At 69.4% G+C, this 51,348-nt stretch carries 44 protein-coding genes; 15 read left to right on the forward strand and 29 right to left on the reverse strand.

Going from position 1 to position 51,348, the window contains the following annotated elements:
• From BST28156_RS26960 to BST28156_RS26970, 3 genes are all read left to right on the forward strand, one after another.
• A partial coding sequence (locus BST28156_RS26960; protein WP_174903804.1) for a DUF2069 domain-containing protein occupies positions 1 to 390 on the forward strand: 390 nt, incomplete at its 5' end.
• A gap of 20 nt (positions 391 to 410) precedes the next feature.
• Positions 411 to 1,832: an FAD-binding oxidoreductase gene (locus tag BST28156_RS26965; protein WP_060242152.1), complete on the forward strand. Its 1,422-nt coding sequence runs from the start codon at positions 411 to 413 to the stop codon at positions 1,830 to 1,832.
• A gap of 25 nt (positions 1,833 to 1,857) precedes the next feature.
• Complete coding sequence (locus BST28156_RS26970; RefSeq protein ID WP_174903805.1) at positions 1,858 to 2,688, forward strand: metallophosphoesterase; 831 nt, start codon at positions 1,858 to 1,860, stop codon at positions 2,686 to 2,688.
• Positions 2,689 to 2,754: 66 nt separating this feature from the next.
• Here BST28156_RS26970 and BST28156_RS26975 read toward each other — a convergent pair whose 3' ends face one another.
• Positions 2,755 to 2,910, reverse strand: coding sequence for a hypothetical protein (locus BST28156_RS26975; protein ID WP_174903806.1), 156 nt, complete (start codon positions 2,908 to 2,910; stop codon positions 2,755 to 2,757).
• A 118-nt stretch (positions 2,911 to 3,028) separates the two neighbouring features.
• Positions 3,029 to 3,970 (reverse strand): LysR family transcriptional regulator, encoded by a 942-nt coding sequence (locus BST28156_RS26980; RefSeq protein ID WP_174903807.1) that lies wholly within the window; start codon positions 3,968 to 3,970, stop codon positions 3,029 to 3,031.
• Between the two features lie 157 nt (positions 3,971 to 4,127).
• On the opposite strand from BST28156_RS26980, the gene BST28156_RS26985 reads away from it, so the two are divergent.
• Genes BST28156_RS26985 through BST28156_RS27000 form a run of 4 tightly spaced genes read left to right on the forward strand, consistent with a single transcriptional unit; the run spans position 4,128 to position 9,034 of the window.
• Positions 4,128 to 5,741, forward strand: coding sequence for an efflux transporter outer membrane subunit (locus BST28156_RS26985; protein ID WP_174903808.1), 1,614 nt, complete (start codon positions 4,128 to 4,130; stop codon positions 5,739 to 5,741).
• A 15-nt stretch (positions 5,742 to 5,756) separates the two neighbouring features.
• Complete coding sequence (locus BST28156_RS26990) at positions 5,757 to 7,946, forward strand: FUSC family protein (protein WP_174903809.1); 2,190 nt, start codon at positions 5,757 to 5,759, stop codon at positions 7,944 to 7,946.
• Complete coding sequence (locus tag BST28156_RS26995) at positions 7,943 to 8,146, forward strand: DUF1656 domain-containing protein (protein ID WP_009691123.1); 204 nt, start codon at positions 7,943 to 7,945, stop codon at positions 8,144 to 8,146. The genes BST28156_RS26990 and BST28156_RS26995 overlap by 4 nt, the downstream gene beginning before the upstream one ends.
• A 12-nt stretch (positions 8,147 to 8,158) precedes the next feature.
• Entirely contained in the window at positions 8,159 to 9,034 is an 876-nt protein-coding gene (locus tag BST28156_RS27000) for an efflux RND transporter periplasmic adaptor subunit (RefSeq protein WP_174903810.1), read from the forward strand.
• Positions 9,035 to 9,070: 36 nt separating this feature from the next.
• Here BST28156_RS27000 and BST28156_RS27005 read toward each other — a convergent pair whose 3' ends face one another.
• Together BST28156_RS27005 and BST28156_RS27010 are read right to left on the reverse strand one after the other, a co-directional pair.
• Positions 9,071 to 10,099, reverse strand: a complete 1,029-nt coding sequence (locus tag BST28156_RS27005; protein WP_174903811.1) for an EpsG family protein — start codon at positions 10,097 to 10,099, stop codon at positions 9,071 to 9,073.
• 193 nt (positions 10,100 to 10,292) lie between these two features.
• Entirely contained in the window at positions 10,293 to 11,948 is a 1,656-nt protein-coding gene (locus tag BST28156_RS27010) for a methyl-accepting chemotaxis protein (protein ID WP_174903812.1), read from the reverse strand.
• A 353-nt stretch (positions 11,949 to 12,301) separates the two neighbouring features.
• Here BST28156_RS27010 and BST28156_RS27015 point away from each other — a divergent pair, with 353 nt between their 5' ends.
• Positions 12,302 to 13,540, forward strand: a complete 1,239-nt coding sequence (locus BST28156_RS27015) for an MFS transporter (RefSeq protein ID WP_060242134.1) — start codon at positions 12,302 to 12,304, stop codon at positions 13,538 to 13,540.
• A 72-nt stretch (positions 13,541 to 13,612) separates the two neighbouring features.
• Here BST28156_RS27015 and BST28156_RS27020 read toward each other — a convergent pair whose 3' ends face one another.
• Positions 13,613 to 14,410 (reverse strand): 5'-methylthioadenosine/adenosylhomocysteine nucleosidase, encoded by a 798-nt coding sequence (locus BST28156_RS27020; RefSeq protein ID WP_060242131.1) that lies wholly within the window; start codon positions 14,408 to 14,410, stop codon positions 13,613 to 13,615.
• Positions 14,407 to 16,767, reverse strand: a complete 2,361-nt coding sequence (locus BST28156_RS27025; RefSeq protein ID WP_174903813.1) for a UvrD-helicase domain-containing protein — start codon at positions 16,765 to 16,767, stop codon at positions 14,407 to 14,409. Before BST28156_RS27025 ends, BST28156_RS27020 begins: the two co-directional genes overlap by 4 nt.
• Before the next feature lie 216 nt (positions 16,768 to 16,983).
• On the opposite strand from BST28156_RS27025, the gene BST28156_RS27030 reads away from it, so the two are divergent.
• Positions 16,984 to 19,851, forward strand: a complete 2,868-nt coding sequence (locus BST28156_RS27030) for a valine--tRNA ligase (protein ID WP_060242126.1) — start codon at positions 16,984 to 16,986, stop codon at positions 19,849 to 19,851.
• An 86-nt stretch (positions 19,852 to 19,937) separates the two neighbouring features.
• A complete protein-coding gene (gene galU, locus BST28156_RS27035) occupies positions 19,938 to 20,822 on the forward strand; it encodes a UTP--glucose-1-phosphate uridylyltransferase GalU (RefSeq protein ID WP_040127217.1) in 885 nt (294 codons plus the stop codon).
• A gap of 58 nt (positions 20,823 to 20,880) precedes the next feature.
• On the opposite strand, the gene BST28156_RS27040 is transcribed toward galU, so the two are convergent.
• The 7 genes from BST28156_RS27040 to BST28156_RS27070 all read right to left on the reverse strand — a co-directional run bounded on the left by BST28156_RS27040 (position 20,881) and on the right by BST28156_RS27070 (position 28,159).
• Positions 20,881 to 21,495: a DUF4136 domain-containing protein gene (locus tag BST28156_RS27040; protein WP_060242124.1), complete on the reverse strand. Its 615-nt coding sequence runs from the start codon at positions 21,493 to 21,495 to the stop codon at positions 20,881 to 20,883.
• Between the two features lie 35 nt (positions 21,496 to 21,530).
• Complete coding sequence (locus BST28156_RS27045; protein ID WP_060242122.1) at positions 21,531 to 23,918, reverse strand: CHASE2 domain-containing protein; 2,388 nt, start codon at positions 23,916 to 23,918, stop codon at positions 21,531 to 21,533.
• 10 nt (positions 23,919 to 23,928) lie between these two features.
• On the reverse strand, positions 23,929 to 25,275 hold the full coding sequence (locus BST28156_RS27050) for a FecR family protein (RefSeq protein ID WP_437341304.1): 1,347 nt from the start codon (positions 25,273 to 25,275) through the stop codon (positions 23,929 to 23,931).
• Positions 25,276 to 25,283: 8 nt separating this feature from the next.
• Positions 25,284 to 25,988, reverse strand: a complete 705-nt coding sequence (locus BST28156_RS27055; protein ID WP_006402120.1) for a response regulator transcription factor — start codon at positions 25,986 to 25,988, stop codon at positions 25,284 to 25,286.
• Between the two features lie 298 nt (positions 25,989 to 26,286).
• Complete coding sequence (locus BST28156_RS27060; protein WP_174903815.1) at positions 26,287 to 26,661, reverse strand: hypothetical protein; 375 nt, start codon at positions 26,659 to 26,661, stop codon at positions 26,287 to 26,289.
• 218 nt (positions 26,662 to 26,879) lie between these two features.
• Positions 26,880 to 27,107 carry a sulfurtransferase TusA family protein gene (locus tag BST28156_RS27065; protein ID WP_006402122.1) on the reverse strand — a complete coding sequence of 76 codons (228 nt, stop codon included), beginning with the start codon at positions 27,105 to 27,107 and terminating at the stop codon, positions 26,880 to 26,882.
• Between the two features lie 116 nt (positions 27,108 to 27,223).
• Positions 27,224 to 28,159, reverse strand: a complete 936-nt coding sequence (locus BST28156_RS27070) for a LysR family transcriptional regulator (protein ID WP_060242116.1) — start codon at positions 28,157 to 28,159, stop codon at positions 27,224 to 27,226.
• Positions 28,160 to 28,265: 106 nt separating this feature from the next.
• Between BST28156_RS27070 and BST28156_RS27075 the strand changes: the two genes are divergently transcribed.
• Complete coding sequence (locus BST28156_RS27075) at positions 28,266 to 29,786, forward strand: CoA-acylating methylmalonate-semialdehyde dehydrogenase (protein WP_174903816.1); 1,521 nt, start codon at positions 28,266 to 28,268, stop codon at positions 29,784 to 29,786.
• 53 nt (positions 29,787 to 29,839) lie between these two features.
• On the opposite strand, the gene BST28156_RS27080 is transcribed toward BST28156_RS27075, so the two are convergent.
• The 8 genes from BST28156_RS27080 to BST28156_RS27115 all read right to left on the reverse strand — a co-directional run bounded on the left by BST28156_RS27080 (position 29,840) and on the right by BST28156_RS27115 (position 38,813).
• Entirely contained in the window at positions 29,840 to 30,718 is an 879-nt protein-coding gene (locus tag BST28156_RS27080; protein WP_060242112.1) for a MurR/RpiR family transcriptional regulator, read from the reverse strand.
• Between the two features lie 265 nt (positions 30,719 to 30,983).
• The gene (locus BST28156_RS27085; protein ID WP_174903817.1) at positions 30,984 to 32,156 is read right to left on the reverse strand and encodes a Gfo/Idh/MocA family protein; all 1,173 of its coding nucleotides are present in this window, start codon (positions 32,154 to 32,156) and stop codon (positions 30,984 to 30,986) included.
• A gap of 32 nt (positions 32,157 to 32,188) precedes the next feature.
• Positions 32,189 to 33,115, reverse strand: a complete 927-nt coding sequence (locus BST28156_RS27090) for a TIM barrel protein (protein ID WP_174903818.1) — start codon at positions 33,113 to 33,115, stop codon at positions 32,189 to 32,191.
• Between the two features lie 30 nt (positions 33,116 to 33,145).
• On the reverse strand, positions 33,146 to 34,159 hold the full coding sequence (gene iolG, locus BST28156_RS27095) for a bifunctional inositol 2-dehydrogenase/D-chiro-inositol 1-dehydrogenase (RefSeq protein ID WP_174903819.1): 1,014 nt from the start codon (positions 34,157 to 34,159) through the stop codon (positions 33,146 to 33,148).
• A 61-nt stretch (positions 34,160 to 34,220) separates the two neighbouring features.
• Positions 34,221 to 35,132: a sugar phosphate isomerase/epimerase family protein gene (locus BST28156_RS27100; RefSeq protein WP_059600875.1), complete on the reverse strand. Its 912-nt coding sequence runs from the start codon at positions 35,130 to 35,132 to the stop codon at positions 34,221 to 34,223.
• A 67-nt stretch (positions 35,133 to 35,199) separates the two neighbouring features.
• Positions 35,200 to 36,225: an ABC transporter permease gene (locus BST28156_RS27105; protein ID WP_060242101.1), complete on the reverse strand. Its 1,026-nt coding sequence runs from the start codon at positions 36,223 to 36,225 to the stop codon at positions 35,200 to 35,202.
• A gap of 28 nt (positions 36,226 to 36,253) precedes the next feature.
• Entirely contained in the window at positions 36,254 to 37,819 is a 1,566-nt protein-coding gene (locus BST28156_RS27110; protein WP_060242098.1) for a sugar ABC transporter ATP-binding protein, read from the reverse strand.
• Positions 37,820 to 37,886: 67 nt separating this feature from the next.
• A complete protein-coding gene (locus tag BST28156_RS27115; RefSeq protein ID WP_060298388.1) occupies positions 37,887 to 38,813 on the reverse strand; it encodes a sugar ABC transporter substrate-binding protein in 927 nt (308 codons plus the stop codon).
• A 318-nt stretch (positions 38,814 to 39,131) separates the two neighbouring features.
• On the opposite strand from BST28156_RS27115, the gene BST28156_RS27120 reads away from it, so the two are divergent.
• The 4 genes from BST28156_RS27120 to iolB all read left to right on the forward strand — a co-directional run bounded on the left by BST28156_RS27120 (position 39,132) and on the right by iolB (position 44,865).
• The gene (locus BST28156_RS27120) at positions 39,132 to 41,087 is read left to right on the forward strand and encodes a bifunctional 5-dehydro-2-deoxygluconokinase/5-dehydro-2-deoxyphosphogluconate aldolase (protein ID WP_174903820.1); all 1,956 of its coding nucleotides are present in this window, start codon (positions 39,132 to 39,134) and stop codon (positions 41,085 to 41,087) included.
• Between the two features lie 44 nt (positions 41,088 to 41,131).
• Positions 41,132 to 43,015, forward strand: coding sequence for a 3D-(3,5/4)-trihydroxycyclohexane-1,2-dione acylhydrolase (decyclizing) (gene iolD, locus BST28156_RS27125; protein ID WP_174903821.1), 1,884 nt, complete (start codon positions 41,132 to 41,134; stop codon positions 43,013 to 43,015).
• A 70-nt stretch (positions 43,016 to 43,085) separates the two neighbouring features.
• Positions 43,086 to 44,015, forward strand: coding sequence for a myo-inosose-2 dehydratase (iolE, locus tag BST28156_RS27130; protein ID WP_174903822.1), 930 nt, complete (start codon positions 43,086 to 43,088; stop codon positions 44,013 to 44,015).
• 31 nt (positions 44,016 to 44,046) lie between these two features.
• Positions 44,047 to 44,865, forward strand: coding sequence for a 5-deoxy-glucuronate isomerase (gene iolB, locus BST28156_RS27135; protein WP_174903823.1), 819 nt, complete (start codon positions 44,047 to 44,049; stop codon positions 44,863 to 44,865).
• 93 nt (positions 44,866 to 44,958) lie between these two features.
• Here iolB and BST28156_RS27140 read toward each other — a convergent pair whose 3' ends face one another.
• From BST28156_RS27140 to BST28156_RS27175, 8 genes are all read right to left on the reverse strand, one after another.
• The gene (locus BST28156_RS27140) at positions 44,959 to 45,705 is read right to left on the reverse strand and encodes a glucose 1-dehydrogenase (protein WP_060242085.1); all 747 of its coding nucleotides are present in this window, start codon (positions 45,703 to 45,705) and stop codon (positions 44,959 to 44,961) included.
• 160 nt (positions 45,706 to 45,865) lie between these two features.
• A complete protein-coding gene (locus BST28156_RS27145) occupies positions 45,866 to 46,570 on the reverse strand; it encodes an ABC transporter ATP-binding protein (RefSeq protein WP_059518308.1) in 705 nt (234 codons plus the stop codon).
• Positions 46,567 to 47,319, reverse strand: coding sequence for an ABC transporter ATP-binding protein (locus BST28156_RS27150; RefSeq protein WP_060242235.1), 753 nt, complete (start codon positions 47,317 to 47,319; stop codon positions 46,567 to 46,569). Before BST28156_RS27150 ends, BST28156_RS27145 begins: the two co-directional genes overlap by 4 nt.
• On the reverse strand, positions 47,316 to 48,533 hold the full coding sequence (locus BST28156_RS27155) for a branched-chain amino acid ABC transporter permease (protein WP_174903824.1): 1,218 nt from the start codon (positions 48,531 to 48,533) through the stop codon (positions 47,316 to 47,318). Before BST28156_RS27155 ends, BST28156_RS27150 begins: the two co-directional genes overlap by 4 nt.
• Entirely contained in the window at positions 48,526 to 49,461 is a 936-nt protein-coding gene (locus BST28156_RS27160; protein WP_174903825.1) for a branched-chain amino acid ABC transporter permease, read from the reverse strand. Before BST28156_RS27160 ends, BST28156_RS27155 begins: the two co-directional genes overlap by 8 nt.
• 11 nt (positions 49,462 to 49,472) lie before the next feature.
• On the reverse strand, positions 49,473 to 49,910 hold the full coding sequence (locus BST28156_RS27165) for an acyl-CoA thioesterase (protein ID WP_174903826.1): 438 nt from the start codon (positions 49,908 to 49,910) through the stop codon (positions 49,473 to 49,475).
• A gap of 172 nt (positions 49,911 to 50,082) precedes the next feature.
• On the reverse strand, positions 50,083 to 50,619 hold the full coding sequence (locus BST28156_RS27170) for an NUDIX domain-containing protein (protein ID WP_040127193.1): 537 nt from the start codon (positions 50,617 to 50,619) through the stop codon (positions 50,083 to 50,085).
• A 105-nt stretch (positions 50,620 to 50,724) separates the two neighbouring features.
• Positions 50,725 to 51,348: YbfB/YjiJ family MFS transporter (locus tag BST28156_RS27175; protein ID WP_174903827.1), on the reverse strand; the 624-nt coding region annotated here is incomplete at its 5' end.

The following is a 51,348-nucleotide window of genomic DNA, read 5'->3' on the forward strand; positions in this document are numbered from 1 at the left end:
AACGCGCCCGCCCGCCCCGCTGTCGCGGCCCGGCCGCGCCACGCGCAGGCCGCCGCCGCGTGCCTCGTCGCGCTGATCGCGCTGTCGCTCGCGTGGGAGCTGTGGCTCGCGCCGCTGCGCCCGGGCGGCTCCGCGCTGATGCTGAAGGCCGTGCCGCTCGCGCTTGCGCTGCCCGGCGTGTGGCGGCGTAACATCTATACGATGCAATGGGCGAGCATGCTGATCCTCGTCTATTTCGCCGAAGGCATCGTGCGCGGCATGTCCGACCGCGGCTTGTCCGCGACGCTCGGCTGGTGCGAGACCGCGCTCGCCGTCGGCTTCTTCGCGGCGGCGCTTGCGTACGTCGCGCCGTTCAAACGCGCGGCGAAACAGCAACGCGCCGCGCCCTGACCCTTACGCGACCGAACGTGATGATTTCTTCCGAAGCCTTCGTTTCCGCCTGCCGCGACGCGATCGGCGCCGACCATGTGCTGACCGATCCGCACGATACCGAACCGTTCCTGACCGACTGGCGCCGCCGCTACAAGGGCGCCGCCTGCGCGGTGCTGAGGCCCGCGAACACCGCCGAAGTCGCCGCGCTCGTGCGGCTCGCGAACACGCATGGCGTCGCGCTGGTCCCGCAAGGCGGCAACACGGGGCTCGCCGGCGGCGCGACGCCCGACGCGAGCGGCGGCCAGGCCGTGCTGAGCCTCGCGCGCCTGAACCGCGTGCGCGCGCTCGATCCGCACAACAACACGATCACCGTCGAGGCCGGCGTGATCCTCGCCGACGTGCAGGCGCGCGCCCGCGAAGGCAACCGGCTGTTCGCGCTGAGCCTCGCCGCCGAAGGCAGCTGCACGATCGGCGGCAACCTGTCGACCAATGCGGGCGGCACCGCGGTGCTGCGCTACGGCAACGCGCGCGAGCTGTGCCTCGGGCTAGAGGTCGTGACGCCGCAGGGCGAGATCTGGGACGGCCTGCGCGGGCTGCGCAAGGACAACACCGGCTACGACCTGCGCGACCTGTTCATCGGCGCGGAAGGCACGCTCGGCATCATCACCGCCGCGGTGATGAAGCTGCATCCGCTGCCGGCCGCGCAGGTCACCGCGCTGGCCGCGCTCGAATCGCCGCACGCGGCGCTCGACTTCCTGTCGCTCGCGCAGCGCGCGGCCGGCCCGCTGCTGACCGGCTTCGAACTGATGTCCGACTTCTGCATGCAGCTCGTCGGCAAGCATTATCCGCAGCTGCGCTACCCGTTTGCGCACACGCATGCGCAGACGGTGCTGCTCGAACTGTCCGACAACGAAAGCGAAACGCACGCGCGCGCGCTGTTCGAAAAACTGATGGAGGAAGCGTTCGACGCGGGCCTCGTGGTCGACGCGGTGGTCGCGGAGAATCTTGCGCAGTCGCGCGCGTTCTGGGATCTGCGCGAGCACATCCCGCTCGCGCAGGCCGACGAAGGGCTCAACATCAAGCACGACATCGCGGTGCCGATCTCGTCGATCGCGCGCTTCATCGACGAGACCGACGCGGCGATCCAGCAGGCGGCGCCCGGCGCGCGCATGGTCACGTTCGGCCATCTCGGCGACGGCAACCTGCACTACAACGTGCAGACGCCGGAAGGCGGCGACCCGAAGGCGTTCCTCGCCGAATACCAGGCGCCGATCAACCGCATCGTCTACGACAACGTGCACCGCCACCACGGCACGATCAGCGCGGAGCACGGGATCGGTCAGCTGAAGATCGACGATGCGCAGCGCTACAAGTCGCCGGTCGAAACGGCGCTGATGCGCACGCTGAAGACCGCGCTCGACCCGCGCGGGCTGATGAACCCCGGCAAGGTCCTGCACTGACGCCATTCACTCCGGAGCGACGCCCGTGAAAGTCCGCGTGCTGTCCGACCTGCATCTGGAAGGCAACCAGCCCGAGGTGATCGCGCATGCCGACGCCGATCTCGTCGTGCTGGCCGGCGACATCCACAATCATGCGGAGGGCCTGCGCTGGGCCGCCGAGACGTTCGACCCGAACGTGCCGGTCGTCTATGTGCCGGGCAACCACGAGTATTACGACGGCGAGTTCGGCGCGCTCGAGACGGCGATGCGCGACGCGGCGCACGCGCTCGACAACGTGCATTACCTGAACAACGGCGCGTATGTCGATCCCGCGCGGCGCTTTCGCGTGCTCGGCACGACGCTGTGGACCGATTTCACGCTGTTCGGCGCCGACGACGCGAGCGTCGCGCACGCGATCGACGCCGGCTCGCGCGTGATGCTCGATTTCAAGGGATTGATCCAGGTGACGTGGCCGCGCGACGCGGCGCTGCATGCGGCGCCCGGCGCGCCGGAGCGCGATTTCACGCCGGCCGACGCGATCGCGCTGTACCGGCGTGCGCGCGCGTGGCTGGAAACGCAGCTGGCGACGCCGTTCGCGGGCCGCACGATCGTCGTCACGCACCATGCGCCGCACCGGCGCTCGCTGGCGGAGCGCTATGCGCTGGATCCGGTGTCGGCAGGATTCGTCAACGATCTGACTGAACTCGTCCGGCCGCCCGTCGACCTGTGGGTGCACGGGCACACCCATACGTCATTCGATTACGTCGCGGACGGCGGCACGCGCGTGGTATGCAACCCGCGCGGCTATATTCACCGGCGCACCGGCGAACGAGAAAATCCCGCATTCGCGTGGGACAAGGTCGTCGCGCTCGGCTGAGCGCCGGCGTGTCCGGCCGCGGTGCGCGGCCGGCTGCTTCGCTGCAAAAAAGCGGGCGACGCCCGATCAGCGATCGTTGCGGCGCGGTGCGCCGGAACCGGCGCGAACCCGGACCGGCACCGGCTGGATGCGCGCCTTCATCGCGCGCAGCAGGTCGCGCGTCGCGGCGGCGGCGACCACGCCGAACAGAACTCCAAGGCCGATCATCAGGGGCGTATCCATTGCAACTCCGGGTGGGGCAGATCTCGATGATTCAGACAGTATCAAACTGTTCGGCGCACGAACGTAAAGAAATGTTGCGTGAAGGACAAATCTCGTCAGATTGCGGTCGATCGCGCTGTCATGTCGCACGCGTGTACTGTTCGAGCGCGGCCTCGTCGGCCTCCAGCGTCGCCGGCAGCTCGTCGCGCAGGAAATCGACCCAGGTCCGGATTTTCGCGTCGAGATACTGGCGCGACGCGTACAGCGCGTAGATGTTCATCACGTGCGAGCGGTACTCGGGCATCACGCGCACGATATGCCCGCTGCGCAGCCAGCCGATCGCCGAATAGAGCGGCAGCCCGGCCAGCCCCATCCCCTCCCGCACCGCCACCGCGAGCGCCTCGGCGACGTTCACGCGAAACGGCGGCGCCTCGATCGGCACCACCTCGTCGCCGTTCGGCCCCGCCAGTATCCATTCGTCGTACTGGAAGCCCGGCGTGACCATCCCGAGACAGATGTGCTGCGCGAGATCGGCCGGCCGCTGCGGCACGCCGTGCTGCTCGATATAGGACGGCGCCGCGCATACGACGCTGTAGCTTTCGCCGAGCCGCTGCGACACGAGCCCCGAATCGGGCAGGTCGCGGCCGACCACGATCGCGACGTCATAGCCCTCGTCGAGCAGGTCGGGCAGCCGCTGCGCGAGCGTCAGCTCGACATGCACGTCCGGATAGCGCTCGCGATAGCGCGCGACGGCCGGCACCAGATAGTGCTGGCCGAGGCTCGTGAAGCAATGGACCTTCAGCTTGCCCGACGGGCGCGCGTGCGCGTCGCCCGCCTCGGCTTCGGCCTGGTCGACGTACGCGAGGATCTGCTCGCAGCGCTGCAGGTAGCGCTCGCCGGCTTCGGTCAGCGCAATCCGGCGCGTCGTGCGGTTCAGCAGGCGCGTGCGCAGGTGCGCTTCGAGATCCGAGACGGCGCGCGACGCATAGGCAGTCGTCGACCTCATCTGCTGAGCGGCCGCGGTGAAGCTCCCCGCGTCGACCACGCGTACGAATACGCGCATGTTTTGTAACGTATCCATCCCATTTCCCGTTTGAATCCGGACGGATTGTTGCACACAGGCTAACCAATATTGTCTCGGGATTCGTAAAAATGACTTGCACCGTTGTCAGTTTATTCAGGAATTGCCGAAAAATATAATCGCATCCGACTCATCTATATCCGAAAGGGAGAAAATCGTGCGGTCTCCGGCAACAAAAGGGACGCTGGCACTGGCGGTTCTTGCAGTCTCATTAATAATGGCCGGATGCGCGAGCATGGGCGACAACAAGCCGCAGTCGGCGCAGATCCAAGCGAACACGCTCGATGCGGGCGCCGCCATCCGCGCGGCCGACCGCGACGCGGGCTGGCCCGCGTCGGACTGGTGGCGCGCGTATCGCGATCCGCAGCTCGACGCCTGGATCGCCGCGGCGCAAGCCGGCAACCCGACGCTCGCGGCCGCGCAGGCCCGCGTACGCGAAGCGCAGGCGATGGCGCGGGTCGCACGCTCGGCCGAACTGCCGCAGATCAACGGCAACCTGTCGCTGATGCGCCAGCACTGGCCGGACAACGTCTACTACGGCCCGGGCCCGCTCGCCGACACCGACACCTGGAACAACACGGGCACGCTCGGCCTGTCGTATCACCTCGACCTGTGGGGCAAGGACAAGAACGCGACCGAACGCGCGCTCGACACCGCGCATGCGACGGCGGCCGATGCGCGCGCGGCGAAGCTCGAACTCGAAGTGAACGTGGTGCGCGCGTACGTCGGCATGTCGATGAACTATGCGCTGCTCGATCTCGCGCATGAAACCTTCGAGCGCCAGCGCGCGCTGGCCGACCTCGCGCGCAAGCGGCTGCAGGCCGGCATCGGCACCCAGCTCGAAGTGAGCCAGGCGGAATCGACGCTGCCCGACTACGAGCGCCAGATCGATTCGTACGAGGAAGCGATCCAGCTCGCCCGCCACCAGCTCGCCGCGCTCGCAGGCAAGGGCCCCGGCGCGGGCGACGCGATCAAGCGGCCGAGCCTGTCGCTCGACGCGCCGGCCGGCCTGCCGTCGGCCATGCCGGCCGACCTGCTCGGCCGCCGCCCCGACGTCGTCGCGGCGCGCTGGACGGTCCAGGCACAGGCGCGCGGCATCGATGTCGCGAAAGCGGCGTTCTATCCGGACATCGACCTGCTCGCGACGGTCGGCGGCTTCGGCGTGACCGCGCCGTTTACCGACTTCCTGCGCGCGATGAACGGCGGCTGGACGGCCGGCCCCGCGCTGTCGCTGCCGATCTTCGAAGGCGGCCGCCTGCGCGCGCAGCTCGGCGCGGCCAATGCCGGCTACGACCAGGCTGTCGAGCGCTACAACCAGACGATCGTCGGCGCGCTGAAGGACATCGCCGACCAGGTCGTGCGGATCCGCTCGCTCGATACGCAGAAGAAGGACGCCGCGCGCTCGGTGGCCGCCAACGACCGCAGCTACCAGTTGTCGCGCGAAGGCTTCCGGCGCGGCCTGACCGACTATGTGAACGTGCTGGTCGCGCAGCAGCAGCTGCTGCGCGCGCAGGAGACGGCAGCCCGCATCGACGCGGAACGCCTCGCCGCGCATGCGCAGCTGATGGCCGCGCTCGGCGGCGGTGTCGAGACGGGCGAGGACGCGCCGGGCGGTCATGCGTCGGACGCCGCCGCGGCACCGGCCGCCGCGGCATCGGCCGCCGCGACATCGAGCGCTGCCGCGGATGCGCGCGCCGTGCCCGGCACGCAACCCGCAGCCGGCGGCAACCGGCCCGCGGCCGGCAAGCCCGCCACGCAGGCCGCACGGTAACGCGGAGACTCCGTCATGTCATCCTCCTCCACCGCCTCCCCGCCCGCCGGCGGCACGCTGTCGGCCCGCTACGCGGCCTTCAGCGACTGGGCCCGCACCGACGGCGTCGCGTGGCTCTATCTCGCCAAGGCGCTGCTCGCCGCGTTCATCTCGCTCGGCGTGTCGATGCGACTCGACCTGCCGGCGCCCAAGACCGCGATGACCACGGTGTTCATCGTGATGCAGCCGCAAAGCGGCGCGGTGCTCGCGAAAAGCTTCTACCGCGTCGCCGGCACGATCTTCGGGCTGATCGCGACGCTCACGTTCGTGTCGCTGTTCCCGCAGCAGCCGCAGCTGTTCCTGCTGGCGATCGCGCTGTGGATCGCGCTGTGCACGGCCGGCGCCGCGCGCAACCGCAATTTCCGCAGCTACGGCTTCCTGCTCGCCGGCTATACGACCGCGCTGATCGGCCTGCCCGCGTCGCAGCATCCGGACGGTGCGTTCATGAGCGCGATGACGCGCGTGTCCGAGGTGATCGTCGGGATCGTGTCGGCCGGCGTCGTCAGCGCGCTGGTATTTCCGCAATACACCGGCGAGCAGATGCGCACCACGGTGCGCAAGCGCTTCGGCAGCTTCGTCGACTACGTCGCCGCGGCGCTGTCGGGGCAGCTCGACCGCGCGCACATCGAGACCATCCATACGCGCTTCGTCGCCGACGTGGTCGGCTTCGAGGCCGCGCGCAGCATGGCCGTGTTCGAGGACCCCGGCACGCGCATGCGCGGCGGCCGCCTGGCGCGGCTGAACAGCGAGTTCATGAGCGCATCGAGCCGCTTCCATGCGCTGCACCAGTTGATGAATCGGCTGCGCGCGGCCGGCGCGCAGGCCGCGATCGACGCGATCGAGCCGTATTTCCGCGAAATCGCGCCGCTGCTCACGCGCAACGGCGAACCGGTGCGCAGCTCGACCGACGCGGCGCACGCAGCCGAGCAGCTGCTCGCGTGGCGCGACGCGCTGCCGCGCCGCATCCGCGCCACGCGCGCCGAGTGCGAAGCGCAGCCCGATTTCCCGCTGCTCGACTTCGATACGGCCGCCGAGCTGCTGTACCGCTTCATCACCGACCTGCACGAATATGCGGCGACCTACGCGTCGCTCGCGAGCGAGACGCACGAGCGCGAACGCTGGATCGAACACTACGAGCCGCGCACCAACCTGACGGCCGCGGTGATCGCCGGCATCCGCACCGCGACGGTGATCCTGCTGCTCGGCTGGTTCTGGATCGAGACCGCGTGGCCGAACGGCGTCACGCTGGTGCTGACCGCGGCGGCGACCTGCGCGCTCGCGTCGTCGACGCCGCGCCCGACCGCGATGTCCGCGCAAATGGGCATGGGCACCGCGCTCGCCGTGTGCACCGGCATGCTGCTGATGTTCGGCATCTACCCGCGGATCGACGGCTTCGTGCTGCTGTGCGTGGCGCTCGCACCGCTGCTCGCGATCGGCATCTACATGACGATGAAGCCGAAGCTCGCCGGCTACGGGATGGGCTACCTGATCTTCTTCTGCTTCCTCGCCGGCCCGGACAGCATCACGCACTACGATCCGTCGAGCTTCATGAACGATGCGCTCGCGCTCGTGCTGTCGATGCTGGTCTCGGCGATCGCGTTCGCGGTCATGTTCCCGCCGACCGCACCGTGGCTGAAGAAGCGCCTGTTCGCCGACCTGCGCCACCAGGCGGTCGCCGCCTGCCATGCGCGGCTCGCGGGCCTGCGCACGCGCTTCGAGAGCGGCGCGCGCGACCTGATGTATCAGGCGCACACGCTGTCGGCCGACCAGCCCGACGTGCAGCGCGACGCGCTGCGCTGGATGTTCGCAGTGCTCGAAGCCGGCAACGCGGCGATCGACCTGCGCCAGGAGCTGTCGACGCTGCCGGCCGACCCGCGCTATGCGCCGACGATGCCGTGGCGGCGCGCGATCGAGACGATGCGCACCGCACTGTCCGCGCTGTTCGCGAAGCCCGACGCGGCACGCTTCGCCACGACGCTCGCCGCGGTGAACGCCGCGATCGACGCGACGCGGCCGATGCCCGACGCGTTCGCGTCGTCGCGCGAAGACCGCCACCGGCTGCAGCGGATCCTGAGCCACCTGCATTTCGTGCGCACGGCGCTGCTCGATCCGGAATCGCCGCTCGAGCCGCTCAATCGCAACCGCACCCAAGGAACCTTGTCATGATGCCGCGTGAAATCGCCATTCTCGATGCCTACATGCCCACGGTGGTGCTGATGTTCGTCGTCGGCGCGCTGGCGACGTGGGTCGTCGACCGCCTGCTCGCCTACACGGGCCTCTACCGTCTCGTCTGGCACCCGTCGCTGTTCCGGGCCTGCCTTCTCGTCTGCATTTGCGGCGGACTCAGTCTCGCCGTCTATCGTTGAACCACAACCATCATGATGCTCAGAAAACTCTTCGGCTTCGTCGCGACCGCCGTCATTCTTCTCGTCGCGATCCTGATCGGGCGCTCGCTGTGGGTGCACTACATGGACGATCCGTGGACGCGCGACGGACGCGTGCGCGCCGAGATCGTCAACGTCGCGCCGGACGTGTCGGGTGCGATCGTCGAGCTGCCGGTGCATGACAACCAGCTCGTCAAGAAAGGCGACCTGATCATGCAGATCGACCCGTCGCACTACCAGATCGCGGTCGAGCAGGCGCAGGCGGCGGTCGCCGCCCGCCGCGCGGAACTGCAGATGCGCCGCGACGACGCGGCGCGCCGCGCGGACCTCGACGCGCTCGTCGTGTCGAAGGAAAACCGCGAGAACGCCGCGCACAGCGCGTCGAGCGCCGACGCGCAATACCAGCAGGCGCTCGCCGCGCTCGACGCCGCGAAGCTGAACCTCGAACGCACGCGCGTGGTCGCGCCGGTCGACGGCTACATCACGAACCTGCAGACCTTCAAGGGCAACTACGCGGTGGCCGGCCAGGCGAAACTCGCAATCGTCGACAGCCATTCGTTCTGGGTGTACGGCTACTTCGAGGAAACCAAGCTGCCGCGCGTGAAGATCGGCGCGCCGGCCGAGATGCGGCTGATGAGCGGCGGCGTGATGAAGGGCCATGTCGAGAGCATCTCGCGCGGCATCTACGATCGCGACAATCCGCAAAGCCGCGACCTCGTCGCCGACGTGAACCCGACCTTCAACTGGGTGCGCCTCGCGCAGCGCGTACCGGTGCGCATCAAGATCGACGAGGTGCCTGCCGACGTGGTGCTGTCGGCAGGCACGACCTGTACCGTCATCATCGACCCGGACCGGCAGAAGAAGTCGTGACGTGCGGGCGGCCGCGCAGCGCCCCGCCCGGCCGCTTCATTCCCAGAAGAACCGGAACGGCAGGAACGGCGACGGCCCCAGCCCCGCTTCGCCGAGCATGTTGCGCACGCGCATCGCGAAGCCGATCGCGCCGATCACGAGCAGCACGACGATCGCCGGCGTACGCCGCACCTCCGGCACGCGCAGCAGCGGCACGAACCGGCAGGCCGCCGCGAACAGCACGAGCCACTGGAAACGCAGGCCCGCATAGCTGATCCGCGCGAGCGCGAAGCTCGCGATCTCGCAGACGAACAGGAACACGAGCGTGCGCGGCATGCGGCCGAGCAGCCCCCAGCCGGCCACCACCAGCAGCAGCGCAAGCACCAGCGGCGCGCTGCCCGACATCTGCGCGGGCGGCGTGAAGGCCGCATAGACGCCGAGCTTCGCGAGCAGCGCCGCGTGATGCATCGCGAACAACACGCCGCCGATCGCGACCGCGAGCGCCGCGTAGCGCAGCATCCGCATGCGGCCGACCTGCAGCAGCACGACCAGCAGCGCAGCCGACACGTGCATGCTCGTGCCGGCCGCCGCAAGTGCGGCCGCCGCGCCGTATCGGCGGCGCGCCCAGGCATCCGACGCGAGCTTCGCGACGCAGAACGCGATGCCGTAGCGCAGGCCGCTCATCGCCATGTCGTAGAAAAACAGCGGAAAGATCAGCGTCGCGAACACGCAGGCATCGTCGTCGCGCCGGCCGAACGCGGCCACGCAGGCGACGACGACCAGCAGCGACAGCAGCGCGGTCGCGATGCGCGGATCGTGCCCGACCCATTCGAGCGCCCGCACGAGCCACACGAAGCCCGGCTCGAGCGTGCGCGGCACGACCTTCAGGTTGCCGCTCCAGATGCCGGCGACGATCTCCTGGTAGACCGCGGTGTCGGTTCCCGTCCGGCCGCGCAGCACCGCGAACGCCGCAGCCGGCGCGATGCCTGCCGAAAGCCAGCGCCATGCGCTCATGCGCGTCCGCATGCCGATCGCGGCGAACGCGAGCATCCAGAGGTATCCCATCAGGTAAATCGTGATTGTCATTGTTATGCGCGAGCCGACGCGCCGGCGGCATCGCGGCGATGCACGTCCGGTTGGTTCTGGCCCTCAATAGAGTTACGCGCATTGTAGGGGATTGCGGCGCCGGCGACTGCCGGTTTTGTCACCGATCGACACGCGCGCCGCCGCATGCCGGAGTCGCGGGCCGGGCACCGCGCGCGCAGCCCCCTGGCGGCGCTCAGCCCGCGACGCGGAAGCGCCCGACCAGCGCCTTGAGCGCCTGCGCCTGCTCGTCGAGCGCGCGCGCCGCGGCGGCCGCCTGTTCGACGAGCGCCGCGTTCTGCTGCGTGCCGGCGTCCATCTGCGTGACCGCGCGGCCGATTTCGTCGATCCCGGCGCTCTGCTCGTCCGACGCCGACGAAATTTCGCTGATGATGTCGGTCACGCGCTTGACCGCGCGCACGACGTCGCCCATCGTGCGGCCGGCATCGTGCGCGAGCGCCGCGCCGTCGGCGACACGCTCGACCGACGCGCCGATCAGCGCGCGGATTTCCTTCGCGGCCGTCGCCGCGCGCTGCGCGAGCGAGCGCACTTCGCCCGCCACCACCGCGAAGCCGCGCCCCTGCTCGCCGGCGCGCGCGGCCTCGACCGCCGCGTTCAACGCGAGGATGTTGGTCTGGAACGCAATCCCCTCGATCGTGCCGATGATGTCGCGGATGCTCTTCGCGCCGTCGTCGATCTCGCTCATGGTCGCGACCATGCGCCCGACGACCGCGCCGCCCGCTTCCGCGACGGCCGACGCATCGGCCGCCAGCGTGCTCGCCTGCCGCGCGTGTTCGGCGTTCTGCCGCACCGTCGACGTAAGCTGCTCCATGCTGGCGGCCGTGCGTTCGAGGGCGGCGGCCTGCTGCGCGGTGCGCTGCGACAGGTCGAGGTTGCCGGTCGAGATCTCGCCGGACGCCGACGCGATCGCATCGGCGCTCACGGCAATCTCGCCGACGGTCGCCGCGAGCCCCGTCTGCATGTCGGCCAGCGCGCGCACCATGCTGTCGCGGTCGTGCCGGCCGAGCACGATCGGCCGCGTGAGGTCGCCGCGCGCGATGTCCGCGGCGATCGCCTTCGCATAGGCCGGCTCGCCGCCGAGCTGCGCGGTCAGCCGGCGCACGACCCGCTCGGCAATTGCGATCGCGAGCACGATCAGCGCGGCCGTCATCGCCGCGATCATCGCGAACGACGACGCGAATATCGTCGCGGACGCATCGAGCGTCGCCTTCGACTTCGCGCCGCGCGTCGCGACGAGATCGGCGACCTGCTTCTCGAGCTTGCCGGTCTCGACCAGCAGCGACACGTCCTGCGTGCCGACCTGCCAGTTCATCTGCGACAGGTCGAGCGGCTGCGCGCGCACCAGCGCGACGAAATCCCGCAGATGCCCGCTCCACGTGTCGACCGCCGCCGAGAACGCGCGCAGCCGCGCCGAATCGCCGGCGTCCGCCGGATCCGCAGTGTGCTGCAGCGTGCCGAGCGCGCGGCCGATCGACGCCAGCCCCGCATCGACTTCGGCGCCCAGTTCGTCGCGCTCCTTCGCGGTGCTGGCGGTCAACAGCATCTTTTGCGCACGGCTCGCGCGCAGCACCTCGGCGCGCACTTCCTCGGCCGCGCGGCTCGCGACGTGCCCCTGCTCGTAGACCGACGCGATCGACGCATTCAGCCGGCTGATCTGCCACAGCGAGAACACGCCGATTGCCAGCGTGCCGGCCAGCAGGACCGCGAACGCGACGCGCAGCGTCGCCTTGACGGTCCACGGCCGGCGTTCGCGCCGCGCCCGCCGTGCGGCGCGCGCGGTGGCGACGGGCGCGGCTGCGCCGGATTGCGGATGCAATGATGCTGCCTTCATCGATTCGTCCCCGTATTGATCACACTGCCGGAAAGGTCGGTTCCGGCGGTCCGGCGGTCCGGCGTTCCGGCGGCCGGCGCTCCGGCGGCACGGCTCGCGCCCCGCTCGTCTTTGCGTCGTTTCTACGGCTGTCCGCCGCGATCCTTGAGTCCGGAAAAACACGCATCCGGTAACAGACGCGGCACACAGCCCGAACGCGGCCGATGACCGATCCGCCGCATCGATGTCCGATTCGCGACAAAACTTGGCCTGACATTCACGATGCGCCACATTACACTTCTTTGACGCAACAACGATCCAGAACGCACCGCCCCGCCAGAGTGCGTCCCGCCACCTCAACTCGCTCAGCTCACATGGAAACCCGCCTCGACACGGGGACCGGCACCGCCGCCGCCCCGCAGCCGTCCGCTCCATCCGCGTCCCGCACCGTCTATCCGGTGCTCGGCGCGATCAGCTTCTCGCACATGCTCAACGACATGATCCAGTCGTTGATCCTCGCGATCTATCCGATGCTCAAGAGCCAGTTCGCGCTGTCGTTCGCGCAGATCGGCCTGATCACGCTCACCTACCAGATCACCGCGTCGCTGCTGCAGCCGCTGGTCGGCCTCTATACCGACAAGCGTCCGAAGCCGTATTCGCTGCCGGTCGGCATGGGCTTCACGCTCGCCGGGCTGCTGCTGATGTCGACCGCGCAGAACTTCCCGATGCTGCTGGTCGCCGCGGCGCTGGTCGGCTGCGGCTCGTCGGTGTTCCATCCGGAATCGTCGCGCGTCGCACGGATGGCGTCGGGCGGCCAGCACGGGCTCGCGCAGTCGCTGTTCCAGGTCGGCGGCAACGCCGGCTCGGCGCTCGGGCCGCTGCTCGCCGCGCTCGTGATCATCCCGCACGGCCAGCACAGCATCGCGTGGTTCTCGGCCGCCGCGCTCGTCGCGATGGTCGTGCTCACGCAGATCGGCCACTGGTACAAGAAGCATCCGTCGATGAAGAAAAAAGCCGCATCGGCCGGGCATCCGACGCTGTCGCGCGCCCGCGTGCTCGGCGCGATCAGCGTGCTGGTGCTGCTGGTGTTCTCGAAGTACTTCTACCTCGCGAGCATCAACAGCTATTTCACGTTCTACCTGATCGACAAGTTCCACCTGTCGGTGCAGGCCGCGCAGATTCATCTGTTCGTGTTCCTCGCGGCTGTCGCGGCCGGCACGCTGATCGGCGGCCCGATCGGCGACCGGATCGGCCGCAAGTACGTGATCTGGGTGTCGATCCTCGGCGTCGCGCCGTTCACGCTGCTGCTGCCGTACGCGAACCTGTTCTGGACCAGCGTGCTGAGCGTGATCATCGGCGTCGTGCTGGCGTCGGCGTTCGCGGCGATCCTCGTCTACGCGACCGAGCTGATGCCCGGCAAGGTCGGCATGGTCGCGGGCCTGTTCTTCGGCTTCGCGTTCGGCCTCGGCGGCGTCGGCGCGGCCGTGCTCGGCCAGCTCGCCGACGCGACGAGCATCGCGTTCGTCTACAAGGTGTGCTCGTTCCTGCCGCTGATCGGCGTGCTGACGGTGCTGCTGCCGAACCTCGAAAGCAGCCGGCGCGCGAAGGCGTGACGAAACGGGCGCGGCGCGCCTGCACGCACCGCGGCCGTTCGAACGGAATGAAGAAGGAAAGCGACGGCGGCCTCAGGCCGCCGTCGTCGCATGCAGCGTCAGGAAGCGCTTGAGGATGCCGGACGAATAGCTGCTCGCGATCGCCGACAGGAAATGCGAGAACGACTGCGTCGCGTGATCGTCGGCCGTGTCGGAGATCGTGCGCACCAGCGCGAACGGCACGTCGTGCTCCGCGCACACCTGCGCGATCGCCGCGCCTTCCATCTCGACCGCGAGCGCGTCCGGCAGCGCGTCGCGCAGCGCGACCACTTCGCGCTCGCTCGACACGAAGCGGTCGCCGCTGATCACGAGGCCGCCGTGCAGCGTCGCGCCGGCCAGCCCGAAACGCTCGGCGAACTGCGCGCCTTCTTCCGCGACGAACAGCGTGCAGGCGGCCTTCAGGCGCGCCGTCAGCGCCGCGTCGGTCGCGAAGCGCGTGATGCCGAGCAGCGGCACCTCGTAGCGCGGGAACAGCGGCGACGCGTCGAGATCGTGCTGCAGCAGCGCATCGGCGACCACGACGTCGCCGACGCGCACCGTGCGCGACACGCCGCCCGCCACGCCGGTAAACACGACGCCCGCGACGCCGAACACGTGGATCAGCGCGCTGACCGTCGCGGCAGCCGCGACCTTGCCGACGCGCGCGAGCGTGACGACGCAGGCCGCGCCATGCACGGTGCCGACGTGATAATCGCGGCGGCCGAGCGTGACGGTCTTCATGTCACCGTCGGCGCGCATCGCGGCGATCAGGTCGCCGAGTTCCTCGGGGAGCGCGGCGAGCACGCCGAGCGGACGCGTGGATACGGTCGAAACCATGTCGATGCTCATCATTCCACCGCCTGCAGTTTCGCGACCGCCAGCGCGAGCCACTTCTCGCCGTGCCGCTTGAACTTCACCTGCGCCTTCGCATCGGCGCCGTTGCCTTCGAGCGCGGTGACCGTGCCCTCGCCGAACTTCGTGTGGAACACCTGCTGGCCGACCCGGAAGCCGGCGCCGGCCGCGCGCTGCTTGTCCGCGAACGCCGGCAGCGGCGCCGACACGGCCGCGTCGACGATCTGCTCGCGCGAGCCGCCCGGCCGCGCGAACCAGTCGCGCCCGTAGCCCGCGTTGTCGGACCGGCCGCCCCAGCGCGAACCAGCCTCGACCTTCGGCGTCAGCCACTTCAGCACGTGTTCCGGCAGCTCGTCGAAAAAGCGCGAACGCACGTTGTAGCGCGTCTGGCCGTGCAGCATCCGGCTCTGCGCGAACGACAGGTAGAGCCGCTCCTTCGCGCGCGTGATCGCGACGTACATCAGGCGGCGCTCTTCCTCGAGGCCGTCCGATTCGAGCACGCTGTTCTCGTGCGGGAACAGCCCTTCCTCGAGGCCGGTGATGAACACGGCCGCGAATTCGAGACCCTTCGCCGCATGCACGGTCATCAGCTGCACCGCGTCCTGCCCGGCCTGCGCCTGGTTGTCGCCGGCTTCGAGCGACGCGTGCGACAGGAAGCCGGCGAGCGGCGTCATCGTGTCGGGGTTCTGCGCGGGATCGTCGAGCGGCGCCGGTTCGAGCACCTCGACCGACGCGTCGTCGCCGGCCGCGCCGAGTTCCGGCGCCGCGATCGCGCCCGCGCGCAGCGGAATCGAGCGCGCGGGCGTGTCGAGCCCGTAGCCTTCCTCGCTGACGAACGCGGTCGCCGCGTTCACGAGTTCCTGCAAGTTCTCGAGGCGGTCCTGCCCTTCGCGCTCGCCCTGGTAGAAATCGGCGAGGCCACTCGCGCGCACCACGTATTCGACCGTCTCGGGCAGGCTCATCTGCTGCGTTTCCGCGCGCATCTTCGCGATCAGGTTCGCGAACGCGCCGAGGCTCGTGCCGGCCTTGCCCGTCACGTACGGGATCGCGGCGGCCATCGAGCAGCCGTACAGGCGCGCGGCGTCGGCGAGCTGCTCGATCGAGCGCGCGCCGATCCCGCGCGTCGGGAAGTTCACGACGCGCGCGAACGCGGTGTCGTCGTTCGGGTTGTCGATCAGGCGCAGATACGCGAGCGCATGCTTCACTTCCTGCCGCTCGAAGAAGCGCAGGCCGCCGTACACGCGGTACGGGATGCCCGACGTCATCAACGTGTGCTCGATCGCGCGCGACTGCGCGTTGCTCCGGTACAGCACCGCGACCTCGCTGCGCGACAGCCCCGTGTTGATCAGCGAGCGGATCTCCTCGACGATCCAGCTCGCTTCCTGCGCATCGGTGCTCGCTTCGTACACGCGCACCGGCTCGCCGTGGCCGGCGTCGGTGCGCAGGTTCTTGCCGAGGCGGTGCGCGTTGTTCGAGATCAGCTGGTTCGCGGCGTCGAGGATGTTGCCGTGCGACCGGTAGTTCTGCTCGAGCTTGATCAGGTTGCGCACGCGGAATTCGTCTTCGAAGTCGCGCATGTTGCCGACGTTCGCGCCGCGAAACGCGTAGATCGACTGGTCGTCGTCGCCGACCGCGAAGATCGCGTTCTCGCCGCCCGCGAGCATCTTCAGCCACGCGTACTGCAGCTTGTTGGTGTCCTGGAACTCGTCGACGAGGATGTGCCGGAAGCGCGCCTGGTAGTGCGCGCGCAGCGGCGCGTTGTACGCGAGCAGTTCGTAGCAGCGCAGCAGCAGCTCGGGGAAGTCGACGACGCCCTCGCGCTGGCACTGCTGGTCGTACGCCTGGTACAGCTCGACGAACTTGCGGTTGAAGTTGTCGGACGCGTCGACCTTGTCGGGGCGCAGCCCCTGCTCCTTCGCGTTGTTGATGAAGTACTGGACGTTCTTCGGCGGGAATTTCTCGTCGTCGACGTTGAGCCCCTTCATCAGCCGCTTGATCGCGGACAGCTGGTCGGCCGTGTCGAGGATCTGGAAGGTTTGCGGCAGCCCCGCGTCGCGCCAGTGCGTGCGCAGCATCCGGTTGCACAGGCCGTGGAACGTGCCGATCCACATCCCGCGCGTGTCGATCGGCATCATCGCCGACAGGCGCGCCATCATCTCGCGCGCGGCCTTGTTCGTGAAGGTGACGGCGAGCACGGTGGCGGGCGACGCGTAGCCCTGCTGGATCAGCCACGCGATGCGCGTGATCAGCACGCGGGTCTTGCCGCTGCCCGCCCCCGCGAGAATCAGCGCCGGTTCGTTCGGCAGCGTGACGGCGGCATATTGTTCAGGGTTCAAGTTGGCGAGCAGATCGGGCATGGAGCGGCAGCGGACGGGCGTGAAAAAAAGCGGACCCGCCATTATAAGTCGGCGGCGCGCGATGCTCGGACTGCCGCGCGCGATCGCACGCGGAATCCGCCTGCCGCGCCCGCGCGGCGGCCGCGCGCGGCGCGGGCGATGGTGGCCCGATGTGCATCCATTTATAATTGTCAGATTCGGCATCCAATTCACGCATTTTTCGGCAGATTTCCAACCATGAGCGACAACACGCTTGCGAAGAGTTTCGAGCCCCACACCATCGAGTCCCAATGGGGGCCGGAGTGGGAAAAACGCGGCTATGCCGCCCCCGCCTTCGAGCCGGGTCGCCCCGATTTCGCGATCCAGTTGCCGCCGCCGAACGTCACGGGCACGCTGCATATGGGGCACGCGTTCAACCAGACGATCATGGACGGCCTCGCGCGCTATCACCGGATGCTCGGCGAGAACACGCTGTGGGTGCCCGGCACCGACCACGCGGGGATCGCCACGCAGATCGTGGTCGAACGCCAGCTCGACGCGAACGGCGTGTCGCGCCACGATCTCGGCCGCGAGAAATTCGTCGAGCGCGTGTGGGAATGGAAGCAGCAGTCGGGCTCGACGATCACCGGCCAGGTGCGCCGTCTCGGCGCGTCGACCGACTGGTCGCGCGAATATTTCACGATGGACGACAAGATGTCGGCCGCCGTGCGCGACGTGTTCGTCGCGCTCTACGAACAGGGCCTGATCTACCGCGGCAAGCGCCTCGTCAACTGGGATCCGGTGCTGCTCACCGCCGTGTCGGATCTCGAGGTCGCGAGCGAAGAGGAAAACGGCCATCTGTGGCACATCCGCTATCCGCTCGTCGACGGCTCCGGTTCGCTGACGGTCGCGACCACGCGCCCCGAGACGATGCTCGGCGACGTCGCGCTGATGGTCCACCCGGAAGACGAGCGCTACGCGCACCTGATCGGCAAACGCGTCACGCTGCCGCTGACCGGCCGCGAGATCCCGGTGATCGCCGACGACTACGTCGACCGCGAATTCGGCACGGGCGTCGTGAAGGTCACGCCCGCGCACGACTTCAACGACTACCAGGTCGGCCTGCGCCACCAGCTCGCGCCGATCGAGATCCTGACGCTCGACGCGAAGATCAACGACAACGGCCCCGAGCAGTATCGCGGCCTCGACCGCTTCGACGCGCGCAAGGCGATCGTCGCCGATCTCGACGCGCTCGGCTTCCTCGAGTCCGTGAAGCCGCACAAGCTGATGGTGCCGCGCGGCGACCGCACCGGCGTCGTGATCGAGCCGATGCTGACCGACCAGTGGTTCGTCGCGATGACGAAGCCGGCGCCGGAAGGCACGTTCCATCCGGGCAAGTCGATCACCGAGGTGTCGCTCGACGTGGTGCGCGACGGCCAGATCAAGTTCGTGCCGGAAAACTGGACGACCACCTACTACCAGTGGCTCGAGAACATCCAGGACTGGTGCATCTCGCGCCAGCTCTGGTGGGGCCACCAGATCCCGGCATGGTACGGCGAGAACGGCGAGGTGTTCGTCGCGCGCAGCGAGGAGGACGCGCGCGCCAAGGCCGCCGCGCAAGGCTATACGGGCGCGCTCAAGCGCGACGAGGACGTGCTCGACACGTGGTTCTCGTCGGCGCTGGTGCCGTTCTCGGCGCTCGGCTGGCCGAACGAGACGCCCGAGCTGCAGCACTTCCTGCCGTCGTCGGTGCTGGTCACCGGTTTCGACATCATCTTCTTCTGGGTCGCGCGGATGGTGATGATGACCACGCACTTCACGGGCAAGGTGCCGTTCCACACCGTGTACGTGCACGGCCTCGTGCGCGATGCGGAAGGCCAGAAGATGTCAAAGAGCAAGGGCAACACGCTCGACCCGATCGACATCGTCGACGGCATCGACCTCGAGACGCTGGTCGCGAAGCGCACCACGGGCCTGATGAACCCGAAGCAGGCCGCGACGATCGAGAAGAAGACGCGCAAGGAATTCCCGGACGGCATCCCGGCATTCGGCACCGATGCGCTGCGCTTCACGATGGCGTCGATGGCGACGCTCGGCCGCAACGTGAACTTCGACCTCGCGCGCTGCGAAGGCTATCGCAACTTCTGCAACAAGCTGTGGAACGCGACGCGCTTCGTGCTGATGAACTGCGAAGGCCACGACTGCGGGCTCGACAAGCCGGAAGCCTGCGGCGCGGGCGACTGCGGCCCCGGCGGCTATCTCGACTTCTCGGCGGCCGACCGCTGGATCGTGTCGCTGCTGCAGCGTACCGAAGCCGACATCGCGAAGGGCTTCGCCGACTACCGCTTCGACAACATCGCGAGCAGCATCTACAAGTTCGTGTGGGACGAGTACTGCGACTGGTACCTCGAACTCGCGAAGGTGCAGATCCAGAACGGCACGCCCGAGCAGCAGCGCGCGACGCGCCGCACGCTGCTGCGCGTGCTGGAGACGGTGCTGCGTCTCGCGCACCCGGTGATCCCGTTCATCACCGAAGCGCTGTGGCAGAAGGTGGCGCCGCTCGCGGGCCGCTATCCGCAGGGCAAGGCCGAGGGCGAAGCGTCGCTGATGACGCAGGCCTACCCGCTCGCCGCGCCGGACAAGATCGACGAAGCGTCCGAACAGTGGGCCGCCGACCTGAAGTCGATCGTCGACGCGTGCCGCAACCTGCGCGGCGAGATGAACCTGTCGCCGGCGACCCGGGTGCCGCTGCTCGCGGCCGGCGACGCCGAGCGCCTGCGCGCGTTCGCGCCGTACGTGCAGGCGCTCGCGCGCCTGTCGGAGGTCCAGATCCTCGCGGACGAAGCCGCGCTCGACAAGGAGGCGCAGGGCGCGCCGATCGCGATCGTCGGCCCGAACAAGCTGGTGCTGAAGGTCGAGATCGACGTCGCGGCCGAGCGCGAGCGCCTGTCGAAGGAAATTGCGCGCCTGACCGGCGAGATCGCGAAGTGCAACGCGAAGCTCGGCAACGAGGCGTTCGTCGCGAAAGCGCCGCCCGCCGTGGTCGAGCAGGAGCAGAAGCGCGTCGCCGAATTCCAGAGCACGCTGGAAAAACTGTGCGCGCAGCGCGATCGGTTGCCTGCGTAACAAACGGTAAGGCTGTTTGCGTTCACTATAATGCGAACGTGAACATAGACAGCTGACAAGTCGATTACATCAATAAAGGTTCGATCATGTTGAAAGTCACCAAGGCGGTATTCCCCGTGGCCGGTCTGGGCACGCGGTTCCTGCCGGCAACGAAGGCGAGCCCGAAGGAAATGCTGCCTGTCGTCGACAAGCCGCTGATCCAGTACGCAGTCGAGGAAGCCATTGCAGCGGGCATCACCGAGATGATCTTCGTGACCGGGCGCAGCAAGCGCGCGATCGAGGATCACTTCGACAAGTCGTACGAGATCGAGGCCGAACTCGAGGCGCGCGGCAAGGAAAAGCTGCTCGAGCTCGTGCGCAGCATCAAGCCGAGCCACGTCGACTGCTTCTACGTGCGCCAGCCGGAAGCGCTCGGCCTCGGCCACGCGGTGCTGTGCGCCGAAAAGCTGGTCGCGGACAACCCGTTCGCGGTGATCCTCGCGGACGACCTGCTCGACGGCAACCCGCCCGTGATGAAGCAGATGGTCGACGTGTTCGACCACTATCACAGCTCGGTGATCGGCGTCGAAGAGATCCCGCCGTCGGAGACGAAGTCGTACGGCATCGTCGACGGCAAGGAGTGGGAAGAATCGATCATCAAGATGTCGGCGATCGTCGAGAAGCCGGCGCCGGAAGTCGCGCCGACGAACCTCGGCGTGGTCGGCCGCTACGTGCTGAAGCCGCGGATCTTCGATCACCTGCGCGCGCTGAAGCCGGGCGCCGGCGGCGAACTGCAACTCACCGACGCGATCCAGGCGCTGCTCGCCGACGAGCAGGTGCTGGCCTACAAGTACCAGGGCACGCGCTACGACTGCGGCAGCAAGCTCGGCTACCTGAAGGCGACGGTCGAATTCGCGCTGCGCCATCCGGAAGTCGGCGCGGACTTCGACACGTATCTGCGCACGCGCGACGGCGCGCACCCGGCCGCCTGAACGTGCGGCCAGGGCCGGCCCGCGGTGGGCCCGGCCCTCACCTGACAGGCCGCGCGCGTCAGTGCGCCGCGGCCGGCTTCACCGAGACGACGCCCGGCATTGCGCCCGCGTCGTCTTTTTTCGTCTCGACGAGCCAGCCCTGCCCGGCGTCGAACGGCAGCTTCGCGAGCGCACTCTTCACGAGCGCTGGCGCGGCCTGCTGTGCGCCCGGCTCGCGATCGCGCAACGCGGCGGACACGCGATAGACGTCGGCGCCCGATTTCGCATCGACGAAACGCAGCGTCAGCACGTGGCGATACACGGTGCCCGCGAACGGCAATGCGAGCGGCGCCGGCCCGTCGACCGTCACGCATGCGCTGCTCGCGCCGCCGCACTGCTCGGCCGTTGCCGCGACCCGGGCCGGCTGCGTCGCGTATGCGATCGTCAGCCGGTAGCGCGCGTCCTTCGACGACTGCGCATCGAAGCCGTGGCGCGCGAGCTCGTCGCGCACCAGCGTTTCGATCTGCCGGTATTCGGCGTCGTCGGCCTGCGCGGCCGTGCGCACGACGTCGTAGCCGTGCGCGCCCGCGGCGAATGCGCCCGGCTGGCCGAGCGCGCTCACGCCGGTCGTGACGCCGGCACAGCCCGTCAACAGCGAAGCCGCCAGCGCGGTCGCCGCCCATTCCTTTCTCATGACTTCCCCCAATGCTGCCGTCGTGCCCGGCCCTGTCAGGCGGACGGCTCGTCGATCGCGGGCAGCGACACCGTCACCGCGGTGCCGACGCCCACTTCGCTGTCGACCGACACGCTGCCGCCGTGGCGCGTGACGACCGTCTTCACGAATGCCATGCCGAGTCCGGAGCCCGAAATCTCGGGCCGCTCGCCGGCATGGAATCGCTTGAAACGCTCGAACAGATGCCGCTGATCTTCCGGCGCAATGCCGTACCCCTGATCGCGAACCGTGCAGAACATCCGTTTCGATGCGTGCTCCACCGTCAGCGTACACGCGATCGTCGTGTCGGACGGACTATATTTGACCGCGTTGTTCAGCAGGTTCACGAACGCGCGCGTAATCAACGAGCGGTCCGCGCGCACCCAGCACATGTCCGTGCCGACGTCGGTGTCGATGCGGATGCGCTTCGCCTGCGCCTGCGGCCACACCTCGTCGCTGGCGTCGATCAGCACGTCGACGAGGCTCGTCGTCTCGAGCTGGTACGCCTGCGACTCCGCGCGCGCGAGCTGCACGAACTCGTCGGCCAGCGACAGCGCGCGATGCGCATAGCGCTCGATGCGCGCGAGCAGCGCGCGCATCGTATCGGTTTCCACGCGGTCGCGCTCGATCTCGACCAGCGCAAGGATCGACGACTGCGGCGAGCGCATGTCGTGCGACAGCAGGTGCAGCGCTTCCTCGCGCTGCCGCTCGGCCGCATGCAGCTCGGTCACGTCGACGAGACCGGCGATCCAGCCCGTCACGCGGCCCTGCGCGTTCGTGCATGGCGCGTAGCGTAGCAGATGGTCGAGACCGTCGCGATCGCGCACCTCGATGCCGCGCGCCATCGCGTCGTGCTCGGCGCCGATCGTCGGGTCGAGCGCGGCCGGCCAGTGGTCGCGGATCGCGACGTCATGCTCGGCATTGCCGTCGACGGTCTTCACGAAGGTCAGCTCGCCGAGCGCCGCGCGCAACGGCCGCCCTTCCGGCAGCGGCAGCGCGAGCCGCGACCCGTAGCGCTTGGCCGCATGATTCGCGATCAGCACGGTGCCGGCCAGGTCGGTGACGAAGATCGGCTCGGGCATGCTGTCGAGACTGTCCCACACGAAGCGCTTCATGTCCTGCACGCGCTGCGCGGCCTGCGCCATCAGCGCCATCTGCCGCTCGAGCACGTCGCCGCCGACGCTGCGCGTGCGCGGCGCCTCGGGCAGCAGGTGCGGTTCGTCGGCGAGCCGCTGCAGCTCGCGCCGCAGATACGACATCGTCATCTCGAGGCGCCGCCAGTTCCAGATCGGATAGACGGCGACCAGCCCGAAGATCGCGGGCGCGGGCGACAGCCAGATGCGCGTCTCGAACAGCAGCGCCATGCTCGCGACGACGGCGAGCGCGGCCAGGCTCAGCGTCAGCAGCAGCGAGCGCCATGGCGACAGCATCAGGAAGCCGCCGAGCAGCACCGCGAGCGGCAGCAGCGACGCGACGAACAGCCCGGTGCGCGATGCGGGCGAGATCGCGGTGCCGGTCGCCAGCATGTCGAGCACGCTCGCATGGATGTACACGCCGGCGAGCGGGCCGAAGTCGCCGGACACCGGCGTCGCGAAGCGGTCGTAGAGGCCCGACGCGGTCACGCCGACCACGACGATCTTGCCGCGCAGCGCATCGGGCTTCACGCGCCCTTCGAGCACGTCGTCGAACGACAGCGTCGGATACGCGGGCGTATTGCGGCTGAACGGGATCAGGTAGCGGCCCTCGCCGGCCGCGTCGCGCGACAGGTCGTGCGCGTGCGGGCCGGGCGCGCCGCCGGCCGGATGCAGCTTGCCGGCCGAGATCGCGCGGTACACGGGCACCATCAGCTGCGGCCAGCGGGTGCGGCCGTCGCTCTCGAACAGCGCGACGCTGCGCACGATGCCGTCGGGATCGACTTCGAGATTGATATGGCCGAGCCCCATCGCGCGCGCCGCGAGCGCCGCCACCGGCGGGTCGACCGTGCGCGAGCCGTCCGGCTGCTCGGGACTCAGCAGCACGGGCAGGAAGGTCGGCACGCGGGCCATCGCGTCCGCGAACGTGCGATCTTCCGACGAAGGTTCGGTAAACAGCACGTCGTAGACGACGGCGGCCGGCTGCGCGCGCGCGAGCGTATCGAGCAGCCGCGCATGCACGTCGCGCGGCCACGGCCAGCGGCCGAGCGCCGACACGCTCTGGTTGTCGATGTCGACGACGACGACGTCGGGCGACAGCGGCAGGCTGCGCAGCATCAGCAGCCGATCGTAGATCAGCCCGTCGACGCTCGACGACACGCGGCCGAGCGCGCACGCGAGAATCACCGCGACCCCGAGGCAGCCGATCGCGATCCACTCGATCAGGAAGCGGCGCCCGAGGCGCCGGCGCGGGGAAACGGAATCGGGTTTCATGCGCCGCGGATCAGCGCGACAACGTAAACGCGCCAACCGGACTCGTCTTCTCGTAGAACTTGCCGCCTTCGAACTCCTCGACGGTCACCGCCCAGAAATAATCGCCCGGCGGCAGGTGCGCGACGGTGATCTGGCGCGACTGCAGCGCGACCTGGTCGACGACCGGCGCGCTCAGATCCTTCGAGCGCGACAGCACGAACCGGTAGCGCGCATGCTCGCCCGCGCCGTTCGGCGACCAGCGGAACACGTAGCCCTCCGCGCTCGGCGCGGCGGTCGCGTCGAGCCCCATCAGGCGCCGTTCGAACGCGTAGATGCGCGGCACGCCTTCGAGGCCGTTGCCGTCGATCGCGGCGATCCGCACGAAGTAGGTCCCGTTCGGCACGTCGCGGAAGACCGCGTGCGGCGCGTCGGTGCGCATTTCGCGGAACAGGTCGAGCATCCCTGCGTCGTGCGCGAGCTCCACGTGATACGCATGCGCCTGCGCGAGCGGCGCGAGGTCGAACGCGACCTCCGGCTCGTCCTGCACCTTGTCGGGATGCGTGAGCGCCGGCGCCGCCAGCAGCTCGACGGGCGCGCCGACCGCGCCGGACGAGGTCGCGACGCTGCCGAAGTTCGCGTGCACGAGCGTCGGGCCGGCCGGGCGCCGGTTGTCCGCGACGCCGACCGTGCCGTCGAGCACCTCGACGCGCGTCGTCGCGTTGCCGGCCGCGTCGTAGTTGACGCGAAAACGCGTGCCGCGCACGCCCGCGACGACCGACGGCGAGCGGATCTGGAAGCGGTCGTCGCGCTTTTTCAGATGCGTGACTTCGCTGTCGACCGCCCCGCGGGTCAGCTCGAACTCGCGATCGAGCGTGCCGGTCAGCACGGTGCGGCGCAGCGTCTTCAGGTCGAGCTGGCTGTCGGGCGGCAGGCTCATGTGCGTGCCGTCGGCGAGTTCGAGCGTCACGAAGCCGTTCGCGCCGGTGCGCACGCGATCGCCTTCGGTGAGCGTCGAATCGGCCGCAAGCGGTGTGTAAGCACCGCCGGCGCCGCGCTCGGCGGTGCCCTGCACCGCGACCACGCGCGCGCTCAGCCGCTCCTTGCGCAGGCGCGCGAACGGCAGCTTCAGCGCGATGCCGGGCTGCAGATGCCGCGGCTCCGGCACGTGGTTCAACTGCTGCAGCAGTTGCCAGTCGTCGGGGCCCTGCAGGTAGCGCGCGGCGACGTCGTACAGCGTATCGCCCGCGCGGGTGCGGTAGACGACCGTCTTGTCCGCGGCGGCGGACGGCTTCGCCGCGGCCAGCTGGGCCGCCAGCGCGATCGCGACCGCGCAGGCCGCGCGCAGGCCGGCGGCGCGCAGACGCGCGCGCGGCGCGATTCCGGCGCTCACTCCGGTTCTCCCTGGCCGACCCGCTCGAGCCGATAGCCGTAGCCGTAGATCGGCGCAAGGCGGTAGCCGTTTTCCGGCCGCAGGCCGAGCTTGGTGCGCAGCATCGAGATATGCGTGTCCATCGTGCGCGACGGGATGTCGGTCGCCTGCTTCCACACGAGATCGAGAATGTGTGCGCGCGACAGCGGCCGGTCGAGGTGCTGGAACAGCAGCAGCGCGAGCTCGAATTCCTTCTGCGTGAGACTCACGGCCTTGTCGCCGACGTACGCCTGCTTCAGGTTCACGTCGAAGCGGAACTGGTCGAATTCGCGCACCGTCGCCTCGGCGTTGACCGGATACGCGCGGCGCAGCAGCGAGCCGATGCGCGCGCGCAGGATCGGGCCCGACACGGGCTTGACCACGTAGTCGTCGGCGCCGGCGTTGAGGATCTGCGTGATCCCCGCCTCGTCGTCGCGGCTCGTCATGAAGATGATCGGCAGGCTGTGCTCGGTCTGATTGGCGCGCACCCACTTCAGCACTTCCTCGCCGGACATGTCGGGCACGTTCCAGTCGAGCACCAGCAGATCGAAGGTCTCGCGCTGCAGACGCTTCTTCAGGGCCTTGCCTTCCTTGAACGCATAGCACGTGTGGCCGGCGGCCGTCAGCGTTTGACTGACGAAATCCGTCTGGGCCGGATCGTCATCCAGTACAGCAATTCTCATAGCACCCCGCAAATCGAAAGCGATTCGTCCAGTTGAGCTCCCCGCTCTCACCCCGCCGCATGCAGCGCCTGCGCGACTTCGATACCGGCTCGGCGAGCCGTCGTTCGCCGCCGCGCGACACATGCGGCACGGAGGCCCCGGCGAGATATCTCAAAAACGGGGCGCGGACGAACCAGCGATTTCAGCATAGTAGTATGAAATTCGCCAATCAATTGCGCGGACTACGGTCCATTCTTCGAATAATCCTTCCCGTCGCGCAATGACGGGCGTCGCGAACAACCGCGGCGCCGGCTGTCGGCTAGATGAAATCGTCGACTGGCGTGCGCTGCCCGAGCATCTGCTGCAACTGGTCGCGCACGTGCTCCCACGCCGCGGCCGCATAGTCGGGCCGGCTCGCCGCCCATGCGTGCGCGAGGTCGAACACGCGCTCGACGGTCGCGCCGCAGTGCGTCGGTGGCTCGTCGCCCTGCGCGGCGTCCTGCAGGCGCTCGCCGAGCCATTCGGCGAGCCACGGCATCTCGGCCGCGGCCGAATCCGCGTAGGCTTCCAGCGCGGCACGCGCATGGCGATCCTGCTGCGGGTCGAGCTCGACACGGCTCGAGGCCGGCGCGCGCGCGGGCGCGATGCATTCCATTGCGGACGGACGTCGAATGGTCCCTGGTCTGAAGGACATGTCCTCTCCCCGTTTGTACGACGGTAGCGTCAGGCATGGCCCCCGTGCCCGCCTCGCGGACGCACCGTGGCCGGCGCATCCGTCACGCGGACGACCGGCCGGCTCAGTATACGCAGCCGTCGGTCCGGCGAGGTTTAAGAATTGTCAGAGACGCACGGCCCGGCCGGCGGGCCCGCACGCGCCCGGCGCGGTCGCGGCGTGACGCGTGATGCGGGCCGTCAGCGGCGGCGCATCAGGAACACGAAGGTCTTGTCCTGTGTCGTCGATTCGACGATCTCGTTACCCGTCTGCTTCGCGAATGCGGCGAAGTCGCGCTGCGAACCCGGATCGGTCGCAAGCACCTTGAGGATCTGCCCGCTTTCCATATCGGCGAGCGCTTTCTTCGCGCGCAGGATGGGCAACGGGCAATTGAGCCCGCGGGCGTCCACTTCCTTGTGAATCTGCATCGGCTGTCGACCTTCGAATGGCGCGCCACGCGGGCGCGGGAGGAAGCTGCGATTTTACCGCAGCGCCGCTGCGTCTGCCGGCGCAACCGGCGGCCCGGCGCACCCGCGCGCGGCCGTCATGCGCGCGAAAAGCCGCCGGCGAGCCGTTCGCGCAGATGGCGCACCAGCGCGCGCACCGCGCTCGGCACGACCGCGCTGTACGGGCGGATCGCGAAGATGTGGTCGCCGAACGCGCCGGACGGCCGCCAGCCGTCGAGCAGCGCGACCAGCCGCCCGGCGTCGAGATCGCGCTGCGCGCTGAAATCGGGCAGCAGCGCAATGCCGAGGCCGCCGAGCGCGGCCTCGCGCATCGCTTCGCTGTTGTTTGCCGCGAAGCTGCCGCGCACCGGCACGCTCACGCGTTCGCGCCGCCGGCCGTGCGGCTCGAAGCTCCACGCGGCCGGCTCGTTGTCGCGCAGATAGCACAGGCAGCTGTGATCGACGAGCTCGTTCGGGTGCCGCGGCGCGCCGCGCGCGTCGAGATAGTCGCGGCTCGCGACGAGCAGCGAGCGCGTGTCGCACAGCTTCCATGCGACATGCGTCTGCGGCGCGGTCGTCGCATGGCGGATCGCGAGGTCGAAGCCCTCCTGCGTCAGCGAATGCAGCCGGTCCGACAGGTCGAGTTCGATCTGCACGCCCGGATGGCGCCGCAGGAAATCGGGCAGCTGCGGGACGATCTGCTGGCGCCCGAGCGCGACCGGCGCGGTCACGCGCAGCAGCCCGCGCGGCTCGCCCGCCAGATCCTTCACGCGCGCGAAATGCTGACCGATCGACTCGAACGCGTCGCGCGTGCTGTCGACCAGCGTCTGGCCCGCATCGGTGAGCCGCACGCTGCGCGTCGTGCGGCGCACGAGCGGCACGCCGGCCGCCTTTTCGAGATCGGCGATGCGCTGGCTCATCGCGGCCTTGCTGATCCCGAGCCGCTGCGCGGCGGCCGTGAAGCTGCCGGCTGCGGCCAGCACCGTCAGCGAATGGATATGCGGCCAGAGCGCCTGGACATTTTGCTGATTCATCCGCCGATTATTCAGAATTCTGAACAGTGAATCAAGCTGCGCGGCCTTCTCCACGTGCAGGCGATTCCCTAGACTGGGGCTTTCCACCCCGATCCCAGGAGACACGATGAATCCGGTTCCCGCGTTCACGTCCGACGCCGACGTCGGCCACTATGTCGACGGCGTCGCCGTTCCCGGCCGCAGCGGCCGCTTTCAGGACGTCTTCAACCCGGCGCTCGGCCACGCGGTGCGCCGCGTCGCGCTGGCCGACGACAGCGAGGTGCAGCGCGCCGTCGCGTCGGCCAATGCGGCGTTCCCGGAGTGGGCCGCGACGCCGCCGATCCGCCGCGCGCGCGTGCTGCACCGGTTCCTGCAGCTGATGAACGAGCACCGCGACACGCTCGCGGCGATCATCACCGCCGAGCACGGCAAGGTGTTCTCCGACGCGCAGGGCGAAGTCGCGCGCGGCATCGACATCATCGAGTTCGCATGCGGCGTGCCGCAACTGCTGAAGGGCGATTTCACCGACCAGGTCAGCACCGGCATCGACAACTGGACGATGCGCCAGCCGCTCGGCGTCGTCGCCGGCATCACGCCGTTCAACTTCCCGTGCATGGTGCCGTGCTGGATGTTCCCGGTCGCGATCGCGACGGGCAACACCTTCGTGCTGAAGCCGAGCGAGCGCGACCCGTCGGCGGCGCTGTTCATCGCGGACCTGCTCACGCAGGCCGGCCTGCCCGCCGGCGTGTTCAACGTCGTGCAGGGCGACAAGGGCGCGGTCGACGCGCTGCTCGACCATCCGGACGTGCAGGCGGTCAGCTTCGTCGGCTCGACGCCGATCGCGGCCTACGTGCAGCAGCGCGCGGTGCAGTCGGGCAAGCGCGTGCAGGCGCTCGGCGGCGCGAAGAACCATCTGGTCGTGATGCCCGACGCGAATCTCGACCAGGCGGTAGACGCGCTGATCGGCGCTGCGTACGGGTCGGCCGGCGAACGCTGCATGGCAATCAGCGTCGCGGTGCTGGTCGGCGACGTGGCCGACAAGATCGTGCCGGCGCTCGCCGAGCGCGCACGCAAGCTCGTGATCGGCGACGGAATGTCGCCCGAAGTCGAGATGGGCCCGATCGTCACCGGCGAAGCGCTGAAGCGCATCGAGGGCTATATCGAACAGGGCGTGAGCGAAGGCGCGCAGCTCGTGGTCGACGGCCGCGGCCTGAAGGTGCCCGGCCATGAACACGGCTTCTTCACCGGCGGCACGCTGTTCGATCACGTGACGCCCGACATGCGGATCTACCGGGAAGAGATCTTCGGCCCGGTGCTCGGCTGCGTGCGCGTGAAGGACTTCGGCGCGGCGGTCGACCTGATCAACGCGCACGAATTCGGCAACGGCGTATCGTGCTTCACGAGCGACGGCGGCATCGCGCGCGAGTTCGCGCGGCGCATCCAGGTCGGGATGGTCGGCATCAACGTGCCGATTCCGGTGCCGATGGCATGGCACGGCTTCGGCGGCTGGAAGAAGAGCCTGTTCGGCGACATGCACGCGTACGGCGAGGAAGGCGTGCGCTTCTATACGCGCCAGAAGTCGGTGATGCAGCGCTGGTCGTCGAGCATCGGCAAGGGCGCCGAATTCGCGATGCCGACCGCCAAGTAACGTCGCGATGCCGACCGCCAAGTAACGCGGCGCGCCCGCCGGCCCGGCGGGCGTCAGCCGGCCGCCTTCGTGCCGTCGGCGGTCGGCAGATAGGACAGTTCGAGCCGGTACGCGAGCGCGACGAACAGGCTCTGCGCAAGGCCCATCGTCGCCGTCAGCGCGCGAAAGCCGAACGTCTCGCTGTCCTGCACCATCAGCGTCACCTCGGCCTCCCGCGCGAGCGGGCTCATCCGGCTGTCGGTGATCGCGATCAGCCGCGCGCCGCGCTGCACGGCCTGCTGCGCGACCTCTACCGTCTCCTCCGCATACGGCATGAACGAGATCACGATCATCACGTCGCCCTGCCGCACCGAGCGGATCTGACCGAGATGCATGCTGCCGAGCGCGCTGAACAGGCCGATGCGCTTGTCGGTGTGCTGCAGCGCATAGTCGAGATACACGGCGATCGGAAACGCGCGGCGCGAACCGGCAATCCAGATCGCCTGCGTGTCGGCCAGCAGGTCGACGGCCTGTGCGAGCGCCTGCGCGTCGAGCGTCTGCCGCAACTGCTGCATCCCGGCAATGCTGCCCTTGATGAATTCGTCGGCGATCTGCTCGGGCTGCAGGCTCGACGAGCCCGATTCGATCACGTCGCGCAGCCGCAGGCTGTACGCGCGCCCGGGCGCGATCTGCTGCGCGAGCCCGTCGCGAAACACGCGCTGCATCTCGGAGAAGCCCGAGAAGCCGAAATGCTTCGCGAAGCGCACGACCGCCGACGGCTGGACGCCGCACGCCTCGGCGAGCGACTGGATGCCTTCCAGGCCGAGCTGGTCGCGATGCGTTTCGACGTGGCGCGCGATGACCTTCAGACGATTGCTGAGGCCGTCGTACTCCTGCGTCAGGCGCTGCAGGAACTGCTCGACGGTGGCGGGAGGTTTCTCGGATGGACTCATCGGATAGCGCGAAGTTGACGGCCCCGGTCTTCGCGCGATACGGACGGGCGCGGGCCGGGACTCGGCTGGATACATGCATGAAGGGCGAATTTAATCACGTTTGCGGCGCGGCCCGCGCCGCGCCGTCGCTCCCATGCGCTCGATCATCACCTGCACTCGCTCCACGACAGTGGCCGGAAACGATTTTCCGCCGCGCGGGCGACGCCGTAAAGATCGCCGATGCCGGACCCGCGCGCAGGGCCGGGGCACGGCGGCACGGCCGCGCTCAGCGATAGTCGACCCACACGCCGCCCGCGTCGGCCGAGCGCACGCAGTTCTCGACCCAGCGCACGCCTTCGACGCCCGCATGGACGTCCGGAAAGCGGATGCCCTGCAACGCCGCGGTGTCGCCGCGATCGGCCGCATCCATCGCGGCCGCGAAGCGCGCATACAGGTTCGACCACGCCTCGAACAACCCTTCCGGATGCCCGGCGCCGATGCGGTCTTCGCGCAACGCGTGCGGATGCAGGTACGGCATCCCGCGGTCGAGCACCTGCGCGGGCTGCCCCTGCACTTCGTAGCGCAGCTGGTTCGGATGCTCGTCCCACCATTCGACGCTCGCCTTCGAGCCGATCACCCTCACCTTCTGGCCGTGCATCGAGCCCGCGTTCACCGCGCTCGACCACACGTAGCCGATCGCGCCCGTGTCGTACTCCATGATCGTGAACGCGTTGTCCTCGAGCGGCGCGCGGCTCTTCACGAAACTCTGCCGCGAGCACATCAGCCGTTTGATCTTCAGCGCAGGCGCCATCACTTCGGAGATGTACAACGGATGCGTGCCGATGTCGCCGAGCACATAGCTCGGCCCCGCGAACTTCGGATCGACGCGCCAGCGCGCGGCCGCGCTCGCGGCCTCGACGCCGTCGCTGTGAAAGCCGTGCGCGAACTGCATCTGCACGATGCGGATCTCGCCGAGATCGCCGCGCGCGATCATCTCGCGCGCCTGCTCGATCATCTGGTGGCCCGAGTAGCCGTACGCGACGCCGACGATGCGGTTGTTCTCGACCGACAGCCGCTGCAGCGCCTCGGCCTCCTGCGTCGTGAAGCACAGCGGCTTCTCGCACACGACGTGCAGCCCCGCATTCAGCGCGGCGCGGCAGATCTCGAAGTGCGTGTTGTTCGGCGTCGCGATCGACACCGCGCGGATGCCGTCCTCGCGCCGCGCCTCGGCATCGAACATCGTCTGGTAATCCGGATAGCAGCGCTCGCCGTCGACGCCGAGCTTCACGCCGAACCGGCGGCCGCGTTCGGGATCGATGTCGAAGGCGCCCGCCACCAGCCGGAAGCTGCCGTCGCGCAGCGCGGCCGAGCGGTGGCTGTAGCCGATCTGGCTGCCGAGGCCGCCGCCGACCATGCCCCACGGAATCGAATGGCCCAGCAGAATCTGTCCGTCGATCATGATTGTGTCGTTCCTTGTCCGTATTCAGAGCTTCAAGCGAAACCGGCCGATGCGAGAAACGCGCGGCTTGCCGCGACGTCCCGCAGGCTGGTGCCCGCATTGCGCGGATCGCGTTCCTGTTCGATCGTGATATAGCCGGCATAACCGATGTCGTCGAGCGCCTGCCTGATCGACCGGTAGTCGAGCACGCCCTGCCCGATCGGGCACATCACGCCGCGCGCGCAGGCCGCGAAGAACGCGATGTGCTCGCCCATCACCGCGTCGTACACGGCCGCGTCGATATCCTTGAAATGCACGTAGTCGAGCCGCGCCGCATGGCGGCGCAGCCACGTCTCGGGGTCCATGCCCGAGTAGTACAGGTGGCCCGTGTCGAGACACAGGCCGGCCGTGTCGGCCGGAATGTCGGCGACGATGCGGTCGATCTCGTCCGCGAACTCGATGTAGCCGCCCGCGTGCGGATGGATCACCGCGCGCACGCCGAACGCGTCGCGCGCGAGCGTCGCGATCTGCCGGATGTGGTCGACCATCGCGACCCGGCCTTGCTCCGGCAGCCGCGGGGCGCGATCGCCGTGGCCGGCCGCGTAGTCGCGTTCTTCATGGCCCCAGTCCATCACGACCAGGTACGGCGCCGCGTAACGCTGCCCGGGCTGCGTCGGCAGCTTCGGCAGCCGCGTGATCAGCGCGCAGATGTCGCGCGTCTGGCGCAGCAGGTTCGGCAGGTTCTCCGGCGATACGAGATCGTCGAAGATCGTGCCGGCCGTAATGCTCAGGCGCTGCCGTTCGAGCTCGGCGCTCACCACGTCGAGTTCGAGCGGGATGTAGCCGTAGGGCCCGAGCTCGATGCCCGAGTAGCCGGCCTGCGCGGCCTCGGCAAGCACGCGCCGCCACGGCGGCAGATGCGGGTTCTTCACGTCGTCGACGCCCCAGCAGCACGGCGCGCAACCTATCTTCATCGTCATGTCGGTCTGTCCGGCAGGATTCCTCGGGTGTCAGCCGCGATAGAACGCGGGACGCTCGGCCATCGCGATCGGCTCCACCGCACCGCTGCGCTGCGCGCGCACGCATGCGTCGGCCGCGACCGCCGCCGCATAGCCGTCCCACGCCGACGGCCCGGTCAGCACGCCCTGTCGCACGCCGTCGACGAACGCCTGCAGCTCGACGTCGTACGACGCGATGAAACGCGCCTTCCAGTCGGTCATGATCTCGACCGACTGCCGCGCCGCATGCTTGAGCCCGACGGCCGGCGGATCGGGCAGCTTCGCGATGCCCTGCTCGCCGACCACCTCGCACTGGATGTCGTAGCCGTACTGGCAGTTCACGAAGATCTCGACGTCGATGCGCACGCCGCTCGCGGTCTCGAGCAGCACGATCTGCGGATCGGCGAGATGCGCGCATGCGTGGCGCGTCTTCCTCGGGTAGACGACCTGCGCGCTCACGTAGTCCTCGCCGAGCAGCCAGCGCAGCACGTCGAGTTCGTGGATCAGCGTGTCGGTGATCGCCATGTCGGTCGTGTAGCGCTCGCCGACCGACTGGTTGCGGTGCGCGCAATGCAGCATCAGCGGCGCACCGATCTCGCCGCTGTCGATCACGCGCTTGAGCGCACGATAGCCTTCGTCGTACGGACGCATGAAGCCGACCTGCACGAGCCGCCTGCCGTGCGCGAGCTCCGCTTCGACGATGCGCATGCAGCCCTCGGCGGTCACCGCGAGCGGCTTCTCGCAGAACACCGGCTTGCCGTGCGCGATCGCGTCGAGCACGAACGCTTCGTGGGTCGGCCCCCACGACGTGACGAGCACGGCCTGCACGTCGGCGGCCGCGATCACGTCGTGGCCGTCGCCGTAGATCTCGGCGTCGAGCCCGTATTGCGTCACCGCGTCGCGCGCCTGCTGCGGATCGATGTCGTTGACGGCCACCACGCGCGCGCCGGACAGCGTGCGGGTCAGCCTGCGAATATGGTCCTGGCCGATCGCGCCGCAGCCGATCACGCCGATTTGCAAGGTCATCAGGGTCTCCAGTCGGTCAATGCATTCACGACGCGGCGCGCGCCGCGTCGACGAGTCGGCTTCAGCGCGCCGTGCGCTGGAAATGGCGATCCACGTAGCGCCCGATCGTCTCGCGCATGTAGCGCGACGACGCGTCGGCACGGTCCTCCCAGGCGAACACGCACGACGACATCACGCCGTCGAAGCCGGCGTCGCCGAGCGCGCGGAAGAACACGTCCCAGTCGATCTCGCCCTGCCCGATGTCGAGGTGCTGGTGCACGCGGATCTGGTTCGAGCCGGGCGGGTTCACGATGTAGCGCAGCTGGCTGCTCTTGCGGTGATCGAAGGTATCGGCCACCCGCACATGCGCGAGGATCGGCGCGGCCTGCGCGATCATCGCGGCCATGTCGTCGCCGTAGTAGAAGGTGTGCGGCGCGATGTACGACAGCTTCAGCGCCGGCGAGCCGAGGTTCGTGACGATGTCGATCGCGGGCTGCAGCTGCTCGATCCAGTCCTCCGGATGCGGCTCGACCGACAGCACGATGCGTTCGCGCTCGAGGATCGGCAGCAGCTCGTCCATCGAGCGGAACCACGCGGCCTCGCACATTTCCTTCGGGTTCGCGCCCGGCCGCTCGCCGACCGAGCGCTCGGGCGACGCGCCGCGCCCGAACTCCGACACCATCAGCGCGCACTCCATCTCGATCGCGACCTCGATCGCCTTCTTCCAGCAGCGCACCGCCCATTGCCGCTCGTCCTCGAACGGGCTCGCCCAGCGATACATCGGCTGCAGCGACGCGAGGCCGACGCCGCTCGCGCGCAGCGCCTGCCGGAACGCGGCCATCCGCTCGCGCGTCGCGCGCGGCATCACCCACCAGTCGAGAAAGTCGCTGCGCGGCGACAGCTCGATCTGGTCGTAGCCGAGCTCGGCGACCGCGTGCGGCAGCCGGTCGAGCGGCAGGTGGCGAATCATGTAGGGGTCCAGCGCAATCTTCATCGAAGGTTCCCGGTGAATCCGAAATCGGCCGCGCGGCATCCGTGCGGCCGGCCCGCGAGCTCGACGCTCAGCGACGCGTCTTCTTGTTGCGATACTGGTCGGCGATCACGGCCGCGACGATGATCGCGCCCTTGACCATCTCCTGGTAGTACGCGTCGATGCGGATGAACGTGAAGCCCGACGTCATCACGCCGAGGATCAGCACGCCGATCACGGTGCCCGTCACTCGCCCGAGGCCGCCCGACAGCGAAGTGCCGCCGATCACGACCGCCGCGATCGCGTCGAGCTCGTACATCACGCCCATCCCCGACTGGCCGGAGATCGCGCGCGCAGCCGTCACGGTGCCGGCGATCCCGCTCAGCAGGCCCGCGATCGCATACACGAAGATCAGATGGCGCGTCACGTTGATGCCCGACACGACGGCCGCATGCCGGTTCGCGCCGATCGCATACGTGTACTTGCCGAAGCGCGTATAGCGCAGCACGACGTGGAAGATCGCCGCCACGACGAGAAAGATCAGCACCGGATTCGCGCCGGCGCCGATCGCCGCGAACTGGTCGGTCAGCATCGACACCGGCATCCCGTTGGTGAACCATTTCGCGAAGCCGCGCGCGGCGACCATCGTGCCGAGCGTCGCGATGAACGGCGGGATGCCGGTCAGCGCGATCAGCGAGCCGTTCAGCAGGCCGACCAGCAGCCCCACGCATACGCCGGCCAGCACCGGCCAGATCACCGGCAGGTCGGTCAGGTGCGGGAACACCGCGCGCGGGAAGTCGGACACCTGCGCGAGGCTGGCCGACACGACGGCCGCCGCCGCGACGACCGAGCCCGACGACAGGTCGATCCCGCTGGTGATGATCACGAGGTTCACGCCGACCGCGATGATGCCGATCACCGCCATCTGCAGCACGATGATCTCGAGCCGCTCCGCGTTGAACAGGAAGCTCTGGCCGACCACGATCCAGCCGATCGCTTCGAAGAACAGGCTGATGCCCACCAGCACGAGAAAGATGCTCAGCTCGGGCGGCCACTTCGCGTGCCGCGCCTTGATCGTCATGGTCTGCGCGTCCGCGACCGGATTCAGGTTGCCCATTTCAGTTGTCTCCCATGCTTGTTTCGGCTCAGCGCGATGCCAGGTCCATGATGCGAACCTGGTCGGCATCCTTGCGTTCGACGATGCCGGTCATGCGCCCTTCGTGCATCACCATGATCCGGTCGCTCATGCCGAGCACTTCCGGCATCTCCGACGAGATCATCAGCACCGCGACGCCCTTGGCCGCCAGCGCGCTGACGAGCCGGTGAATCTCCGCCTTCGCGCCGACATCGATGCCGCGGGTCGGCTCGTCGAGGATCAGGATCCGCGGCTGCGTGAGCAGCCACCGGCCGATCAGCACCTTCTGCTGGTTGCCGCCCGACAGGTTCTGGATCGGCTCGTGCAGCCCGGGCGCCTTCACGCGCAGCGTCCGGCTCATTTCCTCGCAGTCGCGCTTCAACTGCGCCTGCCGCACGAAGTTGAACTTCACGTAGCGGTTGTGCAGCACGGCCGCTTCCATGTTCGCGAGCAGGTCGAGATTCAGGAAGCAGCCGGTGTCCTTGCGATCCTCGGTCAGGAACGCCATCCCGTGCTTCATCGCCTGCGCGGGCGTCGCGATCCGCACCGGCTTGCCGTCGATCCGGATCTCGCCCGAGGTGGCCGGCACGACGCCGAACAGCGCCTCCGCGACATTCGAGCGTCCCGAGCCGACCAGCCCCGCGACGCCGAGAATCTCGCCTGCGCGCAGCTCGAAGCTGACGTCGCGAAACACGCCGTCGACGGCGAGGTCGCGCACCGACAGCACGACGTCGCCGATCGGCACGTCTTCCTTCGGGAACATCTGCGTGATCTCGCGCCCGACCATCATGCGGATGATGTCGTCGCGCGTGACGTCGGTCGATGCGTGCGTGCCGATGTACTTGCCGTCGCGGAACACCGAGAACTCGTCGGCGATCTCGAACAGCTCGTTCATCTTGTGCGTGATGTAGACGATGCCCTTGCCCTGCTCGCGCAGTTGGCGAATGATCCGGAACAGATGCGTGACTTCCTTGTCGGTCAGCGCCGACGTCGGCTCGTCCATGATCAGCACGTCCGAGTCGAACGACACGGCCTTCGCGATCTCGACCATCTGGCGGCTCGCGACCGTCAGCGTGCGCACGTCGGCGTCGGGATCGATGTCGATCGACAGCCGCTCGAACAGCGCCGCGGTGCGGCGCCGCAGCTCGGCATGGTCGATCAGGCCGAAGCGGTTCTTCGGCTCGCGGCGAATCCAGATGTTCTCCGCGACCGTCATGTACGGCATCAGGTTCAGTTCCTGATGGATCATCGCGATACCGCGGTCGAGCGCGTCGAGCGGGCCGTTCAGCACGACCGTCTCGCCGTTGATCAGGATCTCGCCCCGGTCGGGCGTATAGACGCCCGCGATGATCTTCATCAGCGTCGACTTGCCGGCACCGTTCTCGCCCATCAGCGCATGGACGGTGCCGCGCCGCACGCGGAACTGCACGCCGTCGAGCGCGACCACGCCGGGAAACGACTTGCCGACCCCGCGCACCTCGAGCAGGCAGTCGGAAGCGGACGAAGCAGGTGAAACGAACGAAGCGGCCGGGGCCTCCTCGCTGGCCATCGGACGCGCCATCCTCGCTGTAAACATCAACGTTCCTCGAAAGTCGCGGGCGAGCCCGGCATGCCGGGCCCGCGCCATTCAGCGGGCCAGCCGGTCAGTGCTTCGCGTACTGGTTCATGTTGTCGGGCGTCACGAGCTCGAACGGCACGTTCACGTAACGGTCGACCGGCTGCTTCTTCGCGAGCTTGAGCGCCGCGGCGACGGCCTGCTGGCCCTGGCCGGCCGCATTCTGGAACACCGTCACCTTCAGGTCGCCGCTCTTCATCGACGCGAGCCCGTCCGGCGTCGCGTCGATGCCGGCGACGATGGTCTTCGGCGTCCACTTGCGCGCGGCCTTCAGCGCATTGATCGCGCCGATCGCCATTTCGTCGTTGTTCGACACGATCGCGTCGAACTTCGTCCCGGAGCTCAGCCAGTTCATCGTGATGTCCTGGCCCTGCGTGCGGCTCCACTTGCCTTCGCGCTTGTCGACGACCTTGATGCCCGAGCAGTCCTTGGTCGCGATCACGTCCTCGATGTCCTTGGTGCGCGCGCGCGCCGATTCGTTGGACAGCTCGCCCATCAGCACCAGGATGTCGCCCTTGCCGCCGAGCAGCTTGCACACGTTGCGCATCTGCAGCGTGCCCGACTGCTTCTCGTCGGACGCGACGACCGCGACGCCGGGCGGCAGTTTGTCGAAATCGACCGGCTTGCGGTTCACGTAGACGAGCGGAATCTTCGCGGCGGTCACCATCTTCGTGATCTTCGGCGTCGCGTCGGTGTCGACCGCATTCACGATGATCGCGTCGACCTTCTGCGCGATCATGTTCTGAACCTGGCTCAACTGCTTGCCGACATCGTTGCCGCCGTCCTCGATCTGCACGGTCGCGCCGTCCTTCTTCGCTGCGTCGGCGATGCTGTTGCGCAGGATGGTCAGGAACGTGTCGTCGAACGACGCCATCGTCACGCCGATCTTCTCGGCATGCGCGAGCGGCGTCGCCAGGATCGCGGCGGCCGCGACGGCAATCAGCTTGGTCTTCATGATCGATCTGTCTCCTCATCTCCGGGGGGCGGGAAGCGGCGCGTTGCACGCCGCCGGGCCGAGTCCGATCGAGTCCGATACGGACTGAAGCATCCGGATGGAACTGTAGATCACTTCGCCGAGAATTTGGAAATTTATTTCTACGTGATTTCACCTAGGGAACTGGATTTCCAAAAAGTCTAGACTGCGTCCGTAGCCCGATTCCCGGCGGCAGGCCGCTTCGCGTCGTGCAGCATCGACGCGCAGCCGCCGCCCGGCCGGTCGGTCCCCTAATCTGCCGGCATGGCCGATCGCCGGCCGCGAGCGTGACACGTGAACATGAGCCTGAACTTTCCGAGCGACCGCCCCATCGATCTCGCCTGCCTCGGCCGCGTGGCCGTGGACCTTTATGCGCAGCAGTACGGCAGCCCGCTGGAGGACGCGCGCAGCTTCCAGATGTATCTCGGCGGCTCGTCCGGCAACGTCGCGTTCGGCGTGGCGCGGCTCGGCCTCAGGACCGCGATGATCTCGCGCGTCGGCGACGAGCAGATGGGCCGCTTCGTGCGCGACACGCTGGCGCGCGAAGGCTGCGACACGAGCCAGCTGCAGACCGACCCGGAACGCCTGACCGCGCTGGTGCTGCTCGGGCTGAAGGACCGCGACACCTTCCCGCTGCTGTTCGTGCGCGAAAACTGCGCGGACATGGCCGTGCGCGCCGACGAGATCAGCGAAGACTTCATCGCCGGCTGCCGTGCGCTGGCGATCACCGGCACGCACCTGTCCACGCCGGCCACCCGCGAGGCGTCGCTGACCGCGCTCGGCTACGCGCGCCGCCACGGCGTCGCGCGGATCCTCGATATCGACTACCGGCCCGTGCTGTGGGGGCTGACCGCGCGCGGCGCGGGCGAGAACCGCTATGTGCCGGACGCACAGGTCACGCGGCAACTGCAGCAGGTGCTCGGCGAGTTCGACCTGCTGGTCGGCACCGAGGAGGAATTCCTGATCGCGGGCGGCGTGCCGCACGACCTGATCGCGTCGCTCGAAGCCGTGCGCCGCGCGAGCAGCGCGGTGCTGGTCGTCAAGCGCGGCGCGCTCGGCTGCTGCGTGATCGAGCGCGAGATCCCCGCGCGCATCGACGACGCGCCGACCTTCCCCGGCGAGCGCGTCGAGGTGCTCAACGTGCTCGGCGCCGGCGACGCGTTCCTGTCCGGGCTGCTGTCGGGCCTGCTGCGCGGCCGCGACTGGGCCGAGTCGACGCGCATCGCGAACGCGTGCGGCGCGATCGTCGTGTCGCGCCACGCCTGTTCGGCCGCGATGCCGACGCCGGCCGAACTCGAACACTGGTTCGGCGGCAGCCGCAATCCGCAGGTCGACGCCGATCGCACGCTCGCGCACCTGCATCGCGTGACGGTGCCGCGCCGCGCATGGAACGACCTGTGCGTGATGGCGTTCGACCACCGCAGCCAGTTCTACGAGCTGGCGGTCCAGGCCGGCGCGGACGAGGCCCGCATCAAGACGCTCAAGCGCCTGCTGGTGCGCGCGGCCGAGCAGGTCGAGCGCGACCGCCGGATCGAAGGTCATGTCGGCGTGCTGATCGACGGCGGCGCATACGGCAGCGACGCGCTCGCGTCGGCCACCGGGCGCGGCTGGTGGGTCGGCCGGCCGGTCGAGCTGCCGGGCTCGCGGCCGCTGCGCTTCGACGACACGCGCTCGGTCGGCTCGGCGCTCGTGCACTGGCCGACCGAACAGGTCGTGAAGTGCCTGGTCCACTACCACCCCGACGACGACGTCGCGCTGCGCGTCGAACAGGAGCAGCGCGTGCTGGAGCTGTGGGAGGCCACCCGTGCCAGCGGCAACGAGCTGCTGCTGGAAATCATCCCGCCGCGCGCGGTCACGCCCGCCGGCACCGAGGACGACGCGGTGCTGCGCACCGTCGCGCGCTTCTACAACCTCGGCGTGATGCCCGAGTGGTGGAAGCTCGCGCCGATGAGCGCGGACGGCTGGACGCGGCTCGCCGCGCTGATCGACGAACGCGACCGCTACTGCCGCGGCGCGGTGATCCTCGGGCTGAACCAGCCGCTGCAATATCTGGTCGACAGCTTCCGCTCGGCGACCAACCCGATCGTCAAGGGCTTCATGGTCGGGCGCACGCTGTGGGCCGACGCGTCGCTGCAATGGCTCGCCGGCCGCATCGACGACCAGGCGCTGATCGACGAAGTCGCCGGCAATTTCGCGCGGCTGGTGGATGCGTGGCTCGGCCGCCGCGCCGATGCCGCCCGCGCCGCCGCGGCCTGAGCTTGCCCCGCGATGACCATTCGACTCCTCTTCACCGACCAACGATGACTGCTACCGTGAGACTGACCGTCAGCCAGGCGCTCGTGCGCTACCTGGCCGCCCTGCGCGCCGAAGTCGTCCAGCCCGACGGCCGCACCGAGATCCTGCCGTACTGCGGCGGCGTGTTCGCGATCTTCGGCCACGGCAACGTGGCCGGGCTCGGCGAGGCGCTGCACGCCGAGAAGGATCGGCTGCCGACGTTCCGCGCGCACAACGAGCAAGGGATGGCGAACGCGGCGATCGCGTTCGCGAAGGCGAATTTCCGCCAGCGGATGATGGCCGCGACCTCGAGCATCGGCCCCGGCGCAACCAATATGCTGACCTCGGCCGCGCTCGCGCACGTCGGCCGGCTGCCGCTGCTGCTGCTGCCCGGCGACGTATTCGTGTCGCGCCTGCCCGATCCGGTGCTGCAGCAGGTCGAGGACTTCGAGCAGGGCGACGTCAGCGCGAACGACTGCTTCCGCCCCGTCACGCGCTACTTCGACCGCATCACGTCGCCCGAGCAGCTGCTCGTCGCGCTGCCGCGCGCGATCCAGGTGATGACCGATCCCGCACAGTGCGGCCCCGTGTGCCTCGCGCTGCCGCAGGACGTGCAGACCTTCGCCTACGACTGGCCCGAGGATTTCTTCGCGCCGCCGCTGATCCGCATGCGCCGCCCGCCGGCCGACATGCTGGAGCTGGCCGACGCGCTCGACGTGCTGAAGGCCGCGAAGAAGCCGCTGATCGTCGCCGGCGGCGGCGTGCTGTACAGCCAGGCGTGGGACGCGCTGCGCACGTTCGCCGATACGCACGGCGTGCCGGTGGCCGAATCGCAGGCCGGCAAGGGCAGCCTCGCGTGGAATCATCCGCTCAACCTCGGCGCGATCGGCGTGACGGGCTCGCCCGCCGCGAACCGCGCGGCCGCGCAGGCCGACGTCGTACTGGCGGTCGGCACGCGGCTGCAGGACTTCACGACCGGCTCGCATGCGCTGTTCGGCCAGGCGACGCTGCTGAGCCTGAACGTGCAGCCGTTCGATGCGGGCAAGAAACGCGGGCGGCAGCTGATCGCCGATGCACGCACCGGCCTCGGCCAGCTGTCGGCCGCGCTGGCCGGCTGGCAGGCCGATCCCGCATGGACCGCCGCGAACCGCGACCAGGCCGCCGCATGGAATGCGCGCGTGGCGGAACTGACGACGCGCGTGCCGAAGGACACGCTGCCGTACGACGCCGAGGTGATCGGCGCGGTACGCGACTCGGCGGCCGACGCGGGCCGCGACAGCGCGCGCGACGATCTGGTGGTCTGCGCGGCCGGCACGCTGCCGGCGGAACTGCACAAGCTGTGGCGCAGCGGCGTGCCGGGCAACTACCACATGGACTATGCGTATTCGTGCATGGGCTACGAGGTCGCGGGCGGGCTCGGTGCGAAACTCGCGCGGCCCGAGCGCGAGGTGATCGTGATCGTCGGCGACGGCTCGTACATGATGCTGAACGCCGAGCTCGCGACCTCGGTGATGCTCGGCCGCAAGATCATCGTCGTGATCCTCGACAACCGCGGCTACGGCTGCATCGAGCGTCTGCAACTGAACTGCGGCGGCGCGAGCTTCAACAACATGCTCGATGACTGCGTGCCCGAAGGCGGCGCACGCTCGACGATCGACTTCGCGATGCATGCGCGCGCGATGGGCGCCGACGCGGTGCACGTGCGCGACGTCGCCGAGCTGCGCAGCGAGATGCGGCGCGCCCGCGCGGCGAAAACGAGCCAGGTACTCGTGATCGACACCACGCACCGTCGCACGACCGACGACGGCGGCGCGTGGTGGGAAGTCGCGGTGCCGCAGGTGTCCGAACGTACCGGCGTCGAAGCGGCCCACCGCGCGTATCTCGACGCGAAGACGCGGCAGCGGCGCTGATCGCGCGCACTACCCTTCTGAACAAGCACGCGTGCGCATGCAGAAACCATTCGAACCAAGGAAGCCCGTCATGAGCTGGAACGTCCGTATCGGCATCAACCCCCTGTCGTGGATGAACGACGATCTGCCGTCGCTCGGCGGCGAAACGCCGCTCGAGACGGCGCTGAAGGAAGGCGCCGAGATCGGCTACGCGGGCTTCGAACTCGGCAACAAGTTTCCGAAGACCGGCCCCGAACTGAAGGCCAAGCTCGCCGAGTTCGGACTCGTGTGCGTGTCGGGCTGGTATTCCGGATTCCTTGCCGAAGTCGAGCCGGGCATGAGCGACGCCGACGCGGTCGCCGCCGAGATCGCGCGCTGCCGCGCGCACATGACGAAGCTGCAATACAACGACGTGAAGGTGGTCGTCTACGGCGAATGCGCGGGCACGATCCAGGGCAGCATCGACACGCCGGTCGCGAAGCGCCCGCGCTTCGTCGACGACGACGCATGGCGGCGCTACGCCGCGCGGCTCGACGCATTCGGCGCGCATCTGCTCGCAACCTACGGGATCAAGCTCGCCTATCACCACCACATGGGCGCGTACGTCGAGTCGCCGGACGACGTCGACCGGCTGATGGCGCTGACCGATCCGGCCAAGGTGTTCCTGCTGTTCGACACCGGCCACGCGTATTTCGGCGGCGCGGCCGACCCGGTCGCGCTGCTGAAGAAGCACGTGTCGCGCGTCGTCCACGTACACTGCAAGGACGTGCGGCCGCAGGTCGTCACGCAGGCGCGCAACGACGGCTGGAGCTTCCTGAACGGCGTGATCAACGGCACCTTCACGGTGCCGGGCGACGGCGCGCTCGATTACGAAGCGACGCTGCGTACGCTGAAGGACGCCGGCTACGAAGGCTGGCTCGTCGTCGAGGCCGAGCAGGATCCGGCTGTCGCGCCGAGCTATCCGTATGCGAAAAAGGGCTACGAGTCGCTGCGTGCGATCGTCGATCGCCTGAGCGCATGAGCGCCGTCATCTCATCGAGGAGCCCCACGCCATGACGATTTCACCGCTGCTGATCAAGGCCTCGCCGGACCGCGAAATCTGCAACGTCACGCCCGAGTCGGCCGGCTGGAAGCATGTCGGCTTCCGCGCGCTGCGGATGCAGGCCGGCGACGCCGAAACGCTCGACACCGGCACGCGCGAGCTGTGCGTCGTCGTGCTCACCGGCACGGTGCGCGCCGAAGTCGACGGCGTGCGCTACGACGCGCTCGGCACGCGCGACAGCGTGTTCGACGCGGTGTCGCCGGACGCGCTGTACGTGCCGGGCGGCAAGACCGTCACGCTGGTCGCGACGCGCGATGCGGAAGTCGCGCTGTGCAGCGCGCCGTCCGCGAGCGCCGACAAGCCGGTGCAGCGTCTCGACGGCGCATGGATGCGCCGCTCGGTGCGCGGGCAAGGCACCAATACGCGCTACGTGTGCGACATCCTGATGGGCGACAACCCGGCCGCCGACCGGCTGCTGGTCGTCGAGGTCATCACGCCGGCGAGCCATTCGAGCAGCTATCCGCCGCACAAGCACGACCGCGACGCGGCACCCGACGAGACCTCGCTCGAGGAAACCTACTACCACCGGATCGATCCGCCGCAGGGCTTCGCGTTCCAGCGCGTCTACACGGACGACCGCAGCCTCGACGAGGCATGCGCGGTCGAGAACCACGACGTCGTGCTGGTGCCGCGCGGCTATCACCCGGTCGTCGCACCGCACGGCTACACCCTCTACTACCTGAACGTGATGGCCGGCCCGAGCCGTGCGTGGGCGTTCAGGAACGATCCCGCGCACGAATGGATGCTCGACGCGGCGCCGACGCGCTGACGCGCGCGCCGCTGCCGCCACAAGCCTGCGATCGCCCGGCGGCGCGAGCGTTCACCGCATGATCGCGTGAGCGCCCCGCGCCGCCGCGACGGCTCAGCGCATCCCGCCGCTCGCGACCAGATGCTCGCCGGTCATCCAGCGCGCATCGTCCGACGCGAGGAACACCGCGATCGACGCGATGTCGTCCGGTTCGCCAAGCCGCCCCAGCGGCGTCCCGCTGCGCGTCTGCGCTTCGAGATCCGAACCGATGATGCCCGCGCTGTGCGTACCCTCGGTCACCACCATCCCCGGATTGATCGCGTTCACGCGAATCTTGCGCGGCCCGAGTTCGAGCGCGAGCACGCCCGTGATCGCGTCCACCGCCCCCTTGGTGCCGCTGTAGACCGCGCTGGCCGGCGGCGTGATGCTCGTCACGACCGAGCTGATGTTGACGATGCTCGCGCCTTCGCCGAGATGCTTGACGGCCGCCTGCGTCGTCAACAGCACGCCGAGCACGTTCGTGTCGAACTGCCGGCGATAGTGTTCTTCCGTGATCGCGTCGATCGGCGCGAATTCGTAGACGCCCGAATTGTTGACGAGCACGTCGAGACGGCCGTAGGTGTCGATCGCCGTATCGACGATGCGCTGCGCATCGGCCGCCTTCGACACGTCGGCGCCCACCGCGACCGCGCGGCCGCCCGCTTCCTCGATCGCCCGCACCACCGCGTCGGCGCCCGTCCTGCTGCTCGCATAGTTGACGACCACCGCCGCGCCCTCGGCGGCCAGCGCCCGCGCGATCGCGGCGCCGATGCCCTTCGACGCGCCCGTGACGATCGCGACCTTGCCTGCCAGCTTGCTCATGATTGGATTCCTCAGTCAGATAACCCGGATGGAGAACGTCGGCCGCCGCGAACGTGCGGCGCACCGGCCTTGCAGGCAATGTAGAAGCTGTCGCCGCCGCGATAAAGCGGCTCGACGCGAATTGACTGGCTCGGCCAGCCGAACAATCGGCGCGCGGCCGTCAGCCGGCGCCAAGCCACGCATCGGCGATGTCGCCGCCGAGCGTGTCGAGCGGCCCGTCGTGGACGATCCGCCCGCGCCCCATTACCGCGACGCGACGCGCCAGCCGCGGCGCGAGCTGCAGCCGCTGCTCGATCAGCACGATCGCGACGCCGTCGGCCTGCAGCGCAGCGAGGCACGCACGCACCGCGTCGACCGCGCGCGGCGCCAGCCCTTCGGCCGGCTCGTCGACGATCAGCAGGCGCGGGCCGCCGGCGAGCGCGCGCACCAGCGCGAGCACCTGCTGCTCGCCGCCCGACAGCCGGCCAGCCTTCACGTCCGCGCGCGCGGCCAGCAGCGGAAAGCGCGCGAACAGCCGCTCCAGCGCCGTGCGCGCGGCTGCGCCGCCGACGCCGCGCAGCCCGAGTCGCAGGTTGTCGCGCACGCTCAGCAGCGGAAACACGTCGCGGCTCTCGGCCACGTAGGCCACGCCGCGCCGCGCGATCTCGAACGGCCGCGCGCCCGCGCATTCGACGCCCGCGATCCGCACCGAGCCGGTCGTGCGCACCAGCCCCATCACGGCCTTCGCGAGCGTCGAGCGTCCCGAGCCGTTGCGGCCGAGCAGCGCGAGCGTCTCGCCCGGCGCCAGCGCGAGATCGACGCCGTCGAGCACCGGCTGCAGCCCGTATCCCGCGCGCAGCCCGCGGATCTCGAGCAGCGCGCTCATGCGCCGCCCTCGCCGAGATACGCGGCGCGCACGGCCGGATCGGCGCGAATCGCGTCGGGCGCGCCGCTCGCGACCACGCGGCCGCGCACCAGCACCGTGATGCGCTCGGCGAAACCGAACACCGTGTCCATGTCGTGCTCGATCATCAGCACCGTGCGCCCCTGCGTCGTCGCGCGGATCAGCGCGATCATCCGCGCCGCCTGCTCGCGGTTCATGCCGGCTGTCGGCTCGTCGAGCAGCAGCGTGCGCGCGCCGCTCGCGAGCGCGATGCCGAGATCGAGCGCGCGCTGCTCCGCGTAGCTCAGTTCGGCGGCCGGCGTCTCGCGGCGCGCGTCGAGACCGACGTCGTGCAGCACGCGTGCGGCCGCGCGATCGACCGACGCCGATTCGCGCAGCCGGTTCCACCAGCGCCGCCGCTCGGCCGGCGCATGCAGCGCCGCGCAGCGCAGGTTGTCGAACACGCTCAGGCGCGCGAAGGCGCTGGTCTGCTGGAAGCTGCGGCCGATGCCGAGCCGGCTCGCGACGACCGGCCCGCGCCCGCGCAGCTCGACGCCGTGCAGCACGACCCGCCCGCGCGTCGGCCGCGTCGCGCCCGCGATCACGCCGAACAGCGTCGACTTGCCCGCGCCGTTCGGCCCGATCAGCGCATGGCGCTCGCCGGCCGCGACGCTCAGCTCGACACCGTCGAGCACGGTCTGCGCGCCGAAGCGCTGCACGATGCCGTGCAGCGCGATCGCATTGCCGTTCATCGCGTGTCCTCCTGCGCGCCGCGCGCGAGCCGCGCGCGCCAGCCCCACAGCAGCGCGCCGATGCCGGCCGCCGAGCAGGCGACGGCCCAGCCGGCCGGCATGTCCGCGTCGATACGCCACGCGCCGAACGCGAGGCCGCTGCCGTCGTCCGCTGCAAAGCGCCACGCATAGCCGAGCTCGGTCGCGCAGACCAGCGCGATGCACCAGAACGCGCATGCGGCGACGCCGCACAGCATGCGCCACCGCTCGCTTGCCGGCGCACCGCGCCGCAACGCGTGCGCGAGCGCCGCCGCGATGCCCGCGAGCCCGCGCGGCACGGCCACCACGACCACCACGAACAGCACGCCGAGATACAGCGCCCAGCCGCGCGACACGCCCGCGACGACGATGCTCAGCGCGGTCAGCACGGCTGCGCCGGCCGCCGGCCCGAAGAAGCTGCCGGTGCCGCCGATCACCGCGGCGATCAGCACGGTCGCGGAGCGCGCCATCGACACGCTGTCGGGCGTCGCGATCTCGACGTCGATCAGCGTCAGCGTGCCGGCCACGCCCGCGAAAAACGACGCGCAGGTGACCATCGCGAGCCGCACGCGACGCGGATCGGTGCCGAGCGCCGCAACCCGCGCGGGATTGTCGCGCACCGCGTTCGCGAGCCGTGCGAGCGGCGTGCGCGTCAGCGCGTGCATCGCGAATGCCGAGCCGACGCACCACGCGGCGATCACCGCATACGCCTGCGCGGGCGCGCCGAAATGCCAGCCGAACCATGCCGTGCCGCTCGCGCGATCGATCGGCACGCCGCCGATGCCGCCGAACCACGCAGGCACGCTCCACGCGGCGGCCGCCACGCACTCGCCGAGCCCGAGCGTGATCATCGCGAACGCGGTGCCCGCGCGACGCGTCGCGAGCAGGCCGGCGAGCCAGCCGAACGCGGCGCCGGCCGCGCCGCCGACGAGCGGCAACAACGGCAGCGGGCCGCCGAAGCGGTTGAACCAGTGCGCGGCCGCGAACGCGCCGAGCCCCGCGAACGCCGCATGCCCGAACGACAGCAGCCCGGTCGTGCCGAGCTGCAGGTTGTACGACAGCGCGAGCACGACGAGCGCGGCCGTCTGCGCGAGATAGCCGAGCATCGCACCGTGCGGCCACAGCCACGCGGGCAGCGCGACGCAGGCCGCGAACAGCGTCCAGCGCGCGACGCCGGCGAACGCGGCGCTACGCATCGGCGCGCTCGCCGAACAGCCCGCGCGGGCGCGCGACCAGCACCGCGACCAGCAGCAGGTACGGCACCAGCGGCGCGAGCTGCGCGATCGACACCGCGGCGACGCTGTCTGGCAGCGCGAGGCCGGCCCACTGCGCGAGCTCGCGCAGCGACGTGTCGCTCGACGCGGCGAAGGTCTGCGCGAAGCCGACCGCGAGCGACGCGACGAATGCGCCGCCGAGCGAGCCGAGCCCGCCGATCACGACGACCGCGAACACGACGGATCCGACGGTCTCGGCGAGCGCGGGCTCGATCACCGCGAGCGGTGCGCCGATCACGCCGGCCAGCGCCGCGAGCGCGGTGCCCGCGCCGAACAGCGCGGTCATCAGGCGCGGCACGTCGTAGCCGAGCACCTCGACGGCCGCGCGATGCGTGAGCGCGGCGCGCACCACGAGCCCGATGCGCGACGCGCGCAGCAGCACGCCGAGCGCGACCAGCATCGCCGCGGACATCGCCATCATGAACAGCCGGTAGCGCGGCAGCGCGAGGCCGAACACGGTCACGGGCGCGCCGTCGAACAGCGCCGGCACCGGCGCCGGCAGCGGCGCGAGGCCCCACGCGAGCTTCGCGCCCTCGCCGATCAGGTAGGCCAGCCCGAAGGTCAGCAGCAGCTCGCTGGTATGGCCGCGCGCCTGCACGCGGCGCAGCAGCCAGCGCTCGCAGCCGGCGCCGAGCAGCCCGACCGCGAGCGGCGCGAGCACGAGCGCGGCCCAGAACCCCGCCTGCGCGGCGATGCTGTAGCCGACGTACGCGCCGAGCATGTAGAAGCTCGCGTGCGCGAAGTTCAGCACGCCCTGCACGCTGAAGATCAGCGTCAGGCCGGCCGACAGCATGAACAGCAGCAAGCCGTAACTGAGGCCGTTGAAGGCCTGGAGCGCGAACCCGTGCACCGCGCGAACCGTCAGACGGAGAGCGGCTCGAGCGCCGCGCGCAGCGCGTCGGGCAGCGCCACCGGCCGGCGCGTGCCGCGATCGACATACACGTGCACGAAATGGCCCTGCGCGGCGGGCGCCGCGTCGCCTGCCGCGAACAGCCCGATCTCGTAGCGCACGCTCGACGTGCCGAGCTTCGCGACGCGCAGTCCCGCATCGACCGCCTGCGGAAACACCAGCGGCGCGAAGTAGTTGCACTGCGTCTCGACGACGAGGCCGATCGTCTGGCCGTGCTCGACGTCGAGCACGCCCGCGCGGATCAGGTACGCGTTCACGACCGTGTCGAAGTAGCTGTAGTAGACGACGTTGTTCACGTGCCCGTAGACGTCGTTGTCCATCCAGCGGGTCGTGATCGGCAGGAAGTGGCGATAGGCGTCGCGCGGACGCGGCTGCGGCTTGTCGGACATGGCGGTGTCGGTGGCGGTCAGGACGACGTTGGATGGACGTCGCGCAGGCCCGGCGGCACGGCGCGACGGTGTGAAAGCACGGCGCGGCGACGGTGCAGCCGATCCGGCCGCCGCGCCGCGCGGATCGCTGGCGGCACGACGGTGCGGGCCGTCGCGCGGGCAAGCCGGCCCGTCACTGCCCGGGCCGGTCGACGAACTGGAAATCGAGGCCGCGCGCGCGCATCCAGTCGGCGAGCGCGTAGCCGGTGCCGGCGCGCCACGGCCGCAGCAGCGGCGGATCGACGAGCCGGTATTCGAGCAGTTCCGGCGACAGCGCGACCGTGCCCGACGCGCGCACGTGGTACGCGATGATCAGTTCGTTCTTGCGGATGAATTCGTAGACGCCGACCAGCGCGATCTGCTCGGCCTTCAGCGCGGTTTCCTCGAACACCTCGCGCGCGATGCCGTCCTCGGGCGTCTCGCCGTTCTCGAGGAAGCCGGTGATCAGCGCGAACATCCCTTCCGGCCAGGCCGCATTGCGCGCCAGCAGGATCTTGCCGTCGAGCTCGACGATCGCCGCGACGACCGGCAGCGGGTTGTTCCAGTGCACATAGCCGCACGCGTCGTCCGGGCACGCCTGGCGCAGGCGGCCGCCTTCATGGTCGGGATCGGCGCGTTCGATCAGCGGGCTCGCGCAGCGCGGGCAGAAACGATAGTCGGCAACGGTCATCGGGATACACATGGCGGGCGCGACACGGCGGCCCGCTCGACGCGGAAAGGCTTCATTCTAGCGAGTTTGCCCGCCGCGCAGATGATCCGGCCCCGTCAGGCTCGGTCATGCCGATCCTCGGGATCGCGCGCGTGCCGCCGCGGTGGTCGCCGCGAAGCCGGCCGCGCCCGCCAACAGCGCGGCGGCCGCGATCCACAGCGCCGGCGAAAACGAGCCGAAGCGCGCGGTCAGCGGCGCCGCGACCAGCGGCCCGAGGATCTGCCCGATGCCGTACGACGCGGTCGCATAGCCCATCAGCCCCGCCGCGCGCTCGCCGTGCAGGCGCCGCGCCTCGCGCATCGCGAACAGCGTGATCGCGGTGAACGGCAGCCCGAGCAGCACGCTGCCGGCCGAGAAGCCAACCGCGTTCGGCCAAAGGATGCTGGCCACGATGCCGAGCGCCTGCATCGCGCAGCCGGCCGCGAGCAGCAGCCGGTTGTCCCAGTGCCCGGGCAGCCGCGCGGCGGCGATCGCGCCGACGATCAGCGCCGCGCCGAACATCGGCCAGAACAGGTCGGGCCACGGCGAACCGGGCGGCAGCGCCGCGCGCGCGATCACCGGCAGGAAGGTCGCGGTGATGATGTAGCCGAAGCCCGGCATCCCGTACAGCACGACGAGCCACGCGGCATCCGCGCGATGGCGGCGCGCGCCGGCGGCCGGCGCGGCGGCGGCTGCATGCGGCGCGGCGGC

The sequence above is a fragment of the Burkholderia pseudomultivorans genome, assembly GCF_902499075.1.
Taxonomy (GTDB): domain Bacteria; phylum Pseudomonadota; class Gammaproteobacteria; order Burkholderiales; family Burkholderiaceae; genus Burkholderia; species Burkholderia pseudomultivorans.

Coding starts and splice junctions, on each gene's coding strand:
- iolD (WP_174903821.1), top strand. CDS start 41,132: ATGACTGCTACCGTGAGACTGACCGTCAGCCAGGCGCTCGTGCGCTAC.
- BST28156_RS27110 (WP_060242098.1), bottom strand. CDS start 37,819: ATGTTTACAGCGAGGATGGCGCGTCCGATGGCCAGCGAGGAGGCCCCG.
- BST28156_RS27020 (WP_060242131.1), bottom strand. CDS start 14,410: ATGATGAGCATCGACATGGTTTCGACCGTATCCACGCGTCCGCTCGGC.
- BST28156_RS27080 (WP_060242112.1), bottom strand. CDS start 30,718: ATGAGTCCATCCGAGAAACCTCCCGCCACCGTCGAGCAGTTCCTGCAG.
- BST28156_RS27090 (WP_174903818.1), bottom strand. CDS start 33,115: ATGACGATGAAGATAGGTTGCGCGCCGTGCTGCTGGGGCGTCGACGAC.
- BST28156_RS27000 (WP_174903810.1), top strand. CDS start 8,159: ATGATGCTCAGAAAACTCTTCGGCTTCGTCGCGACCGCCGTCATTCTT.
- iolG (WP_174903819.1), bottom strand. CDS start 34,159: ATGACCTTGCAAATCGGCGTGATCGGCTGCGGCGCGATCGGCCAGGAC.
- BST28156_RS27010 (WP_174903812.1), bottom strand. CDS start 11,948: ATGAAGGCAGCATCATTGCATCCGCAATCCGGCGCAGCCGCGCCCGTC.
- galU (WP_040127217.1), top strand. CDS start 19,938: ATGTTGAAAGTCACCAAGGCGGTATTCCCCGTGGCCGGTCTGGGCACG.
- BST28156_RS27165 (WP_174903826.1), bottom strand. CDS start 49,910: ATGTCCGACAAGCCGCAGCCGCGTCCGCGCGACGCCTATCGCCACTTC.
- BST28156_RS26990 (WP_174903809.1), top strand. CDS start 5,757: ATGTCATCCTCCTCCACCGCCTCCCCGCCCGCCGGCGGCACGCTGTCG.
- BST28156_RS27015 (WP_060242134.1), top strand. CDS start 12,302: ATGGAAACCCGCCTCGACACGGGGACCGGCACCGCCGCCGCCCCGCAG.
- BST28156_RS27100 (WP_059600875.1), bottom strand. CDS start 35,132: ATGAAGATTGCGCTGGACCCCTACATGATTCGCCACCTGCCGCTCGAC.
- BST28156_RS27045 (WP_060242122.1), bottom strand. CDS start 23,918: ATGAAACCCGATTCCGTTTCCCCGCGCCGGCGCCTCGGGCGCCGCTTC.
- BST28156_RS27120 (WP_174903820.1), top strand. CDS start 39,132: ATGAGCCTGAACTTTCCGAGCGACCGCCCCATCGATCTCGCCTGCCTC.
- BST28156_RS26965 (WP_060242152.1), top strand. CDS start 411: ATGATTTCTTCCGAAGCCTTCGTTTCCGCCTGCCGCGACGCGATCGGC.
- BST28156_RS27155 (WP_174903824.1), bottom strand. CDS start 48,533: ATGCGTAGCGCCGCGTTCGCCGGCGTCGCGCGCTGGACGCTGTTCGCG.
- BST28156_RS26975 (WP_174903806.1), bottom strand. CDS start 2,910: ATGGATACGCCCCTGATGATCGGCCTTGGAGTTCTGTTCGGCGTGGTC.
- BST28156_RS27040 (WP_060242124.1), bottom strand. CDS start 21,495: ATGAGAAAGGAATGGGCGGCGACCGCGCTGGCGGCTTCGCTGTTGACG.
- BST28156_RS26980 (WP_174903807.1), bottom strand. CDS start 3,970: ATGGATACGTTACAAAACATGCGCGTATTCGTACGCGTGGTCGACGCG.
- BST28156_RS27105 (WP_060242101.1), bottom strand. CDS start 36,225: ATGGGCAACCTGAATCCGGTCGCGGACGCGCAGACCATGACGATCAAG.
- BST28156_RS27075 (WP_174903816.1), top strand. CDS start 28,266: ATGAATCCGGTTCCCGCGTTCACGTCCGACGCCGACGTCGGCCACTAT.
- iolB (WP_174903823.1), top strand. CDS start 44,047: ATGACGATTTCACCGCTGCTGATCAAGGCCTCGCCGGACCGCGAAATC.
- BST28156_RS27170 (WP_040127193.1), bottom strand. CDS start 50,619: ATGACCGTTGCCGACTATCGTTTCTGCCCGCGCTGCGCGAGCCCGCTG.
- BST28156_RS27145 (WP_059518308.1), bottom strand. CDS start 46,570: ATGAGCGCGCTGCTCGAGATCCGCGGGCTGCGCGCGGGATACGGGCTG.
- BST28156_RS27005 (WP_174903811.1), bottom strand. CDS start 10,099: ATGACAATCACGATTTACCTGATGGGATACCTCTGGATGCTCGCGTTC.
- BST28156_RS27030 (WP_060242126.1), top strand. CDS start 16,984: ATGAGCGACAACACGCTTGCGAAGAGTTTCGAGCCCCACACCATCGAG.
- BST28156_RS27150 (WP_060242235.1), bottom strand. CDS start 47,319: ATGAACGGCAATGCGATCGCGCTGCACGGCATCGTGCAGCGCTTCGGC.
- BST28156_RS27065 (WP_006402122.1), bottom strand. CDS start 27,107: ATGCAGATTCACAAGGAAGTGGACGCCCGCGGGCTCAATTGCCCGTTG.
- BST28156_RS27060 (WP_174903815.1), bottom strand. CDS start 26,661: ATGTCCTTCAGACCAGGGACCATTCGACGTCCGTCCGCAATGGAATGC.
- BST28156_RS27140 (WP_060242085.1), bottom strand. CDS start 45,705: ATGAGCAAGCTGGCAGGCAAGGTCGCGATCGTCACGGGCGCGTCGAAG.
- iolE (WP_174903822.1), top strand. CDS start 43,086: ATGAGCTGGAACGTCCGTATCGGCATCAACCCCCTGTCGTGGATGAAC.
- BST28156_RS27070 (WP_060242116.1), bottom strand. CDS start 28,159: ATGAATCAGCAAAATGTCCAGGCGCTCTGGCCGCATATCCATTCGCTG.
- BST28156_RS27085 (WP_174903817.1), bottom strand. CDS start 32,156: ATGATCGACGGACAGATTCTGCTGGGCCATTCGATTCCGTGGGGCATG.
- BST28156_RS27115 (WP_060298388.1), bottom strand. CDS start 38,813: ATGAAGACCAAGCTGATTGCCGTCGCGGCCGCCGCGATCCTGGCGACG.
- BST28156_RS27055 (WP_006402120.1), bottom strand. CDS start 25,988: ATGAGAATTGCTGTACTGGATGACGATCCGGCCCAGACGGATTTCGTC.
- BST28156_RS26995 (WP_009691123.1), top strand. CDS start 7,943: ATGATGCCGCGTGAAATCGCCATTCTCGATGCCTACATGCCCACGGTG.
- BST28156_RS27025 (WP_174903813.1), bottom strand. CDS start 16,767: ATGCCCGATCTGCTCGCCAACTTGAACCCTGAACAATATGCCGCCGTC.